The following is a 55,612-nucleotide window of genomic DNA, read 5'->3' as shown; positions in this document are numbered from 1 at the left end:
TTCTTGGTTTCGAGGTTGCGGGCCTCGAGCTGGGCTTTCTGGTCTTCGAACTGGGCGATGTTGGCCTTGGAGGCCGTCAGCGCCTTGCCCTGCGGCAGGAGGTAGTTGCGGGCGAAGCCCGGCTTCACCTCGACCACTTCGCCCATCTGGCCAAGCTTGGCCACGCGTTCGAGAAGGATGACTTCCATGGGATCTCTCCTTACTTCACGGCGTAGGGCAGCAGGGCGAGGAACCGGGCGCGCTTGATGGCACGGGACAGTTCACGCTGCTTCTTGGCCGAGACGGCGGTGATACGGCTGGGCACGATCTTGCCACGCTCAGAGATGTAGCGCTGAAGCAGTTTCGTGTCCTTGTAGTCGATCTTGGGTGCATTGTCGCCGGAGAACGGGCAGACCTTGCGACGGCGGAAAAACGGTTTCGCAGCCATGTGTTAGCTCCTTCTCTCTCAGCGATCGCGACGTTCACGACGGTTGTCGCGTTCGTCACGTTTCTGCATTTGAACCGACGGGCCTTCTTCGTGGCCGTCGACCTTGATGGTCAGCACGCGCATCACGTCGTCATGCAGGCGCATGAGGCGTTCCATCTCCTGCACGGCGTCCGACGGTGCGTCCGTGCGCAGGAAGGCATAGTGGCCCTTGCGGTTCTTGTTGATCTTGTAGGCCATCGTCTTGACGCCCCAGTATTCCGAGTCGACGACTTTGCCGCCGTTGTCGGAAAGGACGGTCGAGAAGTGCTCGACAAGGCCTTCGGCTTGCGCGTTGGACAGGTCCTGACGCGCAATCATCACATGCTCGTAAAGCGGCATGATCACTCCAGTTTTTCAGGCGCGCTTCAAAGAACGGATCACCCTTCCGCACCCGTTCACGAGAGGCCACGCGGTTCATCCAATCCGCGGAAGGAAGCGCCCTTTTACATGGGATCGCCTTGATTGCAAGGACGAATGAGGGGTTTCCGGCCAGCGCGACATGCCCCGGAATGACCCGGTAAGCGCCCTGAGCCGTGCCATTCCATGCCCCAATCCGGCCACGTTCGTAAATAAAGGTGATCGGTGGGAAGACATTCGCAACCGCGAGGGACCGACAATGAACGCTTTGGCAGGAAACCTGGAATTTCCGACCGCTGGACAGGCGCAGGCCCGTCAGGGCAGTGACAACTGCCTCACGATGACCCCGTGGGGCTACATCGTCGGCAACGGATGCCCGCTCGACGCCAATATCCTGCGCTATTCGCTGGCCCGGTTCTTCGGGATCATCCTGTTCATGTCGGGGCTCGTGATCGGCCTTCTGCCGGACGGCGAGGCGGGCAGCGGCCTTATCGCAATGAAACTGGGCGCGATGGTCATGTTCATGCTGCTGGGCGCGGTCCTGTTCCGCGCCGGGCGCGAACGTCCGGGTATCGAGATGCATGTCGACCTCAAGCACAACGTGATCCGCCTTGGCGGTCGCGACCTCTCGGGCACGTTCAGCCCGACGGACATCCTGCGCTTCGACGAAGTGCAGTCGGTTTTCCTGCTGCGCAACGCGAACACCAGTCAACCCGCGCGGCTGTTCCTGCGCCTCGGCGATAACGTCGCCATCGAGATTTCGCAGGGCGGGCGCCAGCCGATGGAACGGCTGCGCCAGCGCATCACCTACGACCTGACCTACGGCAAACGCGCGGCCTGACACCGCCGCTGGGCGTTGCGCCGGGGCCGCTGCCACGCTATCCCCTCGTCAATCGAGAACGAGGGAGGGGCCATGACCCGCGCATTCGTATTTCCCGGACAGGGCGCTCAGACCATCGGTATGGGCCGCGATCTGGCCGAGGCCTATCCGGCCGCCAAGGCGGTCTTCGATGAGGTCGATGAGGCGCTTGGCCTCAAACTGTCCAACATCATCTGGAACGGCGAGCAGGACGAACTCACGCTCACCCAGAACGCCCAGCCTGCTCTCATGGCCACCTCGCTCGCCGCGATGCGCGCGCTGGAGGCCGAAGGGGTGGGTGTCGAGGCCGCCGGTTTCGTCGCTGGTCATTCGCTGGGTGAATACTCCGCACTGGCCGCCGCCGGTGCTATTTCCATAGCCGACACCGCCCGTCTCCTGCGCACCCGCGGCGAAGCGATGCAAAAGGCCGTGCCGGTGGGCGAAGGCGCGATGGCCGCGCTTCTTGGCCTCGACTTCGTCGCCGCGAAGGCGGTGGCCGAGGAAGCCGCGCAGGGCGAGGTCTGTCAGGCCGCCAACGACAACGACCCCGCGCAGGTGGTCGTCTCGGGCCACAAGGCCGCCGTGGAACGCGCGGTCGAGATCGCCAAGGAGAAGGGCGCGCGCCGCGCGGTGCTGCTTCCGGTCTCCGCCCCGTTCCATTGTGCGCTGATGCAGCCCGCCGCCGATGTGATGGCCGAGGCGCTCGCCGCCGTCACCATCAACGCGCCCGCCGTGCCGCTCGTCGCAAACGTGAAGGCCGAGGCTGTTTCGGACCCCGACACGATCCGCCAGCTCCTCGTCGAGCAGGTGACCGGCTCGGTGCGCTGGCGCGAAAGCGTGCTCTGGATGGCCGCGAACGGCGTCGACGCGACGTGGGAGATCGGGGCGGGCAAGGCCCTCACCGGCATGATCCGCCGGATCGACAAGAGCCTCGCCACCGCCACGGTCGGCGCACCGGATGAGGTCAAGGCCGCCGCCGAACAGGCCGCAGGCTGACCCGACACATTAACGAAGGACGAGATATGTTTGATCTGACTGGAAAATGCGCGCTCGTGACCGGCGCGTCTGGCGGGATCGGCGGCGAGATCGCCAAGGCGCTTCACGCCGCCGGGGCCACCGTCGCCATCTCCGGCACACGCGAAGAGCCGCTCAAGGCACTTGCGGGCGAGCTGGGTGACAGGGTGCACGTCGTGCCCTGCAACCTCTCGGACCCCGAGGCGGTCGACGCCCTGCCCAAGCAGGCGGTCGAGGCGATGGGCGCGCTCGACATCCTCGTCAATAATGCGGGCATCACCCGCGACCAGATCTTCATGCGCATGTCCGACGACGACTGGCAAAGCGTCATCGACGTGAACCTGACTGCCACCATGCGGCTGTGCCGCGCCGTGATGCGCCCGATGATGAAGGCCCGCTGGGGCCGGATCGTGAACATCTCCTCCATCGTCGGTGCGACCGGCAACCCGGGGCAGGTGAACTACGCCGCCTCCAAGGCCGGCATGGTCGGCATGACCAAATCCATCGCCTATGAGGTCGCCTCGCGCGGGATCACGGCCAATTGCGTGGCCCCCGGCTTCATCGCCACCGCGATGACCGAGAAACTGACCGACGATCAGAAAGACAAGATCAACGGTCAGATCCCCACGGGCCGCATGGGCACGCCCGAGGAAATCGCCGCCGCCGTGCTCTATCTCGCATCACCCGAGGCGGGCTACGTCACCGGTGCGACCTTGCACGTCAACGGCGGCATGGCGATGCTCTGAGCACACGTTTCGGTTGTCCCTCGGCGGTCGCGCACGCGGTGCGCCGGGGCGGCGGACAAATCGTTTGCCCCCGGGATGCTTTATGCTAAAGGGGGCGGAGATTTGGCGCCGGGCAGCTTCGCTCACCGGCGTCGCCTCGCTCTGTCGAGGACAGTTCATGGCGCCCCGCAAGGGGCAAACGACAGGGCCAAGTGCCCGAAAAATATGAGGATATGATATGAGCGACGTCGCAGATCGCGTGAAGAAAATCGTAGTCGAGCACCTCGGCGTGGAAGAAGACAAGGTCACGGAATCGGCCTCGTTCATCGACGACCTCGGCGCTGACTCGCTTGATACCGTCGAGCTGGTCATGGCCTTCGAGGAAGAATTCGGCATCGAGATCCCGGACGACGCCGCGGAATCGATCCAGACCTTCGGCGACGCGGTAAAGTTCATCTCTGAAGCCGTCTGAACGACGACGCCAGAAAGTCGGACGGCGCCCCAACGCGGGCGCCGTTCTGCGTTTGAGGAGGAGGCTGCGGTTGACCGCCGCCCCGGGGCACTTCCGGCGTTTCGCGCTTGCCACGGGGGGGCGTGAGAGGCTATCCAACGCGCGGCAAAACAATCGAAAAAAGGGCTGTCTCGATGGAGAAGCGTCGCGTCGTCGTCACCGGTCTGGGCATGGTTTCGCCCCTGGCCTGCGGTGTTGAGGAAAGCTGGAAGCGGATCCTCGCCGGTAAGTCCGGCGCAGGGACAATCACCCGCTTCGACGCAAGCCGCGTGGTCACCAACTACGCCTGCGAAATCCCCTATGGCGACGGCTCGGACGGCACGTTCAACCCTGACGACTGGATGGAACCGCGCGACCGGCGCAAGGTCGACGACTTCATCCTCTATGGCATGGCGGCTGCCATTCAGGCGGTGCAGGACGCCGGGTGGACCGACCCTTCGGAAGAGGAACAACTGCGCACCGGCGTGATGATCGGCTCCGGCATCGGCGGGCTGAACTCCATCGCCGAAACGACGCTGATGGTCGCCGAGAAAGGCCCGCGCCGCATTTCGCCGTTCTTCATTCCGGGCTCGCTCATCAACCTGATCTCCGGACAAGTCTCGATCAAATACGGCTTCAAGGGCCCGAACCACGCGGTCGTCACGGCCTGTTCCACCGGCGCGCACGCCATCGGCGATGCCTCGCGCCTCATCATGCTGGGCGATGCCGACGTGATGGTGGCCGGCGGTGCCGAGGCCGCGATTTCCGAGATCGGGATCGGTGGCTTCAACGCCTGCAAGGCGCTCTCCACCAAACGCGCGGATGCGCCCGAAACAGCCTCGCGCCCCTATGACGCGGATCGGGACGGGTTCGTGATGGGCGAGGGGTCCGGCATTGTCGTGCTCGAGGAATATGAGCACGCCAAGGCGCGCGGCGCCAGGATCTACGGCGAAATCCTGGGCTACGGCATGTCCGGCGACGCTTATCACATCACCGCGCCCTCCGAAGATGGCGACGGGGGCTTCCGTGCGATGGAGGCCGCGCTCAAATCCGCCGGGCTCACGCCACAGGACATCGACTACATCAACGCACATGGCACCTCGACCATGGCGGACACGATCGAACTCGCGGCTGTCGAGCGCCTGCTGGGCGATCACGCGGCCAAGGCGACGATGTCCTCGACCAAATCGTCCATCGGTCACCTTCTGGGCGCGGCCGGGTCTGTGGAGGCGATCTTCTCGCTGCTCGCCCTGCGTGACCAGATCGCGCCGCCGACGATCAACCTCGACAATCCCGCCGTCGAGCCGAAGCTCTCGCTCGCCGCCAACGGCGCCGAGGAGCGTGAAATCGACGTCGCGCTGTCCAATTCCTTCGGCTTCGGCGGCACCAACGCCTGTCTCATCATGGGCAAGGTCCGCGATTGATGTGGCGAAACATCGCCTCCAACACCCTGTCCCTGATGATCGTCGCGCTCGTCGTGGTCGGCGGCGTGATCGGCTGGGGGCAGCGGCAGTATGTGGCCCAGGGGCCGCTTGAGACCGCCATCTGCCTGAAGGTGGAGCCGGGCTCGAACTTCAACCGCGTGTCCGATGCGCTTGAGGCGCAGGGCGCGATCACGAGCCCCTCGATCTTCCGCATGGGGGCCGAGTATTCCGGCAAGTCGACGCAGCTCAAGGCAGGCTCTTTCCTCGTGGACGAAAATGCCTCGATGGAAGAAATCGTGGACGTCGTGACGCGCGGCGGCGCGTCGACCTGCGGGACGGAAGTCATCTACCGGATCGGGATCAACTCGGCCGAATACCAGGTGCGCGAACTCGACCCGGCGACCCAGTCCTTCGTGACGGTGGCCGAATTCGCCCCGGACGCGGAGGTGCCCGCCGACTATACCCGCGTGCGCGATCAGGCCGACACCCGATACCGCATCGCCATCGCCGAGGGCACGACGTCCTGGCAGATCGTGAACGCGCTGCGTCAGGTCGAGTTTCTGGACGGCGAACTGGCCGAGGTGCCCGCCGAAGGCTCGCTTGCCCCGGACAGCTACGAGATGCGCCCGGACGATGCGCGCGCCGAGCTGATCGCGCGGATGGAAGACGCGCAGGACGCGCGCCTTGCCACGGCCTGGGAGAACCGCGCCGAAGGACTGCCTTACGACAGCCCTGAAGAGGCGCTCATCATGGCCTCCATCGTCGAAAAGGAAACCGGCGTCGCCGAGGAGCGTCGGCAGGTGGCGAGCGTCTTCGTCAACCGGCTTGAGCAGGGGATGCGGCTCCAGACCGACCCCACCGTGATCTACGGGATCACGAACGGGCAGGGTGTGCTGGGCCGCGGCATCCGCCAGTCCGAACTGCGCGCCGAGACGCCTTATAACACCTATGTCATCGCCGGACTTCCGCCGACACCAATCGCGAACCCGGGGCTTGCCGCGATCGAAGCGGCGGTCCACCCGGACAGCACCGATTACCTGTTCTTCGTGGCCGACGGCACCGGGGGCCATGCCTTCGCGACCACGCTCGAAGACCACAACCGCAACGTCGCCCGCTGGCGCGAGATCGAGGCGGAGCGGGCCGCGAACCAGTAGGCGAACGTTGGTCGCCGGGTGCTGAGCGGGCTGCCCCTAAACAGTGCGCCCCAAGCGGGGCGCGCTGGTTTCCGGGGACAATGGTGTCGGTCACACAAGAAACCCGCTCAGGGGATCGTGAATCCGGGCGGGGCAAGCGTGAACCCGCCGAACTCGAACCCCGGACTGACTGTGCAGCCGACGAGGGTATAGTCGCCGGTGGTCCGGGCTGCTTGCCAGTGGTCTGGCGGGACGGTGATCTGCGGCGCCTCACCCAGCGCAAGGGCGGGGCCGAGTGTCTGGTGGACGGCGGGCCCGGCCTCGCCAGATGCGATGGACAGCGTGAGGGGCGCACCGGCGTAGTAGTGCCAGGTCTCGGCAGCATCCACCTTGTGCCAATGGCTGTTTTCCCCCGCTTTCAGCAGGAAATAGATCGCCGTGCCGGGGCTGCGCGTCCCCTCCGGAGCCGGGGCGCGGAAGGTTTCCCGGAACCAGCCACCCTCGGGATGCGGGGTGAGGCACAGGGTCGCGATGATTTCGTCCGCCGTCATTCAGGGTCTCCGTCCCGCGCCACCAACAAACCCGCAAGCGCCGGGCGGCACTCGGTCGCGCGGGGCAGGCGGCGATGCTTGCGCAGGAACTCTACGGCCGGGCCGGGCCATAACACCAGCCTACGCTGTGCGATCCGGGCGCTGCTGCGCGGCGTTACGGGCCAACCCTCCGGCAAGTGCAGCGCGCGCAATTCGTGTTGCAGGACGATGCTTCGCGTCGCGATCGTGCGGCTCCGGGCCGGACTGCCGGGGGTGGTCACACGCAGGGCTGCACTGGCGCTGAGGGGGGCGCTCACAAGGAAAGCGGCGAGGAGTTGGCCGTCACCGGAAAACCGTGCCGTCCGCCTGTCCCAAGCGACAGGGATGTCGAGAACGGAATTGCGGAACCGCTCGGTCGCGAAGTCGGTTACGAGCTCGACCCGCGTGTTGCCGGTGTAGAGCGGTGCCACTTCGTGCGGAACCGATGCGGACGCGGTCGCCTCGGCGACCCACTTGGCGATGGTGGCATGGATCGGGCCGCGCGCGTAATGCACATCGTCGTCGTAATCTTCGGGCGTCAGCGCATCGGTTCCGCGCTCGGCGCGCAGGCGGGCGTTCACGTCGACGGGGTGCAGCCCGTAGTGGGACAGGAGCCTGCGCAGATCATCGTAATAGGCCCCGCGGTCGGTGCCCCGCTCGACCGGCAAGCTGGTGAGAAGGACGGGGACGAACCCCGCGCCGCGCGCGCGGGCGAGGCGGATCAGGTGCTCCACGCCTGCGAGCAGGTAGTCGACCGCCAACCCATCGCGATCGAGGATCTCGCGGTCATTGAGCGCGTATTCCCACACCACCACGTCGCCCGGCCCGACATTGGGACCGGAGAAAAAGCGGAACAGCGCCGTATAGCTCGACGTGGCCCCGATGGCGTGGTTCTGCACATCGCCCATCGCGGCAGTGTAGGGGCGGGTCCAGCCCGCCCCCATGCGCGTGTTCGATCCGCCGAAGAGGTGGACGGTCATGGACGACGCGCAGCCCTGATCACTTCAGGATCGACCGGCCCGCATATTCCGCGGTCTCGCCGAGCGCTTCCTCGATCCGGATGAGCTGATTGTACTTCGCCAGCCGGTCGGACCGCGCCAGCGACCCGGTCTTGATCTGACCGCAGTTCGTGGCGACGGCGAGGTCGGCGATGGTCGCATCCTCGGTCTCGCCCGAGCGGTGCGACATGACATTCGTGTAGCGCGCGCGGTGGGCCATATCGACGGCCTTGAGCGTTTCGGACAGCGAACCGATCTGGTTCACCTTGACCAGCATGGAGTTCGCCACGCCCCGCTTGATGCCGTCGGCCAGCCGCACCGGGTTGGTCACGAACAGGTCGTCGCCCACAAGCTGCACCTTGTCGCCGATCTTGTCGGTGAGAATTTTCCAACCGTCCCAGTCGTCTTCGGACATCCCGTCTTCGATCGAGATGATCGGGTAGGCGTCGCAGAGCGCGGCGAGGTAGTCGGCGTTTTCTTCGGAGGTGAGCGATTTGCCTTCGCCCGCCATCTCGTACTTGCCGTTCTTGTAGTATTCGGTCGAGGCGCAATCGAGGGCGAGGTAGATGTCCTCGCCCGGTTTGTAGCCCGCCTTTTCAATCGATTTCAGGATGAAATCGAGCGCCTCGTTGGTCGAGCCAAGCTCGGGCGCAAAGCCACCCTCATCGCCCAGACCCGTGGACATGCCCGCCGCCGAAAGCTCCTTTTTCAGCGTGTGGAACACCTCCGACCCCATGCGCACCGCCTCACGGATGTTGTCCGCAGCCACCGGCATGATCATGAATTCCTGAATGTCGATCGGGTTGTCGGCATGTTCGCCGCCGTTGATGATGTTCATCATCGGGACCGGCAGCACCCGCGCGGACGATCCCCCGACATAGCGATAAAGCGGCAGCATCGAGAAATCGGCGGCGGCCTTGGCGGCGGCCAGCGACACGCCGAGGATCGCGTTCGCGCCCAGGCGTCCCTTGTTGTCGGTGCCGTCCAGCTCGATCATGGCGCGGTCCAGCATCTCCTGCTCGGTCGCGTCCATCCCCGCCAGTTCCTCGGCGATCTCGCCATTGACCGCGTTCACGGCCTCCAGCACGCCCTTGCCCAGGTAGCGGTTCTTGTCGCCATCGCGCCGCTCGACGGCCTCATGCGCGCCGGTGGAGGCACCGGAGGGAACAGCGGCGCGCCCCATCGTGCCGTCTTCGAGGATCACGTCGACCTCGACCGTCGGGTTGCCCCGGCTGTCGAGAATCTCGCGGGCGAAAATGTCGATGATGGTGCTCATGGCGCTGTTTCCCGGTTGAATGACTTGGTTGATGCGGGTTCTAGCGGTCACGGCGCGCGAGGAAAAGGGCGGTTGCGCCAACGGTTATGGCAATGAACCATTGAGATACTGCGTCCGCGTGATAGACACACGGGGCTTTTTGGAGAGGGAGGGATCATGTCGGGACCCAGGGTCATGATTGCGGGCGGCGGGATCGGCGGTTTGGCCACCGCGCTGACGTTGCACCAGATCGGCGTCGACTGCGTCGTGTTCGAAGGCGTGCGGGAGCTCAAGCCGCTCGGCGTCGGGATCAACATACAGCCCAACGCGGTGCGTGAGCTTTACGACCTCGGGATCGGTCAGGACGCGCTGGATCGCGTGGGTGTGCCTGCGAAGGAATGGGCGCTCGTGGGCCTCAACGGCAACGACATCTATTCCGAAGAACGCGGCACCTTCGCCGGCTACGACTGGCCGCAATACGCGGTTCATCGCGGGCAGTTCCACATGCTGCTGGCCGACACCTTTATGGAGCGGGCCGGGGCAGGGGCGCTGGAACTCGGCGCGCGCGTCACCGGCTACCGAAACAACGCGGACGGGACCGTGACGGCCTTTGTCGAGACCGAGGCGGGCACCCGCGAGGAAACCGGGTCGCTCCTCATCGGGGCCGACGGTATCCATTCGCAGCTCCGCGCCCAGATGCACCCCGACCAGCCGCCCATCAACTGGGGCGGCGCGATCATGTGGCGCGGCACGACGGTCGCCAAGCCGATCCGCTCCGGCTCGTCCTTCGTGGGGCTGGGGACGCACAGGCACCGCATGGTGATCTACCCGATCAGCCACCCGGACCCGGACACCGGCCTTGCGCTCATCAACTGGATCGCCGAGATGACGGTGGACCCGGCCTCGGGCTGGGAAAAGTCGGGCTGGTTCCGCCCGGTCGAGATCGAGGAATTCGCGGACAACTTCGAGGGGTTCAAATACGACTGGCTCGACGTGCCGGAGATGCTGCGCAAGGCCGACGTGGCCTATGAGAACCCGATGATCGACCGTGATCCCATCGACTGCTGGGTCGACGGCGCCGTCGCCCTGATGGGGGACGCGGCCCACGCCATGTATCCCACCGGATCGAACGGCGCGAGCCAGGCTGTGATCGACGCACGGGTGCTGGGCGCGAAACTGGTGGAGCATGGCGTGACCCCGGCGGCGCTCACCGCCTATGACGCGCAGATGGCCGGACCGATCGGCGAGGTCGTGCTGCGCAATCGCGGCGCCGGCCCCTTCGGCCTGCTCAACATGGTGGATGAGCGCTGCGGGGGTGAATTCGACAATATCGACGACGTGATCCCCGAGGCCGAGCGGCGCGACTTCATGGCCAAGTATCAGGCCGCCGCCGGGTTCGCGCGCGAAGCGCTGAACGCCGCGCCGCCGATGATCCCGCCGGGGGCGAAGGCCGCCGACCTCACGCCGGCCGAGTGATCACGACGGGCGCACGGGCGAAGCCACGGGTTTCGCCCTGCGCGCGGCCCGGCTCACCCGTGCCTCGCGGATGATGGTGTAAAGCCCCGCTGCCACGATCAGCGCGGCCCCGACCAGCGTCCAGAGGTCCGGCACCTCGTCGAAAAACACCAGCGCGAAGATGATGGCATAGACGAGCCGCGTATAGCGGAACGGCGTGACGGCGGGCACGTCACCCGTCTGCATCGCCCGTGTCAGCGCGTAATAGCCCATCATGCCGAGCGCGGTTGCGCCGAGCATCAGCCCGGCATCGCTGGCCCCCGGCAGGATCGGCGCTTCGAACAGGAGCAGAACGGCCCCCGCGATCATCCCCATGAAGAACCCCCAGCTCGAGGTTTGCAGCGGGTGAATGTCCTTCGGCGTGATCCGCGTCGCAACATCGCGCACGGCAAGCCCGATGGCCGCGCCAAGGCCCAGAAGCGCCTCGGGGCGGAACGCTTCGGCGCCGGGGCGCAGGATGATGACGACACCGACGAGGCCCACGGCGATGGCCACCCAGCGCCGCCATCCCACCGTCATGCCGAGAAACAGGATGGCGCCGATGTTCACGAACAGCGGGTTCGCTTGAAGCAGCGCCGACAACAGTCCCAACGGAACAAGCGTCAGGCCGAGGACGAAACAGGTGGTGCCGACCAGCTCGCCCAGATTCCGGATCAGGATGATGGGATGGAAAAAGCGACGGGTGAACACGCTCTGCCCGCGCACCGCCGACATGATCGCGAAGATGGCCGCGCCCACGCCGCCCAGCACGACGAGTACGACGCCGAGCGGAACCCGCTCAGTCACGATTTTCACCAGCACGTCTTCGGAGGCGAACATGCCCATCGCGAGGACCATGAGCGCTGCGCCGCGGATATTCTCCATCGAACCGGACTCCGGGGCGGGATGCCCCGGACCGTCCTTATCCCGGCGCGCGTGGCGGCGAAAGGTGGGCGCGCGATATGTCTTTGCGTGCCCGCCGGGGCAGGGTAGGAGAGCGCGAAGATCGAGAGCGCCATGACCCGTTTCACCTTCCGCCCCATCGTCCCCTCCGACCACCCGGCGCTTGCCGCCCTCTGGCGTGAAAGCGCGTCGGTCATGGGGCTGGACAACAGCTACCTGCCGTCGGTCGCCGACCTCACCACGCGCCTGGACACGCATTTCGGACCGGGGTGGGAGATGACGCTGGCCGAGGATGGCGACAGGATGGCGGGGTTCCTCGCGATCCATCCCCAGGACAGGGTGCTGGGCCAACTGTTTCTCCACCCGGATGTCATTGGCGAAGGCCTCGGGCACCTGTTCTTTGACCGGGCCAAGGCGCGGATGCCGCAGGGATTCACCCTCTACACCCCCGCCGAGAACCATCGCGCGCGCGCGTTTTACGAGGCGGGCGGAATGCATGTGACGCACCACACGACGCATCCCGAGTTCGGACATGAGGTGGTCTATTACCACTGGCCCGGCACCTAGCTGCGGGCGCGCACCATTTCGACCAGCTTCGCCACCGTGTTGAGGTTGCGCGCCGTGGTGGCGACACCCAGCGCCCTTTCCACCCGTTCGGCGAGTTTCGAGCGTCCGATCCCCTCCGGCGCATCGAGGTGGAAGAACAGGCCGTCGAGGGCGAAACGCTCGCTCTCCTTGGCCAAACGCTTGAGCGTATCGAGGTCCGGCGCCACCGGCGCGGTCTCGCAAAACCAGATGTTGCCGAACTTGGGGCGCTCGAACGCGTCCGCAAAGGGAAAAGCCGCATAGGCCGCGATCACCTCGTCGCCGGGGATCACCATGACACGCGGCGCGTGGCCCTGCGCCGCCGCGATCCGCGCGGTCAGGTCGGTCGCGAAGGCCGCAGCGTCGATGTCACCGGCAAAGACCGCGTTTCCCGATTGGATATAAGTCTCCGGGGCCTCGGCCCCCAGCGCCGCCAGATGCCCGCGCAGGTCGTCCATCGCCAGCTTGCCGGTGCCGCCCACGTTGATCCCGCGCAACAGGCACACCCAGACGGTCATACCACCAGCTTGCCTTCCATGACCCGCACCGCGCTCCCGCTCACCGTGACACGGCCGGGGGCGGCCTCGACTTCGATCAGCGAGGGCCGGCCCATGTCCTCGCCCTGATGGATCGTGAGCGACAGCGGCGCACCGTCTGCCTCGCACAACAACGCGCCAAGCGCGGCGGCGGCGGACCCGGTGGCTGGATCCTCGGGCACCCCGTCCAGCGGCGCGAACATCCGCATGTGAATGCTGCCGCCATCGCGCACATAGGCAACCTGCGGAAAGCTGACCCGGCCCGGATAGCGCGCGGCCCCCTCACGAAGCGCCGTGGTATCCGGCACGAGGTCGGACAGGGCGGCACGGTCGACGAGTTCCGTGAAGGTGTAGGCGACCCCCACGCTCGCCATGACCGGCTGGCCCATTATGGTCGGCCCTGGCGTGCCGAGCGCACGGGCGACGAGGGCCGCGTCAGGATGCGCCAGCCGCTCCAGCGCGACTTCGTTGGTGAAGGAGGCACGCCCGTCTCCGGCCCGCACATGCATGGGGCCGACGCCAAGCTCGAGTATGAAATCCGGCCCAAGTCCCGCTTCGCCGAGCATGACCACGGTTCCGATGACCGGGTGGCCCGCAAAGGGCAACTCGGTCGATGGGTTGAAGATACGCGCCTTGGCGACCCCTTCGCCCTCCGGCGGGTAGAGAAACACCGTCTCGGAAAAGTTGAACTCCCGCGCGATGGTCTGAAGCCGCGCCTCCGGCAACTCCGCTGCGTTGGGCACGATGGCGAGCTGGTTGCCGCCGAAGGGCCGGTCGGTGAAGACGTCGTAGACGAGGTAGTCGGTCATGCGGTTACATCAGCTCCGGTTCGCGGCCCAGCTTCGTCGCCAGCCGTTTGATGGTCAGCCCCTGCACGATGATCGAGAAGATCACGACGATATAGGTGGCGGTCAGGATGAGCGGTTTCCACTCGCTGTCGGGCAGGGACAATGCAAGCGCGACCGAAATGCCGCCCTTCAGACCGCCCCATGTCATGATCGGGATCACGCCGGGCGAGAAGTCGCGGAACGGGCGCAGGATCAGGACGGGGATCGCCACGGCTGCAAGGCGCGCGACAAGGGCCAGAACGATGGCCAGAAGGCCTGCAAGCACGGTGTCGAGGGTGAAGGCCACAAGGAAGACCTCGAACCCGATCATCAGGAACAGCACGGCATTGAGGATTTCGTCGATCAGTTGCCAGAAGCTCTCGACATAGCGCCGCGTCTGTTCGCTCATCCCGTGCTTCGCGCCGACGTCACCGATCAGAAGCCCGGCGCTCACCGCCATGATCGGGGCCGAGATATGCAGCGCGACGGCAAGCTCGTAACCGCCAAAGGCGAGGCCCAGAGTGATGAGCACTTCGAGCGCGTAGTCGTCGATCAACCGCATGACACGAAAGACGAGCCAGCCCAGCACGATACCGAGCAGCGCACCCCCCACAGCCTCGCGGAAAAAGAGCTGCGCCGCACCTGCCAGCCCGCCGCCGCCGTGCCCGTCATCCCCCCCGTGGCCCGCCACGACCGGAAAGGCGATGCCCACGAGGACGAGGTAGACGACATAGCCGACCCCGTCGTTGAACAGCGACTCGCCCGCGATCTTGGTCTCAAGCGTCTTGCGCAGGCTCGCCTCGCGCAGCACGCCCAGAACGGCAACCGGATCGGTGGGCGAGATGAGCGAGCCGAAGACCAACGCGATCAGGAAGGGCATCCCGGTGATGTAGGAAAACGCCGTGCCGACGATCAGCGTGGACAGACCGACGCCGATGGTGGCCATGAGGAACACGACCCGCCATTGCTCACGCAGGTCAGCGAGTTTCACATGCAACGCGCCCGCGAACAGCAGGAGGCCCAGCATCCCCTCCAACAGAGCCTCGGAGAAGTCGATCTCGTTCACCACGCCCGAAACCGTCTCGGCCATGTTCATCGCGGGAAAGATCAGCTCCAGCACGATGATCATCAACGAGGCGGCCAGCGACACCACGAGGATGCCGATGGACGACGGAAGCTTCAGGAACAGGTAGTTGATGGCCCCGAACGCGCCAGCGAGCACGATGAGGAGCGAGGTGATCTGGAGGAATGACATGGCTGCCCCTCGGCCCGTTGTTTTCGCCGACGGTAGAGGGCAACGCGCCATGAGGGAACCGCAAACAGCCCCGCGCCTGGCCTCGCGTCGCGACGTGACATCTTGACTTCCCGCGCCCCGGCGCATGTTGTCGCGCGCATGGATGAGAAACCAAATCTCACGCTCATGGGCGCCGGAATGCTGGTCACGATCTCGGTGCTTCTGGGCGTGAACCACGTTATCATCAAGGTCGTGAACGATGGCCTTCAGCCCGTGTTCGCAGCCGGCCTGCGCTCGGTCGGGGCGGCGTTCTGTGTCTGGCTCTGGATCAGGTTTCGCGGCCAGCGGCTCGACTTCCGGGCGGGCACGCGGTGGGCCGGTCTGCTGCTCGGTCTGTGTTTCTCGGTCGAATTCCTCGGGCTCTTTCTGGCGCTCGACCTGACCACCGTCACACGCACCTCGATCATCTTCTATTCCATGCCGATCTGGCTGAACCTCGCCGCGCATTTCCTGCTGCCGGGCGAGAAGCTGACGCCCATGCGCCTCATCGGCCTCGCGCTGGCGTTCGGCGGGGTTGCCTGGGCTATCGCGGATCAGGGCGGTGGCGGCACGGCATCGCTACGCGGGGATCTGTTCGCGCTCTTGGGCGCGCTCGGCTGGACGGCGCTCGCGCTTTTCGCGCGGATCACCCCGGTGCGGCAGGTGTCGTCGGAGATGCAGATGTTCTGGCAGCTCCTGGTCTCGGGACCGGTCCTGCTGTTCGCAGCGCTGTTCTTCGGGCCGTTCATCCGCGACCTGAACCCGTGGCACTGGGCCGGGCTTGGGTATCAGACGGTCGTGGTCGCGGCAGGCGCGTTCCTCGCGTGGTTCTGGCTGCTCAACCACTACAAGGCGTCCAACATCGCCTCTTTCGCGTTCCTGTCGCCGGTGATCGGTGTGGCGCTCGGCTGGCTTGTGCTGAAAGAGCCGGTGACCTGGGCGCTTCTTGCCCAGCTCGTGCTGGTCGCCGTGGGTATCGTGCTGATCAACCGCGCCCCAAAGGCGCGGGTTCAGCCGCCTGCGGAAGCGCCGCTGCCCCCGCGTCCGACACGCTGACTTCGGCCCAGACGGGTAGATGGTCGGACGCCATGCGCGCGATCTCACTCGCCAGAACGCCGCTCCGGGTCAGTTCGAGGTCATGGGACAGCGCGAAGCGATCCAGATGCGCCACGGGCCGCATCGTCGGGTAGGATGCCCCGGGCGCATGGAGGTGGAAGCCACGCGACAGTTCCTCCATGCCTCTGCGCAGGGACCATTCGTTGAAGTCGCCAGTGACCACCATGGGAAGGTCGTGGGGCTTCAGCACGCGGTGCAACTCCCGCAGCTGCTGGTGGCGATAGCGGCGCATCAGGGCCAGATGCGCCCCGGTCACGCGAAACCGCCCCTCGATCTCGACCGAGACGGCGCCGCGCGGCTCCAGCGAAGGCAGCTCGAACCGCGCCACGTCGGTTACCGCCAGCCCGCGCCGCACCAGCACGGCATTGCCGTGCCAGCCGAGCGAGACGTCATTGACCGCCAGAGGCGCGGGGATGAGGTCGGTGTGCTCCGCGATCATCCGCGCGGGCAGGGCGGCGGGGCGAGGGCCCAAGCGCCGGTCCGCCTCCTGCAAGACGACGATATCCGCGCCGAGGCTGATGATGACTTCGATCACCCGGCCCGGATCACGCCGCCGGTCGCGGCCCACGGCCTTGCGTATGTTGTAGCTTGCGAGTTTCATGTTCTACCTGACCATATGGTCCCTCAACGCACCAATTGAACGGGCGTTTCCCTGCGACTAAATGAACCCCATGCTCCGTAATCAATCGATCATCACCTATGCCGTCTGGATCGTGCTCGTCGTTGCGAGCCTCGGGGCCTTCGCACTCGGTGACCTGATGATCGGCACGGTCGGGATGGCCACGCTCGCGCTTACGGTCGCGCCGGCCGTGATGGCCGAACGGTTCCACCTGCGAATCCCCATCTATTTCTATGCGGGCGTTGTGCTGTTTCTCTTCGGTACGGTGTTTCTGGGCGAGGCGTTCGACTTTTACGAGCGGTTCTGGTGGTGGGACATCGCGCTTCACGGCACGTCGGCTGTCGGGTTCGGCGTCGTCGGCGTGGTGCTCACGCTCCTGATGTTCGAGGGCAACCGCTACGACGCGCCCGCTTACGCCGTCGCCGGGATCGCCTTTGCGTTTGCCGTAACGATCGGCACGATGTGGGAGATTTTCGAATTCGGGATGGACCAGATCTTTGGCCTGAACATGCAAAAATCCGGTCTGATGGACACGATGACCGACCTCATTGTCGACTGCGTCGGGGCCGCACTCGGTGCTGCGTCTGGGTATGCGTTCCTGCGCGGTCGCTCGCGCTATGGCCTGTCGGGCATGATCGCCGAGTTCATCAACCGCAACCGCCGCTATTACCGCCGGGCTTCGGAGAAGAAGTCCGACAGCCGGGATTAGGTCCCGCAGAAGGTCCGCATCACGCGTTCTTCGGGGCGCGGCGGCGTTGCGAAATCCTCAGTCTCGGGGCTTTCGGTGAAGGGCTTGGCCAACACCTCGTTCAGCTTGTGGAACGGTCCGAAATCGCCCGAGACACCGGCCTGAATCGCTTCCTCGATGCGGTGGTTGCGCGGGATGATTGCCGGGTTCGCGGTCAGCATCGTGTCGCGCCCGTCCGAGCCCTGACGCTCCAGCCGCGCGCGCCATTCCGGCGCCCAGCTTTCCCATGCGCCATCCTCGGTGAAATGGGCCGAGGCATCGCCGGTGGCCAACGCGCGGAAGGTGTTGGTGAAATCCGCGCCCGAGGCCGCCATGCGCGACAACAGTCCCTGAACCAATGCGCCGTCGCCCGCTTCCTCGGTCGTCAGTCCGATCTTGGCGCGGAACTTCGCGATCCATGCATCGCCGAAGATGTCGGGGAAGGCATGGAGCCGGTCTTCCGCCGCCTCGATCGCTGCATCCTGATCGTCGTCGATGAGCGGGAGCAGCGCGGAGGCGAGTTGAGCAAGGTTCCAGACCGCCATGTTCGGCTGGTTCTGATAGGCATAGCGCCCCATCTGGTCGATGGAGGAAAACACCGTGTTCGGGTGATAGGCGTCCATGAAGGCACAGGGGCCATAGTCGATGGTCTCGCCGGATATCGCCATGTTGTCGGTGTTCATCACGCCGTGGATGAAGCCCACCGACATCCAGTCGGCGATGAGCCGCGCCTGCCGGTCCACGACCGCCGACAAGAGGTCGAGCGGCCCCTGAGCATCGGGCGCATGGCGGGCAATGGCATGGGCCGTGAGGTCGCGCAGGGCATCGGTCTGGCCGCGTGAGGCGAAGACCTGAAAGGTGCCCACGCGCAGGTGGCTCGCGGCCACGCGGGTCAGCACGGCACCGGGCAGCACCGTCTCGCGGTAGACATCCTCGCCAGTCGTCACGGCGGCGAGCGCGCGGGTGGTCGGGATACCGAGAGCGTGCATCGCCTCGGACACGACGTATTCGCGCAGGACGGGGCCAAGCCATGCACGCCCGTCACCGCCACGCGAAAACGGGGTGCGCCCCGAGCCCTTGAGCTGGATGTCGCGACGGTTGCCGTTCGTGTCGAGCACCTCGCCAAGCAGGATCGCGCGCCCGTCACCAAGCTGGGGCACGAAATTCCCGAACTGGTGGCCCGCGTAAAGCTGCGCGAGCGGTTCGGCGCCCTCGGGCACCTCGTTGCCCGCCAGCATCCCGGCGGTCAGTGCCTCTGGGTCGATCCCGAGTTCGCGGGCCAGGGGCCGGTTCAGCGCGACGACCTCCGGCTGCGCGACGGGAACGGGGGCCTGCCGGGCATAGAACGTGTCGGGCAGGCGGGCGTAGGAATTGTCGAACCTGATTGTCATGCTCAGTAGGTGGGTATCCTAGGGGAGACGGGCAAGACGCTCGGTCAGAAGGGCGAAGAAACCCTCGGCGTCGAGGTCGCCCATGAAGGTCGCATTCGCCGTGCGCCCCGACACGCCCCACCAGTCGGCAACGGTCATGCCGAGGGTGAGGTCCGAGAGCGTTTCGACCTCGACATTGATGTGCCGGCCCGTGAAGAGATGCGGGGCGATGACATAGGCGGTCACGGTCGGATCGTGAAGCGGCGCGCCCGTGGAGCCGTATTTCGCCTTGTCGAAGCGTTCGAAGAAATCCGTCATCTCGGCAGTGGCGATGCCGGTGGCGTTCCCGAGGGCGCGGAAGGCATCGTTTCGGGGCTGCGTCACGAGCGCCTTGTGAGTCACGTCGAGCGGCATGATCGTGGTCAATACGCCGGATTTGAACACGATTTCAGCAGCTTCCGGGTCGACATAGATGTTGAACTCCGCCGCGGGCGTGATGTTGCCGACCTCGAAATAGGCCCCGCCCATGCTGACGATTTCCGCCACGCGCCCGATGATGTCGGGGGCCTCGCGAAACGCGGTCGCGATGTTGGTCAAAGGGCCGAGTGTGCAAAGCGTGACCGTGCCTTCGGGTTCCTTGCGCAGCGTGTCGATGATGAATTCGACCGCGTGCGCGTCCTGAAGCGGCACCGTCGGATCGGGCAATGTCGGCCCGTCGAGGCCCGTGCGCCCATGGACATGCTCGGCGGTAACGAGCTTTCTTTTCAAGGGCTTGTCGCACCCGGCGAAGACGGGAATGTCTGGCCGCCCGGCCAGCTCGCAGACAGTCCGGGCGTTCTTTTGCGTGAGCGCGAGGGGCACGTTCCCGGCGACGGCGGTGATCCCCAGAACCTCCACCTCGGGACTTGCGAGGGCGAGGAGGATGGCAACAGCGTCATCCTGACCGGGGTCGGTGTCGATGATGATTTTTCGTGGATTCATAGTAATTTACGCGGCGAGGCTGACCCAGATCGGCACATGATCCGACGGCTTTTCCCGCGCCCGAACGTCCTTGTCGATCTGGCAGTCTTCCAGCAGGTCCGCGCATTGCGGGGACAGCAGGAAATGGTCGATGCGGATCCCGTCGTTCCGCTGCCACGCGCCGCGCTGAAAATCCCAGTAGGTGTATTGCTCAGGCGCCTGGCTGCGCGCGCGGAAGGCTTCGGTCAGGCCGAGGTTCTGCAGCCGCCAGAACGCGCCGCGGCTTTCGGGTTGAAACAGCGCATCGTCGCGCCAGTCCTCGGGCCGGGCGGCATCTTCGGCCTGCGGGATCACGTTGTAGTCGCCCGCCATCAGGAACGGTTGTTCGAGCGCGAGCAGTTCTTTCGCGCGGGCTTCGAGGCGCTCCATCCACCGGAGCTTATAGGCGAATTTCTCGTCGCCCACGGGATTACCATTGGGCAGGTAAAGGCCACAGATACGCACCGCGCTGTGGTCGCCCACGACGGTCGCCTCGATATAGCGCGCCTCTTCGTCATCCGCGCCGTCGCGGCCCGTTCCGGTGGCGTTGGCAAGGCCCCGCGTCACGTCCTCGAGTGGCAGCTTGGACAGGATCGCGACCCCGTTGAACGACTTTTGTCCATGCGTTTCAACGTTGTATCCCATGTCCTCGAAGTGCTCGCGGGGGAAATTCTCGTCGATCGACTTGATCTCCTGAAAGATCACGACGTCGGGTGCGGCCTCCTCCAGCCAGTCGGTGACGGCGGGCAGACGGGCCTTGATCCCGTTGATGTTGTAGCTGGCGATCTTCATGCGCGCTCCCCCTGGTTGCCGAAAACCTAGCGGGGCGGACGGTGGGGTGAAAGCGGGAAATCGACGTTTCGGGCGGTGTCGCACCGCGTACACATCCTGTGCATACGCTGTACATACGTTTGTGCACACGCGCGGGGTTAACGCGCCGTGCGCCCCGCGATGGCCCGGCCCGCCGCCACGCCCGACGCCCAGGCCCACTGGAAGTTGTAACCGCCGAGCCAGCCGGTCACGTCCACCGCTTCGCCGATGACGTAAAGACCGGGCAGGTGTTTCGATTCCATCGTTTTCGACGACACCCCGTCGGTCGAGACGCCGCCCGCGGTGACCTCGGCGGTGCGGTAGCCTTCGGAGCCGGAGGGCGTGAGGGTCCAGTGGGCGAGCGCCTCGCAGATGTCCGCGAGCCGCGCGTCGGACTGGTCGGCGAGGTTGCCAGTGAGGCCGAGGTCGGGGGCGAGGAACTCCACCAGCCGGGCAGGCAGGTGGCGCGCGAGTTCGGTGGTGAGCGCGTGGCGCCCCTGCGCCTGCCGCTGGGCCTTGAGCGTGTCGAGCAGTCCGGGCGGGCAGATGTCGAGCGTGATGGCCTCGCCCTCGTGCCAGTAGGACGACAGTTGCAGAACCGCCGGCCCGGAGAGACCCCGATGGGTGAAAAGAAGCGCCTCGGCAAAGGCGATCCGGTCGTTGAAGGCGGTCACCGGAGTCGAGACGCCCGAGATCGGGGCGAAGCGATCCCCGAAGGTCAGCGGGACGAGCGCAGGGCGCGGTGTCACAAGGCTGTGCCCGAACTGCTGTGCAAGGTCATAGGCGAGCCCGGTGGCCCCCATCCTGGGGATCGACTTGCCACCTGTGGCAAGGACGAGGGTGTCTGCCGTCACCGCGCCGCTATCGGTCGCCACGGTGAAGAGTCCATCGGCATGGGTGACGCCGGCGATCTGCGCCCCGAGCCGCACCTGCGCGCCCGCCGCCCGGATCTCGGCCAGTAGCATGTCGATGATCTGGGTGGATTTGCCGTCGCAGAAGAGCTGCCCCAATGTCTTTTCATGCCACGCGATGCCGTAGCGCGAGACCAGCTCGATGAAATCCCACTGGGTGTAGCGCGCCAGCGCCGACTTGTGGAAATGGGGGTTCTCGGACAGAAAATTCGCCGGCGTCACATCGAGATTGGTGAAATTGCAACGCCCGCCACCGGAAATCCGGATCTTCTCGCCCGGCTTCTTCGCATGATCCAGAACCAGCGTGTCCGGCCCCGCATAAGCCGCGCACATCAGGCCAGCCGCCCCGGCCCCGAGGATGATCGTGCGATGGTGGGTCACGTCCTCATCTTCCCCTCAACGCGTCCTGTCTTTCCGGTCGGAAAATATCCCGGGGGAGCGCGAGGGGGCTGGCCCCCTCGCACGGGTCGTCGCGGGCGTCAGCCCGCGGCGAAACCCTTACCCCAAAGTCACGAGCGCATGGCGTTTCCTGCCCGCCGACAGCTTGATCGGCTGGTCGAGATCAGCCTGCGTGATCATCAGGCCAGCGTCCGTCACATCCGCATCGTTCAGCTTGGCGCCCTTGTCGGCGATGAGGCGCTTGGCCTCCTTGCCGGTCTTGGCAAGGCCGGAACGCGTGATGAGCTGGGTGATCGAGATACCCTCACCGATCTCGTCCGCGCTCAGCGTCAGCGTCGGCAGGTCGTCGCCCGCGCCGCCCTTTTCGAACACTTCGCGCGCGGTGGCTTCCGCCGCGGCCGCCGCCTCGGCCCCGTGGCACAGCGTCGTCACCTCGTTGGCCAGCACGATCTTGGCGTCGTTGATCCGGTTGCCGGGCAGGGCGGCAAGACGCTCGCATTCCTCGACCGGCAACTCGGTATAGAGCTTCAGGAACCGGCCCACATCGGCGTCGGTCGTGTTGCGCCAGAACTGCCAGAACTCATAGGGCGACAGCATGTCGGCGTTCAGCCACATGGCCCCGCCCTGCGACTTGCCCATCTTCTTGCCGTCCGACGTGGTCAGGAGTGGCGAGGTCAGGCCGTAGATCTCGTGATCCAGCACCCGGCGGGTCAGGTCGATCCCGTTCACGATGTTGCCCCACTGGTCCGACCCGCCCATCTGGAGCGTGCAGTTGTAGCGGCGATTGAGCTCGAGAAAGTCGTAAGCCTGCAAGATCATGTAGTTGAATTCGAGGAACGACAGGCTCTGTTCCCGGTCCAACCGCGACTTCACGCTCTCGAACGACAGCATCCGGTTCACCGAGAAATGCCGCCCGATGTCGCGCAGAAACTCGAGGTAGTTCAGACCGTCCAGCCATTCCGCGTTGTTCAGCATCAAAGCATCGGTCGGCGCGTCCCCGTAGGACAGGTATTTCGCAAACACCTGCTTCATCCCGTCGATATTCGCGTCGATCTGTTCCGGTCCCAGCAGGGGCCGTTCGTCCGCGCGGAACGACGGGTCGCCCACCTTGGTCGTGCCGCCGCCCATGAGCGTGATCGGCTTGTGCCCGGTCTTTTGCAGCCAGCGCAGCATCATGATGTTCAGAAGGTGCCCGACATGCAGCGATTTCGCCGTCGCGTCATAGCCGATATAGGCCGTCACCACGCCTTTGGTCAGCGCCTCGTCCAACGCCTGGTAATCGGTGCAGTCGGCCAGGTAGCCACGCTCGATCATCACGCGCATGAAGTCTGATTTCGGGTGGTAGGTCATCGGTTTTCTGTCCATTGTCATTGGGTGCTGCCTCTATATCGGGGGCATGGGCGGAGGAAAAGCCATGATGGAGGCGCGCGCGATCTGGGCGCTTGGGGCGATGTCGGGCACGTCGCTGGACGGCGTCGATGCGGCGATGGTCCTGACCGATGGCGAGACGATCGAGGCCTTCGGTAAAACGGGCTACGCCGCCTTTTCCGACAACGAGGCCGGTGTGCTTCGGGCGGCCCTCGGGCGCTGGCCGGGCGAGCCTGGGGTGGCGGAGGCCGCGCGCATCGTCGAGGCCGCGCATGTGGGGCTGCTGTCGGGGTTCGAGGGCGCAGAGCTCGTCGGGTTTCACGGCCAGACGCTCGCCCATGATCCGCGCGGGCGCGGGGCGACGCATCAGGCGGGCGACGGCGACCGGCTGGCCGAGGCGCTGGGGTGCCCGGTGGCGTGGGATTTCCGCACGGCGGATGTGACGCTGGGCGGCGAGGGCGCGCCGCTCGCCCCGTTTTTTCACTTCGCCTGCGCCAAATGGATCGGCGCCGAGGCGCCGGTGGCGTTCCTGAACCTCGGCGGGGTCGGGAACCTGACCTGGGTGGACCCGGCCTGTGCCCGGGCCGAGGACGAGGGCGCGCTTCTGGCCTTCGACACGGGGCCGGCCAACGCGCCGCTCAACGACCTGGTATGGCAGCGCAGGCGCGCGCCTCTCGACCGCGACGGGGCGCTGGCCGCAACCGGCACCGTTGACGAGGGGATCGTCACGACCTTTCTCGAACACCCCTATTTCCTGCGGATGCCACCCAAGTCGCTCGATCGCGATGCCTTCGCCACGCTGGGCGCGGCGGTGACCGACCTGTCCGACGCCGATGCGGCGGCGACTCTCACCGCCTGCGTGGCGGCCTCGGTCGCGGCGGGGCTGGAGCACTGCCCGGCACCACCGGAGCGTCTACTGGTCTGCGGTGGCGGGCGCCTGAACCCGACCATGATGGAAATGCTCGCCACCCGCACCGGCCTGCCCGTGGTCCCGGTCGAGGAGGTCGGCCTCGACGGCGACATGCTGGAGGCGCAGGCGTTTGCCTATCTCGCCGTCCGCGTCGCGCGGGGGCTGGCCACGACCTGTCCGACGACGACGGGCGTTGCTGCCAACGTCGGCGGGGGCCGTGTTTCCGAACCGGGCCCCTGACGCGGAAGCCCGTCTTTCCGGTCCAAAATATCCCGGGGGTGCGGGGGCAGCGCCCCCGCGCGGGTCGGATGGGGCGCAGCCCCATTCGAAACCTCTCAGGCCGCGTCGAGCGCGCGCGACAGGGCGCAGAAATGCTCGACGTCGATCTCTTCGGCCCGCGCCGTCGGCTTGATGTCCACGCTTTCGAGCAGGTCCGAGATCTCGGGATGCAGCCCCTTCAATGACGCGCGCAGCATCTTGCGGCGTTGCTGGAACGCGGTCGCTGTGATGCGCTGGAGCGTCGCGGCATTCGCCTCGAACCGGGGTTCGGGCAGGGCCTCGAAATGGACCACGGCGGAGTGGATCTTGGGCGGGGGCGTGAAGGCCTCGGGCGGGAGTTCCATGACCACGCGCGGCTCGCTGCGCCATTGCGACAGGATCGCGAGGCGGCCATAGGCCTTGGAGCCGGGGCTGGCGGTGATCCTCTGCGCCACTTCCTTCTGGAACATCAGCGTGAGCGAGGACCAGACCGGGGGCCACGCCTTCGGTGTGAGCCAGCGGGTCAGGAGCTCGGTCCCCACGTTGTAGGGCAGGTTCGCCACGATCCGGATGGGTGGCGTGAGATGGGCCAGCGGGTCGATGGCGAGCGCGTCGGCATTCAACACCTCGAGCCGGCCGGGATAGATGGCCGCGATTTCGGCCAGCGCGGACATTGCCCGCGCGTCCTTCTCGACGGCCAGCACCCGGCGCGCGCCTTCGACGAGCAGCCCGCGGGTCAGCCCGCCGGGGCCGGGGCCGACTTCCAGCACGTCGCAGGCGGTCAGATCGCCCGCCTGACGCGCGATCTTGGCGGTGAGGTTCAGGTCCAGCAGGAAGTTCTGGCCCATCGACTTCTTGGCCACCAGCCCGTGCGTCGCGATCACCTCGCGCAGGGGCGGCAGGCCGTCGATGGTGCTCATGCGGCCATCTCGCGCGCCATGCGCAGGGCGGCGATGAGCGAGGTGGGATCGGCCCGGCCCGTGCCCGCGATGTCGAAGGCGGTGCCGTGGTCGGGCGAGGTGCGCACGAAGGGCAGGCCCAGCGTCACGTTCACGCCGCCCGCGAAGTCGATGGTCTTGATCGGGACGAGGGCCTGATCGTGATACATGCAGATCGCCACGTCATAGCCCGCGCGCGCGCTGGCGTGGAACATGGTGTCGGCGGGTAGGGGACCGGAGAGCGCCAGCCCTTCGGCGCGCAGGGCGTCGAGGGTCGGGGTGATGACCTCGATCTCCTCGCGCCCCATCGCGCCGCCTTCGCCCGCGTGGGGGTTGAGGCCCGACACGGCGATGCGGGGATTGGCATGGCCCATCGCGCGGTGGGCGGCATGGGTGATGCGGATGACCTGCGTGAGGTGGTCGCGGGTGAGCGCGGCAGGCACGTCTGCCAGCGGAATGTGGATCGTGGCGGGCACAACGCGCAGCTCATGGCACGCCAGCATCATCACCACATGCTCGACGCCCGCGAGATGGGCGAGGTATTCGGTATGGCCGGGATGGGCGAAGCCCGCGCCATCCATCAGCGCCTTCTTGTGGATCGGGGCGGTGGTGAGGGCCGATGCTTCGCCCTGCATCACGCGGGCCACCCCGTCGCGGATCGCGGCGATGACATGGGCGGCATGTTCGGGCTGCGCGGTGCCGGGCAGGCGGGCGGGGCCGAAATCGCGGTGCAGCACGGGCACGCCGCGATGCACGGCCTGCATCGCCTCGGCGGGGTGCGAAATCGTCTCGACCGGCCCGTCGATATGGCGCGCGTCGCCCAGTACGAAGAAGGGAATCTCGGCGCCCAGCCGGTCCCAGGCGGCCGCGATGATCTCGGGGCCGATGCCGGCGGGTTCGCCAACGGAGAGCGCGATGGGCAAGTCAGAGCGGGACATGGGTCACCTCGCGGGCGGACTTCGTCAGGAAGTCCGGCCCGGATTCATGGCATGAATCCGGCGCTGTGTCAGTTGAAGTACTCGATATGGGCGTTCGCCCGCAGCTCGGCGAGGTAGTCGTTGGCGAGCGCCCCGATCCGCTGGTTGCGCAGCGCGTCGGCCACCTGTGCGCGGCTCACGCTGTCGGGCACATCGTTACGGCGGTTGCACAGCATGAGAAAGACGAGCGCACCGCTGCCGCTGACGAGGTTCGTGGACACCTCGCCGGGGTCGAGGTTGGCCAGTTCGGCGCGGTAGCTGGTGGGAACCGCGCCGGTGGGCAGTTCCTCACGCACGAGCTGGTCGGCGGGCAGGCCGCGCGCGATCGGGTAGAGGTCGTCGCAGATCTGCACTTCGGCGCGGATGCGTGCGGCTTCGGCCAGCGCCCGTTCGCTGCGCCCGCCGGGAATGAAGAAGGCCGCGTATTCGAGCAGCGTGCCGACGTTCGTGTTGCGCACCGTCTCGCGCTCACGCACGAAATAGACGGCGACGCCCACATCGGGCAGGACCACCGGGCGGCTCGTGCCGCCTTCGCGCACGCCGCGCAGGGCGGCCTGGGCAGGCGCAGGCAGGGCCTGCATGTCGATCCAGTCGCGCTGACCATTGTTGAGGCGCGAGGACACGATGGAAAAGCGTTTGGCGGCGTCCGAGAATTCCTCGGAGGTCGTGATCTTGGACAGGCGTTCGGCCCGCATGCGGGACGCCTTGAGGCTCGCCTCCGACGAGGCGGGCAGCACGATCTCGGTCAGGAGCAGCTTTTCGCCCGGCGTCGGCTCGGCCTCGGCATAGGCGCGGTCGACTTCGCTTTGCGTGATGATGACCGACTGGAGGAACTTCGCGCGCGCCACTTCGCGCCAGGTCACCCCGGCGCTCACGAAATCGCGGAAGGTTTCGGCGGCGATGCCTTGCTGGGCCAGAAGCGTGAGGAACTGTTCCACGTCCAGATTGCCGCGTGCTGCGAATTCGGCCATGCCGGTGCGCACAGCTTCCGCGTCGGCGGTGATGCCGAGGCGCTCGGCCTCTTCGAGCTGAAGCTTCTCGTTGATGAGCTGGTCGACCGCGAGCTGGCCGATGTCGCCCGGCGCGTTCAGCAGCCTCAGGAAGGCCATGCGCTGGCTTCGCTCGTAATAGGTGACGGCGGAGTCGTCGACCTTGGCCACCGGGGCGAAGAGGTTTTGCGCCGTGCCCGGTGCGGCGAGAAGCGTCAGCCCGAGGGCCGCGCCCGCGATGAGCCGTGCTCCGGCTGCGGTTGCCCTTGTCCAGCGGGTCAAAGCCGTGAATGTCGTCATCTGCCCAACCTTGTCGTGTTTTCGTCCCTGGCCGGGAGACTTGCCCCACCCCCCGGTTTCGCAAGCACAATAATCGGAACTGACCGGCGGTGCGAGGGGGAATCTGCCCCGGCTTCGGGCTTTTGGGGGCGTTTGCCCCCGCAAACCGGCGATATGCGGTGGAGACGCGGGGTTCAGCCCACCATATCTGGCGTGGCGATTCCCGCCTGTGGGCGCGGTTGCACCCGGCCCGGCTTGGTGATTGAGTGTGGCACAACGCGCCCGCGGGCGCCGGAATTTCACCCACAGGAGAGAGTATGACCGACGCCATCACCCCCGTTTTCGCCCCCCTCGACATCGACACGCTGGCCGAGGCCGAGGGCCGGGTCGTGGTCCTCGTGGCCGAAGGCAGCAGCCTCGACAAAGGTGCGCGCCGGGTGAACCGGCTGATGAAAGGTGCGCTGGAACGCTATCTGGACGGTGAGGCTTTCGGAAAGCAGAAAGCGGGGCAATCCACCGTTCTGGCCTATCCTTCGGGCATGAAAGCAGAAGCGGTCGAGGTGGTGAAGGTGGACAAGCGCCTGACCCCCGAGTTGGCCCGCAAGGTGGGCGCCGTCGTCGGGGCCGCGCTGAGCGGCCAGTCCGTCACGGTCGTTGCCGGGTCGCACAAGAACCTTGACCAGCTTGCCCTGGGCGCCGTCCTGCGCGCCTATGCCTTCAAGGCACGCAAGACCGGCGAAGCGGCCGAGGTGAAAGAAACGTCCCTCACGATCCAGACCGGGCAGCCGGAACAATGGACCCCGACGGTCGAGGGCGTGATGGCCGTGGCCGAAGGCGTGTTCCTGACCCGCGATCTCGTGAACGAGCCGTCCAACATCCTCACCACCACCGAGTTCGCGGCGCGTGCGCAGGCGCTCTCGGACCTCGGGATCGAGGTCGAGGTGCTGGAGGAGCCGGAGCTGGAGAAGCTCGGGATGCGCGCGCTGCTGGCGGTCGGGCAGGGGTCCGAGGCCCCGTCCAAGGTCGTGGTGATGCAGTGGAAGGGCGGCAAGAGCGGCGACAAGCCCGTGGCACTCGTCGGCAAGGGCGTGGTGTTCGATTCCGGCGGCATTTCGATCAAGCCGGGGGCGGGCATGGAAGACATGACGATGGATATGGGTGGCGCAGGCACCGTGACCGGCGTGATGAAAACGCTCGCGATGCGCAAGGCCAAGGCGAATGTCGTGGGCCTCATCGGTCTGGTCGAGAACATGCCGGACGGCAAGGCGCAGCGTCCCGGCGATATCGTGACGACGATGAAGGGCGACACGGTCGAGATCATCAACACCGACGCCGAGGGGCGCATGGTGCTGTGCGACGTGCTCTGGTACGCGCAGGAGCGGTTCGAGCCGGTGGCGATGGTCGACCTCGCCACCCTCACCGGGGCCTGCGTCATCGCGCTGGGGCATGAGAACGCGGGCGTGTTCTCCAATGACGACGACTTCTGCAAATCCTTCCTCAAGGCCGCCGAAACCGAGGAGGAGGGCGCGTGGCGTCTGCCGCTCGGCGCGGCCTATGACAAGCAACTCGAAAGCGCGAAGGCGGATTTCAAGCATGTCGGCGGGCGGCCTGCGGGCGCGATCACGGCGGCGCAGTACCTTCAGCGGTTCGTGAAGGAGGGCGTGCCGTGGATTCACCTCGACATCGCAGGCGTCGCGGATGTGAAGGCGCCGACGGCGTTCGCGCCCAAGGGCGCGACCGGCTGGGGCGTGCGCGCGCTCGACCGGATGATCGCGGACAATTACGAGGGGTGAGATGGGCGAGGCCTATTTCTATCACATGACACGCACCCCGCTGGAGGAGACGCTTCCCGCGCTTCTCGGGCGGGCGCGCGAGCAGGATTGGCGCGTGGTGGTGCGGGGCCGCAACGAGGCGCGGCTCAGGTGGCTTGATGAACGGCTTTGGCTGGGCGACGGGTTTCTGCCGCACGGGCTGTCGGGCGGGCCACATGACGCGGACCAGCCGATCCTGTTGACGGCGGGCGGCGAGGCGGCGGAGTGCGTCGTGTCGATGGACGGGGCCGAGGTCGCGCCTGAGGAAGTCACCACGGCGGCGCGGGTCATGATCCTGTTCGACGGGAACGACGACGGGGCCGTTGAGCGGGCACGGGAACAGTGGCGGCAGATGTCGGGCGCTGGGGTCGGCGCGAAATACTGGAGCCAGGAGACCGGCCGCTGGGCTTTGAAGGCCGAGAGCGCGGGGCGGGCGGCGGCCACGCCGGAGTGAGGCGTCGAGCCCGCGACGGCTGCGTTGGTCGCTGACACAACGCTCCACCACACAAAACGCCGCCCCGGTCCACAGGGCGGCGTTGCTTTTTCGGGGGTGTCCGATCAGGACATGACGTCGTAGGCGCGCTCACCATGGACGGCGAGGTCGAGTCCGTTGGTTTCGGTTTCCTCGTCCACACGCAGGTGTGTGACGAGCGAGATCGCCTTGATGAGCACATAGGTCACGACCACCGTGAACACGCCGACGATGGCGAGCGACCCGGCCTGCGCGGCCCAGCTGCCCGCACCGAAGAGCGCGATCATCAGCGTGCCGAAGATGCCGCCGACGCCGTGGACGGCGAAGACGTCGAGCGTGTCGTCGATCTTGAGCCGGTTGCGGATGAAGTTCACCGCTTCCTGACACAGGATGCCCGCGACGCCGCCGATCACCAGCGCCTCGATGGGGCCGACGAAGCCGGAGGCCGGGGTGATCGAGGCGAGGCCCGCGATGGTCCCGGTCACGATGCCGACGAGGGAAGCGCGGCCGAACTTGATCTTCTCCCACAGCGCCCAGGTGAGAGAGGCGGTCGCGGCGGAGATATGCGTGACGGTGAGCGCCATTGCGGCCCCGCCGTCAGCGGCGAGCTGCGAGCCGCCGTTGAAGCCGAACCAGCCGACCCAGAGCATCGAGGCGCCGATCATCACGAAGCCGGGCGAATGCGGCGGCTTTTTCTGGTCGCGGCGCGGGCCGAGGAAGACCGAGATCATGATCGCGGCGAGGCCCGCGGTTTCGTGCACCACGATGCCGCCCGCGAAGTCGCGCACGCCCGTCTCGCCGAAGATCCCGCCGTCGGACAGGAATCCGCCGCCCCAGATCCAATGGACCACCGGCGCATAGCACAGAAGCATCCAGAGGCCCGAGAAGGCGAGGACGAAACCGAAGCCGATCCGCTCCACATAAGCGCCGACGATCAGTGCCGGGGTGATGATCGCGAAGGTCATCTGGAAGGCGAAGAACAGGATCTCCGGGATCGTGCCTGCGAGCGCGTCCGGCCCGATGCCGAGGAGGAACATCTTCTCCAGCCCGCCCCAGACCGCGTTCCCGTCGCCGAAGGCGATCGTGTAGCCGAAAGCGAGCCACAGGATGCTCATGAGTGCTGCAATGGCATAGACATGCATGAAGACGGACAGCACGTTGCGCGCGCGTACCAGCCCCCCGTAGAAAAGCGCCAGTCCCGGCAATGTCATGAACAGCACGAGTGCTGTCGCCACGATGATCCAGGCGGTATCTGCCCCGTTCATAGTCCCCTCCACTTGATTAGGTGGGAGGGTGTCTAGGGGGCCGGGGCGTCAGGGCAAGCCTCATTCTTGTGCGCTTTGCGCATTTGTGGCGCAGTTCTGGAAACGCTTTGAAAATGTGCGCAGGACTCACCTTGGCGCACATAAAACGGGCAGAACGCGAACTCAGGCGCTGGAGGCACCGGCAAGGAGCGCGAGGGCATGATCGCGGGCGGCAGCGCGGACGCCGGCGCGACCGAGGGCGCCGAAGTCGACGGTCTCGACCTGAGTGGTGCCGGCGCGGGCGAGGCCGAAACAGACGCGGCCCTCCGGCTTGTGCTCGGACCCGCCGGGGCCGGCGATGCCGGTGATGGACACGGCGAGGTCGGCCTCGGAGCGGGCCAGCGCGCCATCGGCCATCTCGCGAGCGACCGCTTCGGAGACGGCCCCGTGCGCTTCAAGCGTGGCGGGCGAGACGCCCAGCATCGCGATCTTGGCAGCGTTGGAATAGGTGATGAACCCGCGCTCGTAGACGTCCGACGACCCGGCGATGTCGGTCAGGGCTGCGCCGACCATGCCGCCGGTGCAGCTTTCCGCCGTGGCGATTTTCAGCCCGGCGGCGCGGCAGAGGTCGAGGAGGCGGGCCGGGTCCATCGTCACACCATGATGGCGAGGTGGCTGAGGGCTGCGGCGGCCAGAACCGTGAGGGCGGCGAAGACACCCGCGATCACGTCGTCGAGCATGACGCCGACAGGATCGTTGCGCCGGTCGACCCGGCCCACGAGCCAGGGTTTCCAGATGTCGAACAGGCGGAAGGCGAGGAAGCCCACGACCCAGCCGGGCCAGAGCGCGAGCATGTCGGCCCCGACGCCTGCCGCGCCGATGGAGACCGGCAGGATGGCGATGCCTTGCCCCACCACCTCGTCGATGACGATCTCGGAAGGGTCATGGTCGCCGCCCTCGGAGGTGATGATCCGGGTGGCGGCGAGACCGCCGAAATAGGTGACGACGAGCGCGACGGCGAGAAGCAGCGGCCCGCCGAGTTCGAGGGGGACGAACCGCTGCCCGATCTCGTGCAGCGCCCAGATGAAGGGCAGTGCGGCAAGCGAGCCCCAGGTGCCGGAGGCGGGCCGAAGGTAGCCCACGAAGAAGAAGGTGGCGAAGAGGCGGCTCATGGGCGCACCAGCGTGGCGACGGCCTGTGCCGCGATGCCTTCGCCCCGGCCGGTAAAGCCCAGCCGCTCGGAGGTGGTCGCCTTGACGCTGACGCGGTCGGCCTCAAGCCCCATGATCCGGGCGAGTTCCGCGCGCATGGCGCCGGCGTGGGGTCCGATTTTCGGCATTTCGCAGATCAGCGTCACGTCACAGTTCGACACGCGGTATCCCTTGGAGGTGGCGAGGTCGACGGCGTGGCGCAGGAAGATTTCGCTGGCTGCACCCTTCCACTCGTCGTCGGACGGCGGGAAATGCTGGCCGATGTCGCCCTCGGCAAGTGCGCCATAGATCGCGTCGGTCAGGGCGTGCATTCCCACATCCGCATCCGAATGGCCCTTGAGCGCGCGCTCATGCGGCACGGTGACGCCGCAGAGTGTGACCGCGTCTCCGGTGGTGAAGGCATGCACGTCGAACCCCGTGCCGGTGCGTATGTCCACGCGACCTCCCATCAGTTCTTCGGCGCGGGCGAAGTCGTCCGGGCCTGTGATTTTGAGATTGCGTTCGTCGCCCGCGACGATGGTGACGTCAAGTCCGGCAGACCGTGCCACGGCCACGTCATCGGCGGCGTCGCCGGGATGGGCGCGGTGTGCGTCGAGATAGGCAGCGTAGCGAAAGCCCTGCGGCGTCTGGGCGCGGTAGAGCCCGTCGCGATCGCGGGTGCCGGTGACGCGGTCGTCCGCACCGGTCCAGAGCGCGTCGGTGACGGCGAGTGCGGGGGCGGCCCCGCCCGCGTGGTCCAGCGCGTCGATCACGCGGTCGATGAGGTCCGGGGTGGCGAGGGGGCGGGCGATGTCGTGGATCAGGACGCCGTCGGGCGGATCGCCCGCGAGCGCCTCGAGCCCCGCCGCAACGCTGGCATGGCGGGTGGCGCCGCCCGTGGCGACGATTACGTCGGTGAACGTGTCGGCCTGTCCCATGTCGTCAGGGTGCAGGACCACGACGATCCGGCCCACGCGGGGGTGGCCCGCGAAGGCGGCCAGCGTCCAGTCCGCCACGCGGCGACCGGCCAGCGCGCGCCACTGTTTCGGCACGTCCCCTCCGGCCCGTGTCCCGCGTCCCGCGGCGACGATGATTGCGGCGATTTCCATGAGGGTCGTTTACGCGTTGCCCGTTTGGAGGACAATGGCGTGCGAAGCCCCCGTGCATCTTGCCCAAAAATAAGGCAGAAGCAGAAAAGACCGGGAGCGGAACGCCACTTATTTGCGCTCTTTTCCCCGGTCTCCTATATCGAAGGCAAATGCACAAGGATTAAGCAGTGGCACTCTGCCTGTCCGACAACCTGACCCTCGACCCGCCCGTTTTCCTGGCCCCCATGGCCGGGATCACGGATTTGCCGTTCCGCGACCTCGTCTCGTCCTTCGGGGCGGGGCTTGTCGTGTCGGAGATGGTGGCGAGCCAGGAGATGGTTCAGGCCAAGCCCGGCACGCGCGAGCGCGCCGAGCTGGGCATGGAGCTTGCGAACACCGCCGTGCAGCTTGCCGGTCGCGATCCCTACTGGATCGGGGAGGCCGCACGGATGGTGGAGGCCAACGGGGCGCGGATGATCGATATCAACATGGGATGCCCGGCAAAGAAGGTCGTGGGCGGGCTGTCCGGCTCGGCGCTCCTGCGTGACCTGCCTCTGGCGCTGCGGCTGATCGAAGCGGTCGTGGAGGCGGTCGAGATACCGGTGACGCTCAAGACCCGGTTGGGCTGGGACGACGGGCTGATGAATGCGCCGGACCTCGCGCGGCAGGCCGAGGCTGCCGGGGTCCGCATGATCACCATCCACGGGCGCACGCGCTGCCAGTTTTACAAGGGGTGCGCCGACTGGGCCGCGATCCGGGCCGTGACCGAGTCGGTCGACATTCCGGTGATCGCGAATGGTGACATCACATCCACCGAGACGGCACGCGTCGCGCTGGATGCGTCGGGCGCGGACGGCGTCATGGTCGGGCGCGGCACCGGCGGGCGACCCTGGCTGATCGCCGAAATCGCGGCGGAGCTGTTCGGGACGCAGGCGCCGGAGGTGCCCGAGGGTTCGGCGCTGACCGACATGGTGCAGGGGCACTACGAGGCCTCGCTGAGGTTCTATGGCGACGCGCTGGGGAAACGCGTCATCCGCAAACACCTGGGTTGGTACATGGACGAGGCGGGCACGGCACCGGATCTGCGCCGCGCCGTTCTGTCGGAGCCGGAGCCCGCGACCGTGCTCAGGCTGATCCCCGAGGCGCTCGAACCGGTCAGGGAGGCTGCATGATGGACACCGAAACCCTGTGGAACGCGCTGCCCGTGCCGGGCCTCATCATCGATGCGGAGGATTGCATCGTCGAGGCGAACTCGGCCGCCGAGGCGTTTCTCAACACCTCCGCACGCAGCCTGAACGGCAAGCCGGTGCTCGACCACCTTGCGATCGCGACCAACATGGACAGCGCCTTCGAACGGGTGCGGCGCGACAACGGCGCGATGTTCATCAATTCGGTGGACGTGGGCACGGGGACGACGGCGCCGGTGGAATGCAATATCCAGATCGCGCCACTGGTGCGGTCGGACGACCGGCTCCTGATGCTGCTGGAGCCGCGCAAGCTGGCCGAGAAGATGGGCAAGGCGCAGGGGGTGAAATCCGCCGCGCGTTCGGCCATCGGCATGGCAGAAATGCTGGCGCACGAGATCAAGAACCCACTCGCCGGGATCACCGGGGCGGCGCAGCTTCTGTCGATGAACCTGTCGGCGGACGATCTTGAGCTGACGGACCTGATCGTGGCCGAGAGCCGGCGGATCGTGGCGCTTCTCGAACAGGTGGAGCAGTTCGGCAACCTTCGCCCGCCTGACCGGCGCGAGGTGAACGTGCATGACCTGCTGGACCGCGCGCAGAAGTCGGCGGAAGTGGGCTTTGCGGCCAAGATGAAGATCCAGGAGGATTACGACCCCTCGCTGCCGCCGACCTTCGTGGACCCGGATCAACTGATGCAGGTGTTCCTCAACCTGCTCAAGAACGCAGCCCAGGTGGCCGACGATTCTGGCGGCGAGATCCGCATCCGCACTTTCTATGACCATTCGCTGCGCCTGCGGCGCATGGACGGCACCGGGAACCGGCTGCCGCTTCAGGTCGAGATCATCGACAACGGTCCCGGTATTCCGCCGGAGATCATCGACCAAATCTTCGAGCCCTTCGTTTCGGGCCGCGAGAACGGCACCGGGCTCGGCCTCGCACTCGTGTCGAAAATCATCTCGGACCACGACGGATGGGTGTCCGTCGATTCGGTGCCGGGCAAGACGGTGTTCCGGATTTCGCTTCCGGTCGCCCCGAAAGAGAAGGAGTAACTCCCATGGACGGCACCGTACTTGTCGCGGACGACGACCGCACCATCCGCACGGTTTTGACGCAGGCGCTGACGCGGGCGGGGTGCCGGGTGCATGCCACATCCTCGCTGGTCACGCTGAAACGCTGGGTCGAGGAAGGGCGCGGGGATCTTGTGATCTCGGACGTGATGATGCCCGACGGCAACGGGCTCGAGGCGCTGCCGGAGATCGCGGAGCTGCGCCCGGACCTTCCGGTGATCGTCATTTCGGCGCAGAACACCATCATGACGGCGATTCAGGCGGCCGAGGCGGAGGCGTTCGATTATCTGCCCAAGCCGTTCGACCTGCCGGACCTGATGAAACGGGCCGCACGGGCGCTGGAGCAGAAGCGCCGCGCGCCTGTTGCCCGGACCGGGACCGAAGAGGGGCACGGCGACCTGCCGCTCGTGGGTCGCACGCCGGCGATGCAGTCGCTCTATCGCCTTGTGGCGCGGGTGATGAACACCGAGCTTCCGGTGCTCATCACGGGCGAGAGCGGGACGGGCAAGAGCCTGATCGCGCGGGCGATCCACGACTTTTCCGACCGGCGCAACCTGCCGTTCGTGGTGGTCACGGCCGATGATCTGACGCCCATCGACGGGCCGGCGCGGGTGCTGTCGAAAGCCGGGCAGGGCACGATCCTGTTCGACGAGATCGGCGATCTGGAGGCCGAGGCGCAGGCGCGGATTACCCGGATGCTCGACAGCCTCACCGACCCCAGCCCGCGGATCATCGCGACATCGCAGAACGACCTGTCCAAGCGGATCAAGGACGGCGCGTTCCGGCAGGACCTTTATTACCGCCTCGGCGGTGTGACGATCCCGGTGCCTGCGCTGCGCGAGCGGCTGGAGGATATTCCGTCGCTCGCCGAGCATTTCCTTGCACGCGCCGAGCGGGACGGGATGACGCCGCGCGCGCTTGCCAAGGAAGCGACCGAGGTGCTGCGCGCCTATCCGTGGCCCGGCAACGTGCGCCAGCTGGAAAACACCATTCAGCGCCTGATGGTCACGGGCTCGGAGGCCGAGATCACGCGGGCCGAGGTCGAAGCCACGCTTGGCGCCCCTGCGGGCGGGCCGGTGCCGGCTGCGGACGAAGGCGAGAAGCTGTCATCGAGCGTCGCGCGCCACCTCAAGCGCTATTTCGACCTGCACGGGGGCACGCTGCCACCGCCGGGCCTCTACCAGCGGGTGCTCAAGGAAATCGAAGTGCCGCTGATCGAGATTGCGCTTGATGCAACGGGCGGCAATCAGGCCAAATGCGCCGATCTGCTGGGCATCAACCGGAATACATTGCGCAAGAAGATCACCGAGTTGGAAATCGAGGTGACACGGCGCCGCAAATTGATGTAAAACTGCCACAGACGCGACCCTGGGGGTGTCGTTTCAGGCACAATTCAGGCGCGAATGACGGGCGCGAACAGGGCTGAGGCACGCCCGGCCCGATCTCGGAGCAGTTGAGAATGGCGGCGCGCGGCGCAAAACGTGAATGGACATGGGACAGGCTGGCGCGCCTGCGCAGGTTGCGCCGGGTGCAGTCGGCCGCGACCGTGGGCGTGGTCATTCTGGGCCCGTTCCTTGCCGTCGCGACCTACCTGATTCTCGGACCGCTCAATCAGGGCGCGGCAAGTTCCGCCCTGCGGCTCATCCTGCTGGCCGATTTCGTCTATGTTCTGGCCGTCGCGGCGCTGGTCATGTCCGGCGTGGCCCGGATGATCGCCGCGCGGCGGGCCATGTCGGCGGGATCGCGCCTGCACATGCGCCTGACCGGTGTGTTCGCCATCATCGCGCTCATCCCGACGGTTCTGGTGGCCATTTTCGCGGTGCTCACGGTCAACGTCGGTCTCGAGGGCTGGTTTTCGGACAGGGTGAGTCGGGTGGTGGGCAACTCGCTCGAGGCCGCGCAGGCCTATGAGGAGGAGCATCGCAGCGGGCTGGTGGAAGACGCCGAGTCGCTGGCGGCCTATCTCAACCTCTCGAAAGAGGCGAACCGCTTTCTGACCGACGCACAGCTCAGGCAGGCGCTTCAGCAGGCGCAGAGCCAGATTCAGCGCGGGCTGCGCGAGGCTTTCGTGATCGACGGGGATGGCGAAATCCGGGTGCGTGGGGACCGGTCATACCTGTTCGACTACGAGGAACCCAGCGCCGACGATCTGGCGCGCGCGATGGAGGGTGAAACGGTCGTGATCGAGGACTGGGACATCAATGAATTCCGCGCCCTCGTGCGCATGGGCAGCTTTCCCGACCACCTGCTTTACGTCAGCCGCAGCGTGGATGGCGAGGTTCTGAGCCTGCTGGACGAGACGCAGGAAACGGTGATGTTCTATCAGCAGCTCGAAAACCAGAGGGGCCGCGTCCTGTTCGAGTTCGGGCTGATCTATCTGGGCTTCGCAGCGATCCTGATCCTAGCAGCGACGTGGCTTGGCATGTGGTTCGCCGAGCGTCTGTCGCGCCCGGTCGGGCGGCTTGCGGGGGCTGCGCAACGGGTGGGCGAAGGCGACCTTGACGTGCAGGTGATCGAAGAGGACGGCGACGATGAAATCGCCACGCTGGGCCGCCAGTTCAACGCCATGACCCGCCAGCTCAAGGCGCAGCGTGATACGCTGGTGGCGAGCGCGGACCAGATCGAAACGCGGCGGCGGCTGTTCGACAGTGTGCTGTCATCGGTCACGGCGGGCGTCGTGGGGCTGGATGCGGAAGGCAAGGTGACGTTCCTGAACCGCGCGGCGGCGCGTCTGCTCGACCTTGCCGGGCCGGACCCCAGCCATGTGCCGCTGTCGCTGTTGGTGCCGGAGTTCGGCCCGCTGTTCGACCGGCTGCGCAACGAAGCGCGCAGCCAGGTGCAGGAGGAGCTGGGGCTGACCCGGATGGGCAAGGCCGAGCGACTGCTGGTGCGGATCGCGCGGCGCTATTCCGACGAGGGGGAGCTCGAGGGCTTCGTGATCGCCTTCGACGATGTCACCGATCTGGTCAGTGCGCAGCGCATGGCGGCGTGGGGCGACGTCGCGCGCCGTATCGCGCATGAGATCAAGAACCCACTGACGCCCATCGCGCTGTCGGCCGAGCGCATCAACCGCAAATATGGGCGGATGATGGAAGGTGAGAATGCCGAGAAGCTGGAGGAGCTGACCGGGACCATCGTGCGCCAGACCGATATCCTGCGCCGGATCGTGGACGAGTTTTCCAAGTTCGCGCGGATGCCCGAACCTGAAAAGAAGCCCACGGACCTTGCCAAACTCCTGCGCGACGCGGTGGTGTTACAGGAGGCCGGGCAGGAGGCCGTGACGTTCGCGGCCGATATTCCCGCCGGGGCGTTGCCTGCGGAACTGGACGAGTCCATGATCGGCCAGGCCTTCACCAATCTTATCAAGAACGCGGGCGAAGCAATTGAAACCCTGCAGGAAAAAGGTGCGCCGGACGGTCATTCGCCCGAGATCCGTGTCGCGCTGACCATTGAGGGTGAGCAGGCGCGCATCACCATCGCCGACAACGGCGTGGGGCTGCCTGCCGACCGCGCGCGGCTTTTCGAGCCTTACGTCACCACCCGCGACAAGGGCACCGGCCTTGGCCTGCCCATCGTGAAGAAGATCATCGAAGAACACGGCGGCACGCTCGCCCTGACCGACGCGCCGGATTTCGGCTCGGGACAGGTCGGGGCGATGGCCGTCATCACACTGCCACTTCCGGCCGCTGCGGGTGTGTCCCGCGCCGCCGAATGACCGAGTTGAGGGCCCCATGACCGACATTCTGATCGTCGACGATGAACGCGATATCCGAGAGCTCATTTCGGATATTCTGGAGGACGAGGGCTACACCACACGAAAGGCGGGCACCTCGGACGAGGCGATGGCGGCGGTCGAGAAACAGCCGCCCGCGCTCATGATCCTCGACATCTGGCTCAAGGACAGCACGATGGACGGGATCGACATCCTCAAGGCGGTCAAGCGCGACCACCCGGAGGTGCCGGTGGTCATCATTTCGGGTCACGGCAACATCGAGATCGCGGTAGCGGCGATCAAGCAGGGGGCCTACGACTTCATCGAAAAGCCCTTCAACATCGACCAGTTGATGGTCGTGATCGGACGGGCGATGGAAACCTCGCGCCTGCGCCGTGAGAACGTGGAGTTGAAGCGCAAGGGAACCGGGCCGGTCGACATGATCGGGACAAGTGCGGCCTTCAAGTCACTGAAATCCAACCTGGAAAAGGTCATGCGCTCGAACGGGCGCGTGTTGCTCACCGGGCCTGCGGGGTCGGGCAAGGAACTGGCCGCGCGCACCATCCATGCGGGGTCGGACCGCGCGGGGGCGCCCTTCATCATCGTGAACTCCGCCGCCGTGGCGCCGGACCAGATGGAAGAAGTGCTGTTCGGGCGCGAAAACAGCGAGCGCGGCGTCGAGGAAGGTCTGCTGGAGCAGGCCAACGGCGGGGTGATCTATTTCGACGAGGTGGCGGACATGCCGCCGGGCACGCAGTCCAAGATCCTGCGCGTTCTGGTCGAGCAGAGTTTCACCCGCGTCGGCGGGAGCGAGAAGATCGAGGTGGATGTGCGCGTGATTTCGTCCACCACCCGCGATCTGATGGCCGAGATCGAGGCGAAGCGCTTTCGCGAAGAGCTGTTTCACAGGCTGAACGTGGTCCCGATCAGCGTGCCGCCGCTGGCCGACCGGCGTGAGGATATTCCGGTGCTGGCCGAGCATTTCATTGCCGTGTTCAACGCCACGCAGGGCCTGCCGCTGCGCGATGTTTCGGACGAGGCGGTGGCGGTGCTTCAGTCGATGCCGTGGCCCGGCAACGTGCGCCAGCTCAAGAACGTGGTGGAGCGCGTGCTGATCCTTGGCGACGGGACCGGGCCGATCGGCGCGGGCGACCTGCCGGGGGCCGAGGGGCCGGAACTGGGCTCGGGCGTCGGTGGGGCTGTCGTGCTGCCCACGGCGCTTGCCACGCTCCCGCTGCGCGAGGCGCGCGAGGCGTTCGAGCGGGAATACCTGATGACGCAGATCAACCGGTTCGGCGGCAATATCTCCCGCACCGCGAGTTTCGTCGGGATGGAGCGGTCCGCGCTTCACCGCAAGCTCAAGAGCCTCGGGATCGTGACCGGCACCAAGTCGGGCGCGCGCGTGGCCTATGTCGCCGAGGACGGCGAGGATCAGGCCGAGGCCTCCTGATTGACCCTTCCGGGTTTCCCTGCCAAGGGTTGAGCGACGACAAAGCGGGATGTCCGAATGAAAGTCATCATCTGCGGCGCGGGCCAGGTCGGCTGGCAGATTGCGCGCCACCTGTCGGGGGAACGCAACGACGTCACGGTCGTGGACAACAACCCCGACCTCGTTGCCCGCGCGACCGAGACGCTGGACGTGCAAGGGATCACCGGCTTCGCCTCCTACCCGGATGTGCTGGATCAGGCGGGCGCGCGTGACGCCGACATGGTGATCGCGGCGACCTATTCGGACGAGGTGAACATGGTCACCTGCCAGGTGGCGCACTCCGTCTTCGCCGTGCCGCGCAAGATCGCGCGGCTCAGGGCGCAAAGCTACCTCACCGCGATTTACCGCGACCTTTACCGGCAGGATCACCTGCCCATCGACGTGGTCATCAGCCCCGAGCGCGAGGTGGCCGAGGCCGCGCTGCGCCGGTTGCAGGCCCCGTCGGCCTTCGACACCGAGCGGTTCCTGGATGACCGAGCGACGCTTCTGGGCATCGCGCTCGACGAGGATTGCCCGGTGCTCAACACGCCGCTGCGCCAGCTCACCGACCTGTTCTCGACGCTGAACGCGGTGGTGGTGGGCGTGCGCCGGGAGGGCACGCTCTTTGCGCCCGAGGCAAACGACCAGTTGTTCGAGGGCGACCAGATCTACGTCTTCTCCGAGACCAAGGACGTGAACCGCACGCTGGAGATTTTCGGCAAGCAGGTGCGCCGGCAGGAGCGTGTTGTGATCCTTGGCGGTGGCAATGTCGGCCGCGCCGTGGCCGAGGCGCTGGAGACCCGGACCGACCGGGTGCGCGCCAAGATCATCGAGCTGGATCGGGGCGTGGCCGAGCGCGCCGCCGACGCGCTGGAACGGACCGTGGTGCTGCATGGCAACGGGCTTGACCGGGAACTGCTCAAGGAAGCCGGGATCGGTCGGGCGGACGCGATCCTTGCCGTGACCTCGGACGACAAGGTGAACATGCTGGCCGCCGTGCGCGCGCGCAACATGGGCTGCCCGATGTCCATCTGCCTCGTGAACGACCCCTCGCTCGTCCCGTTGATGGAGCCGCTGGGGATCGACGCCTATATCAACCCGCGCCAGACCACGGTTTCCTCGATCCTGCGCCACATCCGACATGGCCGGGTGCGCGGCGTCTATTCCGTGGGCGATGCCGAGGCCGAGGTGATCGAGGCGCAGGTCCTGTCGACCAGCCCGATGGCCGGAAACCGGATCAGCGAGATCGACTTCCCCGAAGGCGTGCTGGTCGGCGGTATCCTGAAGGGCGGCAAATACCTCAAGCCCACCGGATCGACCCGTGTGGACGAGGATGATGTCGTCGTCATTTTCGCGATGGCCGGGGATGTGCCGGAGGTCGAGCGCCTGTTGCAGGTCTCGATCGACTACTTCTAGGGCCCGCGCGGGATGCTTCCGTTCATCGCCCGCCTCCCGCTGCTCGTCACCGTCACGGGTCTGTCCGCGCTACTGATGCTGGTCCCGGCGGCCCATGCGGTCGCCATAGGTGCGCCCTGGGTTGCGGGCACCTTTGCGCTCTATGCGCTGCTGACGATGTTGCTGGCCCTGATGTTCGCGATTGCGCTGGCGGGGCGGGAGCGGTCGGACCGGCCGCGCCGCCACCTTGTCGGCCTGCTGGTCATCTTCGTGGTCCTGCCGCTGGTGCTGGCGGTGCCGTTTCAGCAGGCCGTACGCAACACGACGTTCCTGAACGCCTATGTCGAGATGGTTTCGTCCCTGACCACGACGGGGGCGACGCTGTTTCCCGAACCGGGGCGGTTGCCGCAGTCGGTCCACCTGTGGCGCGCCACCGTGGGTTGGCTTGGCGGGTTGTTCATGTGGGTGAGCGCCATTGCCGTGCTTGCGCCGATGGCGCTTGGCGGGTTCGAGGTGCGCGCCCGGCGCATCGCCACGACCGGGGCGCAGATCACGCAGATCGAGAAGGTGGCGGATCTGTCGTCGCGGGTGCGGACCTATGCGATCAAGCTGTTCCCGGTCTACACGGGCCTGACCGCGACCCTCTGGCTGGGCCTTATCCTGGCTGGTGAGACGCCGTTCATCGCGATCTGTCACGCCATGTCGACGCTCTCGACCTCGGGCATCTCGCCGGTCGGCGGCGTTGCGGGCGGGAGCGCGGGCTATGGCGGAGAGGTGATGGTGGCGATCTTCCTTATCTTCGCCGTCTCGCGGCTCGCGTTCTCGCGCGAGGGGCAGGGGTCCGAAGTGACCGGCTTTCTCCATGATTCCGAAGTGCGGCTCGCGCTGTTCTTCGTCGCGACGGTGCCGCTGTTTCTATTCCTGCGCCATTTCTTCGGGGCCTATGAGGTGGCGAGCGACATGACGCTTCTGTCCGGTCTCGCCTCGCTCTGGGGATCGGTGTTCACGGTGTTTTCCTTCCTGACCACCACCGGGTTCGTCAGCGCGGCGTGGGAGTCGAGTCAGGCGTGGTCGGGGCTGTCGACACCGGGCCTTATCCTCATGGGCCTTGCGCTCGTGGGGGGCGGGGTGGCGACAACGGCGGGCGGGGCCAAGCTCCTGCGCGTCTGGGCGCTGTATCAGCACGGGCGGCGCGAACTGGACAAGCTGGTCCATCCCAACTCGGTCGCCGGGTCGGGGAGCGAGGCGCGCCACATCCGGCGCGGCGGGGCCTATATGGCATGGGTGTTCTTCATGCTCATGACCCTGTCCGTGGCCGTAGTAATGATGGCGTTTTCCTTCACCGGGGAAAACTTCGAGCAATCGGTCGTTCTGACCGTCGCTGCCCTGACCACGACAGGCCCGCTGGCCGATGTCGCGGCGTCGGAGCCGATCCGGTTCGGCACCATGTCGGTCTCGGCCAAGCTGGTTCTGTCTGCCGCGATGGTGCTCGGGCGGCTCGAACTTCTGGCCATCGTCGCGCTCCTGTCGCCCAACGTGTGGCGGCCGAGAGGGCGGCAGATCCTCCCGTGAGCCTGCCCAAGTTTTCCGCAAACCCATGATGTTTGGGGGGTTTAAATTCCCGATGCCTCCATTACACTCGATTGGAATTGGGATACTCACCTGCCGGATAACGGCAGCACGATAAAACAAGGGCAATAAGCGATGGCTGCTGACAAACAGAATTTGCAGGACGCGTTTCTGAACCATGTGCGCAAGGCCAAGGTGCCTGTCACGATCTTCCTTATCAACGGCGTGAAGTTGCAGGGGGTGATCTCGTGGTTCGACAATTTCTGCGTGCTGCTCAAGCGGGACGGGCAAAGCCAGCTCGTCTACAAGCACGCGATTTCCACCATCATGCCGTCGCAGCCGATCAATCTCTACGACGGCGACGATAGCTGATCTTGGATACGGGGACCGGTCCCGGCGTCACGCGCGCCTGGGTCATCCATCCTGAACTGACGTCCGATCAGGAGCGTCGTGACGCGGAGCCCGCGCTTGAGGAAGCCGTGTCTCTGGCCTTGGCGCTGCCGGGGTTGGAGGTCGTGGGCTCGCAGATCGTGCGCCTCGCCAAGCCCCATCCCGGCCACCTGTTCGGCACCGGCAAGACCGAGGAGCTGGCGGAGGGGATCAAGGCCAAGGACATCGAGCTCGTCCTGATCGACGGGCCGGTCAGCCCGGTGCAGCAGCGCAATCTGGAACGCCAGTGGAAGGTCAAGATCCTCGACCGGACCGGGCTTATCCTCGAGATCTTCTCGGACCGGGCCGCGACGCGCGAGGGCGTGTTGCAGGTCGAGATGGCCGCGCTGTCGTATCAGCGCACGCGGCTGGTGCGGGCCTGGACCCACCTTGAACGTCAGCGCGGCGGACTGGGCTTCGTGGGTGGCCCCGGCGAAACGCAGATCGAGGCGGACCGGCGGGCCATCGACGAGCAGCTCAACCGGCTGCGCAAACAGCTCTCCAAGGTCGTGCGGACCCGCGAGCTTCACCGCGCCTCGCGCGCGAAGGTGCCGTTTCCGGTCGTGGCGCTCGTGGGCTACACCAACGCCGGAAAGTCGACGCTGTTCAACCGGATGACCGGGGCCGAAGTCATGGCCAAGGACATGCTTTTTGCCACGCTGGACCCCACGATGCGGTCCATCGACCTGCCCGGCGGGCGGCAGGTGATCCTGTCGGATACGGTGGGCTTCATCTCGGACCTGCCCACGCAACTTGTCGCGGCCTTCCGCGCCACGCTTGAAGAGGTGCTGGGCGCGGACCTGATCTTGCATGTGCGCGACATTTCCCACGACGAGAGCGAGGAGCAGGCAGAGGACGTTCTTTCGATTCTCGCGGATCTCGGGGTCGAGGAGGACGTGCCGCTCATCGAGGTCTGGAACAAGATCGACCAGCTTCCGGCGGAGACGCGCACGGCCTATGAGACGCAGGCCGAACGCACCGAGGAGGTCGTCGCGATTTCGGCCCTGACCGGCGACGGGCTGGAGCGGCTTTACGCCGTGATCGACACCGCACTGACGCAGGACACGTTCGATCAGACGCTCGATATTCCCTTTGCCGAAGGTCGCCAGCGCGCGTGGCTGCATGACACCGGCGTCGTGGAAGACGAGACCGAGACCGAGGATGGCTGGCAGGTGCGGGTGCGCTGGACCGAAAAGCAGGCCGCCCAGTTCACCAAAGCTCATACATAGACCGACCGCCGCAAGAGGGCATCTGCGGCGGTCGGCCTACTACCGTGAGTGACGGCAGGCTGCCCGCGCGTTTGGGATCGCTAACTGAACAGCCGAGGCGGTATATGACTGCGGCAAGGGCATTTGGCTAGGGGTGGCGATCCCGCCCGTCGGCCTTTTTTTGCTGACCAAAACGTTTGTCGTCTGACCGGTTGGTCAAAAAAATCTTGAAAACAGCACCTTAGGTGCGAGGCGGCATATTTCCGCCCGTTTCGTGACGCCGCGTCGCGGATCAGGGCGTGCGGGGCAAAAGCCGGGTTGTGCCCACGGATGCGGCGCGGGCGAGCTCGGGATCGAGTGACATGGGCACATATTCGCCCCGCCGCCAGAGGTCGCCCAGATCGTCGTAATGGCGCGACAGGAAATGGCCCGACTGGCCGGTGGACGAGATGAACAGGGACGAGTCGGGGTCCGCGAAGTCATAGACGCCCCGGTAGCCCGCGCCGTGGACGTTGAGGAACGGGTCCGGCTCCCGGCCCGAGGTGCGCCCGCGCATCAGCGTGTTGTCCCCGCCCGATGTCGACTGACGGATGTTCACGAACCATTTAAGCACCGGCAAGTCGCCCAGCACCTGATGGTCATGCGTCGCCTCGTGCGCGTCGCCCCAGCGCAGGCTTTCGTAAGAGCCGCCAAAGTGTTCATCGATCCACAAAAGCGCGTCGTCGAGCGATTCCCGCGCGATCTGAGTGCAGGTCTCGGTCGGGGCTGATTGCACGACGTCGCACCAGTCCCCCGCGCCTTGGATGTCACGGTAGACGCGCTCGATGAAGATCGGTTCGAGGTGGTTGAACGCGCCCGCGAGCGGTCCAAGCTCGTCACGGATCAGTCGGTTTTGCAGCGCACGCATCCACGCCATGTAGATCAGCGGCTCCGGCAGGTGTTCGTTCATCTCGCCGTTCCAGTTGGCGAGCAGGTCGAGCGCCTGCTGGCGCTTGCGTTCGGTCGTGCCTTCCGGCGCGGCTTCGCCCGTGAACCACAGGTCGGCGCCGACGAGGGGCAGCAGGTTGCGCGCGGTGATCGAAACGGTGTCGAGTTGCGCCTCGATGAAGCTCTCGCGGGTATGCACCTCGCGGTTCTGCATCAGGAACTGCCAACGCTGAATGCGCTGGCTGTCACCCCATTCATAGCTGACGTGAAGCGGGAAAGGCCGGTCGAGCAGCTTGTTGTTCGTGTTGCCGACGATGCCGCCGGAGGGGGCGACGAACTGCGGGTTCGCGGCGTAGGCCTCGCGCCCGATCCAGCGGTTCTCGGCCCGCCAGCCGGGGGCCGGGAGACGGCCGAAGGTCATGTGCTCGGCGTCGCGCCGGGGCATTTCGCCGATTGTCTTGAGCGCGATGGTGTCACGGTCGATCATCGTGACGTTCTGGCTTGGCGCCACGAAGTCGCGCCCGGCTGCGATCCCCTGTGTGACCGATTTGGCCTGCATGAGGTTCATCGCCGCCGTCATCGAAGTGTCGTCACCGTTCAGAAGCGTCCAGCCGAGGGCGGCGACGTGACCGGCCGGGGTCACGGAGCCGAGGTTGAAGTGGGTGCCGGGCAGGACGGGGCCGTTTTCCGACCACCTGAGCGTGATCGTGACCGGGGCGGCATCGCGCACCCGGATGATCGAGGCGCGTTCGGTCAGCGCGGCCCAGCCGTCGGGTGTCTGCACCTCGCCCGTATTCTCCGGGTTCACCTTTTCGATGAACACGTCCTGATCGTCGAGGTAGGAGGAGGTGAGGCCCCAGGCGAAATCGGCAGAGCGCCCGATGAGGATCGCGGGCATCCCCGGAATGGTCGCGCCGATAACCGCGCCGGAGGCCAGCTCCATCCGCGCGAGGTACCAGATCGTCGGCGCGGTGAAGCCAAGATGCGGGTCATTGGCCAGCAGCGTGCCACCTGCCGCAGACCGGTCCGGGGCGGCCGCCCAGGCGTTGGACGCGCCGGCCAGTCCGCGCGGCGGGGCCGGGTACATGAAAGCGTCTTCGGGCGTCGTGTCATAGGCCGCATATTGCGTGGCGCCGGGTTGATCGGGGAACAGGGACGCGTAGTCGGGCAGGGCGGCCACGCCGTTTCCGGGCATGTCGGGCAGGATATCGGAGACCTGCTTTTCATCCAGTGCGAGCGACACGCGGGCGCGCAGCACCTCTTCCTCAAGATGGCCCGCGAGTTGCACGCCCATCAGCTTCATGATGGCGATGGAATCGGCGGGCACCCAGGGGGAGATGGCGTTGTCGAAGAGGAAGAACTCCGGCGCGCCACGCCCCAGCGCCTCGTCATTGACCCGGTCGAGCCAGGCGTTGACGCCGCGCGCATAGGCCTCGAGCGCCGCGGTCGTTTCGGCATCCTGATCCTCGACGGACTCGCGGGCGAGGCGGTAGAGATCGAGCCTGCGCATGAGCTCATCCGTCTTGAGCGTGCGCGCCCCGAACATCTCGGACAGCCGCCCCTGCACGGTGCGTCGCATGGTCACCATCTGCCAGAGCCGGTCCTGCGCATGGGCATAGCCGAGGCCGAAATAGACATCCGCGTCGGAACTGCCGAACACATGGGGGATGTTGGCGTTGTTGCGCACGATATCGACCTCGGCGCTCACCCCGTTCACGCTGCGGGTGACATCGTAATCCGGCAGGGAGCGGGAGGCGAGGTAATAGGTGAACGCAAGCGCGAGACCCGCGAGGACGAGGGCCGCGCTGACAAGGCGCACCATCCATTTGAAGAGAAATGCCATGGGACCCTTTGTTGACCTGTCCGCTGCCCCCGTTCATTAAAGGCTCCGACACACAGGTGCAATCAAGGGAGAGTGACATGGCCAAGTGCGCGTTTCTGGGGCTGGGCGTGATGGGATACCCGATGGCGGGCCACCTTGCCGCCAAGGGGCATGAAGTCACGGTCTACAACCGCACGGCGGCCAAGGCCGAGGCTTGGGTCAAGGAACATGGCGGGGCCTCTGCGGCGACCCCGCGCGAGGCGGCCGAGGGGGCCGAGTTCGTCATGGCCTGCGTGGGCAATGACGACGACCTGCGCGCGATCTGCACGGCCGATGACGGGGCGTTCGCGGGCATGGGCACGGGCGCGATCTTCGTTGATCACACGACGGTGTCGGCGATGGTCACCAACGACATGGCCGAGGCCGCCGCGGAACAGGGCGTGGGATACGTCGATGCGCCCGTCTCCGGCGGGCAGGCCGGGGCCGAGAACGGCGCGCTCGCCATCATGTGCGGGGGCGCCGAGGACACGTTCGCCAAGGCCGAGCCGATCATGCAGGCCTATGGCAAATCCGTGAAGCGGATGGGCGAGGTCAGCGCCGGGCAGCTCACCAAGATGGTCAACCAGATCTGCATCGCCGGGCTCGTTCAGGGCCTGTCCGAAGGTCTGGCCTTTGCCGAGAAGGCCGGGCTCGACGGGCGCGCCGTGGTCGAGGCGATTTCCGGCGGGGCCGCCGGAAGCTGGCAGATGGTTAACCGGCACGAAACGATGCTGGACGACGAATTCGAGCATGGCTTCGCGGTCGACTGGATGCGCAAGGACCTGGCCATCTGCCTGGCTGAAGGCAACCAGATGGGCGCCGCGCTGCCTGTCACGGCGCTGGTGGACCAGTTTTACAAGGATGTGCAGAACATGGGCGGGAACCGTTGGGATACCTCCTCGCTCATCCGGCGGCTGCGGTAAGCTGCCGGTCACATTTTCGCGGGGTCGTGGTGAAACCCTGCGGCCTCCGCTAGCGTGTCTTGAAGGAATGGCGCGATAGCAGACGCTTTAATCAGGGAGATTTTCATGTCCACGTTTTCCAAGTTCGCTGCGGCGCTGCCGCTCATCCTGCTGGCCGGGGCGGCCCAGGCCCATACCGACTCGGACGTGGGCGGGTTCATTTCCGGTTTCACCCACCCGATCCTCGGCTGGGACCATGTGATCGCGATGGTCGCGGTCGGTCTTTGGGGCGCGTTCCTCGGCAAGCCCGCAATCTGGATCCTGCCGGTGGTGTTCCCGCTGGTCATGGCCTTCGGCGGCGCCCTTGGTGTGCTCGGTGTGCCGATCCCGGCGGTCGAGGCGGGGATCGCCTTGTCCGGGGTCGTGCTGGGCCTCTTGATCGTCTTCGCGGTGCGTGCGCCGCTCTGGGTCGCTGCGGTGATCGTGGGGGTCTTCGCGATCTTTCACGGCCATGCGCATGGGACCGAGCTGCCGGAAGCCGCGAATCCCTTTGCCTACGGCATCGGCTTCGTGATCGGCACCGGCGCACTGCACCTTGCGGGTATCGCGCTTGGTTTGCTGGTCGGGTCGGCCGCCGGTCGGGTCGTGGTGCGCGCCGCGGGTGGTGTGATCGCGGCTGTCGGGGCGGCGTTCCTCTTCGGCGTCGCGTGAAGCGCCTCGCCCTTCTCGCCGCGCTGGTTCCCGGCGCGGCACATGCCCATGCCTTCTCGACCGGCCGGGATGCCTATGGCGCGTTCCTGGAGGGGGCGGGCGTGATCCTCGCCACCCCCGGTCTGATCCTGCCGCTGGCCGCGCTTGCCGTGACGCTGGCGTTGTGGAAGGCCGACGGCATGATGGCGGCCTGGCCCGCGTTCCTGATCGGGCAGGTTGCGGGCATGGCGCTCGCGCCGCTTGTGGGGCCGTGGATCGCGCTCGTCCCGCTGGCCTTCGGGCTGGTGCTCGGCGGGCTCGCCGCCGTGGCGCCGCTTGGGCGACTGGGGCCTGCGCTACCGGTTCTGGCGGGCCTCATGGGGGGCGTGGTAATGGCCGCCTCGCTGGAGGGGCATACGGTCACCGAGATCGGGGTCGCGATCCGGCTGGGGTTGTTCGTTGCGGCGAACATCGCGACAGCGGCCATCGCGGGCCTCGCCCGATCCATGCTGGAACGCTGGGACGGGGAGGTGACGCGCATCGGCTGGCGCGTCGCGGCGTCATGGATCGCGGCGATCCTCGTGCTCTACCTTGCCTTCGCCATGACCGGCGCGACGGCCTGAGGCGTCAGTCGGCGAAGACCGTGTCGCTGTACTAGCCACACGGTCCGAGCGCCTCACACCGCGTCAGGGCAGGATGCGGGTGTATTTCGATCCTTCGACGGTCGCGCCGACGATCAGGCCCGCTGTGCCGAAGACCATCGCAACGACGGGGGAAGAGCCCGCCAGCGTGTCTGCCGAGAACCGGTCGCCTTCGTTCACGACGGCGTATTTCACGTCCGCGCCCGCGACCCAGCCGGGGGAATAGCGGAACTCGCCCAGGGCATCCTCGGTCATGAAGAACAGCACATGCGCGTATTGCTGCGCGCCGATCTGGATGCCGATGCTGGCCTTGGTCTGGGAATAGTAGTCCACCGTCGCCCCGCCGACCCGGAGCGCGCCGCGCCCATAGGCGCCGCCGACCAGAACGCCGGCCTCGGTCACCAGCGGCATGACCAACATGCCGACCGACTTGTCGCGCAGATCCGTCGCCTCGGGATAACTGGAGAAAAGGTAGTTCAGCGTCGCATCGACCCGCGCGTCGATGGTGCCGGAGCCTTGGGATGCAAGGCCGTTGTCGCAGCCCGCAAGTGCGAGGCTCGCACCTGCGCCGCCCGCGACCAGAAGGAATCCGCGTCTGGTGTATGTGTTCATTGCCCGTCGCCTCATGTCTGGCTGCCGGGTCTGCGCCCGGATTGGGCCAGAGTCTACGCGAAGCGGGGCAGGCTGTCACGCCGCCGTGAGAGGGTGGCGGAAATTCGCGCGTGGCTCAGGCCAGACGCACGACCATGAGCACGGCAACGTAGTGCGTGGCGGCGGCAGCGAGGACGTGGCCGTGCCAGATCGCGCGGGCGTAGGGCAGGGCCTTGTGGTAGAAAATCGTGCCGACGGTGTAGACCAGTCCGCCGATGACCAGCAGGACCAGCGCGGCGGCGGGAAGGGCCGCGACGATGGGGCCGATGGCGGCGAGGCAGAGCCAGCCCTGCGCGATGTAAAGCCAGAAGCCCAGCCGCTCGATCCGGTCGAACCAGATCACCTTGAGCGACACCCCGATGAGCGCGATGGCCCAGCTTGCCGTGGCGAGTGCGATGCCATAGCCGCCGCCGACCCCGATCAGCGCGACCGGCGTGTAGGTTCCGGCGATCATCAGGTAGATGGCCGCGTGGTCGAACCGGCGCAGCACCGCGCGGGTGGGGGCATGGAGCGTCATGTTGTAGGCCGCCGAGAAGGCGAAGGTGGCGATGAGGCCGATGGCATAGGGCACGAGGGCCGCGAGATGCGCCCCCTCGACCGAGAGCGCCGCCCATGTCAGCAGCACGCTGGCCCCGGCGACAGCCGCCACCACGCCGATGACGTGGAGCACGCCGTCGGCGATGTGTTCGGCAAGGGTTTCTTTCAGCACAAAGCGGGTCATGACCTCAGTGTAACGCGTGAAACAGCGAAGGTTCCGTTAACGTAACGGTCACTTTGCCGCTTTTTCGGCAAGGCGCCGCCTACCAACTGCCCGAGGCGCCGCCGCCGGAGCTCGACCCGCCCCCGAAGGAGCCGCCCGAGGAGGACGAGGAGGAGGAACTTGTAATCATCGGGATCGTGTAGGGGATGATCGAGTGGTGGCCGCAATGCGGGCAATCGGTGATCTTTTCGCCCGTGCCGGTGCGGGAGCGGGTCGCGGCCTGAAGCCGGTTGCGCTTGGTTTGGATGCCGCGCTCGCCACAGTTGGGGCAGCGCGACAGCCGGTCGCGGATCTGCCGTGAAAACGCGGCAAGCAGGCCGCCGCCCACCGCCAGCACGCCGATGACCCAGCCGAGCACGCCGCCGCCGCCGTCGGAGCGGGGGGCAGGTTCTTCGCCGTTCCAGTGGGCATAGGCGATACGGTCGATCACGGCGTCCGTACCGTCTTCGATGCCTTCGGCGTACTTGTCGTTGCGGAATTTGGGCAGGAACACGCGGTCGATGATGTCCTGCGCCTCGCGGTTGAAGCCGCTGCCGTAGCCCGACCCCAGTTCGACGCGCATCTGCCGGTCGTCGCGCAGGACGAGGATCAGGATGCCGTCGTTCCTCGAGGCGTCACCGATACCCCAGTGATTGAACAGGCCGGTGGCGAAGTCTTCCATCGTGTTGGTGGGCGTGAAGCCGCCGCGCGAGCCCAGAGTGAGGACCGTCGCCTCGACCCCGGTTTCCTCGCGCAGCACTTCGAGCTGGCGTTTGACGCGGGTCTCCACGTCGTCGGGCAGGACGTTGGCGTAGTCGTTGACGTAGGTGTTTTCATAAACCGGCCAGCTTTGCGCGCTGGCCAGCGTGGGCCACAGGAGGGCGAGGACGGCGACGAGTCGGATCATGGCAGGCTCCCGGCGATCTCGGAGAGAACGTCGGGGACCATCATGACATCTTCGCGGGTCACGTCAAACTGCCCGACCTGCATCCGGATGACATAAGCGCCCTCATGCGTGGTCTGGGTCAGGTAGATGCGGCCGTCGCGGTTCACGGCGTCAAGCAGCCGCGCGGTGGTCGCATCGTCGCGGTAGCGGAAGGTGAAGAGCGACAAGATCGGTTCGGTGACGATCTCGAACCCGTCGAGGGCCGCGATGGCGTCACGGGCTTCGACGGCCCAAGTGACGTGGTTTCGCAAACGTGAGCGCAGGCCTGCAAGCCCTTCGGATCGCACGAGAAACCAGATCTTGAGTGCGCGGAACCGGCGACCGAGGGGGAGCGTCCATTCGTTGTAATTGACGATTTCCTCCGCGCCAGGGGTTTGCAGGTAGTCGGGGCGCAGGCCCATCGCCTGAATCTGTGGTCCGGGGTCGCGCAGGAACTGGATCGAGCAGTCGAACTGCGCGCCGAGCCATTTGTGCGGGTTGAAGACAATTGAATCAGCTTTCTCAACACCGGCCCACAAGTCCCTGAATTCCGGGCAGATCATGGCGGACCCCGCCCAGGCCGCATCGACATGCGTGGGCAGGTCATGGGCGCGGGCGACGTCGATACAGGCGCCGATGTCGTCGCAGGCCCCGATGGACGTGCCGCCGGTGGCGAGCACGACGCCCGCGGGTGTGTGGCCCGCTTCGAGGTCCGCGCGGATCGCGGCATCGAGCGCGGCGGGGTCCATCGAAAAGAGCGGGTCGCCCGCCTTGCCGGGCACTTTCACGAGGTTGTTCTGACCGATGCCGCACAGGCGCACAGCCTTGTCGACGGATGAGTGTGTCTGTGCCGAGGCGTAGATGCGCAGGCGCGGAGCACCTGAAAGCCCGTCGCCAATCCCCTGAAACCCAAGTGCTTTCTCGCGCATCGTGGTGACGGCGGAGAAGGTCGCGGTGGTGGCGCTGTCGTGGATCGTGCCGGTCAGGTCGCCCGGCAGGCCCATTGCATCGCGCATCCAGTCGATGACGAGCGCCTCCATCTCGTTCGCCGCCGGGGCCGTCTGCCAGAGCATCGCTTGGGCGGAGATGGCGTTGGCCAGTTGCTCGGCCAGCATCGAGGCGGGCGCGGCGTTGGCGGGGAAGTAGGCGAAGAACCGGGGGTGCTGCCAGTGGGTCATGGCGTCGGGCACGAGGCGGGCGAAATCGTCGAAGATCGTCTCGATCGGTTCGGGCTCTTCTGGCGCCGGCCCTTCGATCCGGGCGCGGAAGGCGCCGGGGGCGGTGTCGGGGCGCACGGGGCGCTCGCGCAGCCCCGCGTGATAGTCGCGCGCCCAGTCGGCGGCGCGTTTCGACCAGTGATTGAGGTCTTCGTGATCCACCCCGGGCCTCCCTTGTTTAACGTGTTAAGGAGTAGCGGCCCTGTCAGGCTTTCTCAAGGGCCTCGATGATCGGAGAGAAATCCGTGGCCTTCAGGCTGGCCCCGCCCACGAGCGCGCCGTCCACGTTGGACACGCCGAAAATCTCGGCCGCGTTGCCCGGCTTGACCGACCCGCCGTACAGGATGCGCGCGGACCGACCCACGCCGGAGCCGAAGCGTTGTTCGAGACGCGAGCGGATGAAATCGTGGACCTCGCCGATCTGGTCGAGCGTCGGGATCTTGCCGGTGCCGATGGCCCAGATGGGCTCATAGGCGATGACAAGCGTGTCGCCGGTCACGGCATCGGGGATGGAGCCTGCGAGCTGGCCGGCGATGATGTCGAGCGTATTGGCCGCGTCGCGTTCTTCAAGCGTTTCACCCACGCAGATGACGACCTTGAGACCCGCAGCCAGTGCCGCGCGGGCTTTTTCGCGCACGTCCTGATCGGTCTCCTCGTGGTCCTCGCGGCGTTCGGAATGGCCCAGGATGACATAGCTCGCCCCGGCGTCGGCCAGCATTCCCGCCGAAATGTCGCCGGTATGCGCGCCGTTTTCGGCCTTGTGGCAGTCCTGTCCGCCAGTCGCGATGGCGCTGCTGGCGGCCTCAGAGAGGCGATGGAGGAGCGTGGCGGGTGGACAGAGCAGGATCTCGACCCCCGCGCCCTGGTGTGTGTCGCAGATCGTGCGGACCTCGGCGAGTTCCGCGCCGGTTCCGTTCATCTTCCAGTTGCCTGCTGCCAGTTTGCGCCGCATCTGCCTCTCCCCATCCGGATTTGGTGTGAGGGTAACGCGCGGGGCCGGAAGGACAAGGGGTCAGAGTGCGGCGAGTGCGCGCCGGGCCCAGTCGGTCGCGATCTCGGGGTCGTCCACCGCCGCGTCGGGGAGGGTCCAGTAGCCCATGGTGCGCCCGTCCTCCATCGAGAACTTGGACGCGCCTTCGTCCGCGAGCGCAGCGGCGAAGTCGCCCTTGGCCTTGAGATAGATCTGACCGGAGGCCGAGATGATCGCGAAGATCTGGCCGTCGCAATAGAAAGAGGCGCCACCCATCATCTTGCGATGCGTGACGCCTTCCAGACCTTCGAAAACCTCGTAGACATGCGCGATGTCGTCATCCGAGACGCTCACTCGGCGGCTCCGATGTTCTCGTCGAACTTGATCGACTCGCCGCAGCCACATTCGTCGACCACGTTGGGGTTGCGGAACTTGAACCCGCTTTCCAGCAGGGACGTCTCATAGTCGATCTCGGTCCCGAACAGGAACATCTGGGCCATCGGCGCGATCATCACCACCGCGCCGTCCTGTTCGACGACCTCGTCGTTCTTGTCGACCTCGTCGACGTAATCCATCGTGTATTCCATGCCCGCGCAGCCGCCCTTCTTGACGCCGATGCGCAGGCCCTTATGGCCGTCCTTCTCCATCAGGCGGGCGATCTGGGCCGCGGC

Annotated in this window: 56 protein-coding genes (2 of these 56 cut by a window edge); 25 read left to right on the top strand and 31 right to left on the bottom strand. The window is 66.4% G+C overall.

Translation table 11 applies throughout. The features are described 5' to 3' along the window. The 3 genes in view from rplI to rpsF are tightly spaced (at most 18 nt apart) and all read right to left on the bottom strand, a layout consistent with a single transcriptional unit that may run on beyond the window. A protein-coding gene (gene rplI / locus B2585_RS04875) for a 50S ribosomal protein L9 (protein WP_292020602.1) crosses the window boundary here: on the bottom strand, nt 1–188 show its 5' portion. 448 nt of this gene lie to the left of the window's left edge; the window shows 188 of its 636 coding nt (coding positions 1–188); the start codon lies at nt 186–188; its stop codon lies beyond the left edge, outside the window. An 11-nt stretch (nt 189–199) separates the two neighbouring features. Further along, a complete protein-coding gene (gene rpsR, locus B2585_RS04870; protein WP_058291462.1) occupies nt 200–427 on the bottom strand; it encodes a 30S ribosomal protein S18 in 228 nt (75 codons plus the stop codon). An 18-nt stretch (nt 428–445) separates the two neighbouring features. Next, nucleotides 446–805 (bottom strand): 30S ribosomal protein S6, encoded by a 360-nt coding sequence (gene rpsF / locus B2585_RS04865; protein ID WP_292020591.1) that lies wholly within the window; start codon nt 803–805, stop codon nt 446–448. A 277-nt stretch (nt 806–1,082) separates the two neighbouring features. On the opposite strand from rpsF, the gene B2585_RS04860 reads away from it, so the two are divergent. From B2585_RS04860 to mltG, 6 genes are all read left to right on the top strand, one after another. Further along, the gene (locus B2585_RS04860; RefSeq protein ID WP_292020589.1) at nt 1,083–1,664 is read left to right on the top strand and encodes a hypothetical protein; all 582 of its coding nucleotides are present in this window, start codon (nt 1,083–1,085) and stop codon (nt 1,662–1,664) included. A 72-nt stretch (nt 1,665–1,736) separates the two neighbouring features. Beyond that, nucleotides 1,737–2,678 (top strand): ACP S-malonyltransferase, encoded by a 942-nt coding sequence (gene fabD / locus B2585_RS04855; RefSeq protein WP_292020588.1) that lies wholly within the window; start codon nt 1,737–1,739, stop codon nt 2,676–2,678. 26 nt (nt 2,679–2,704) lie between these two features. Next, entirely contained in the window at nt 2,705–3,442 is a 738-nt protein-coding gene (gene fabG, locus B2585_RS04850; protein ID WP_292020586.1) for a 3-oxoacyl-ACP reductase FabG, read from the top strand. Nucleotides 3,443–3,659: 217 nt separating this feature from the next. Continuing rightward, nucleotides 3,660–3,893, top strand: a complete 234-nt coding sequence (locus B2585_RS04845; RefSeq protein ID WP_292020584.1) for an acyl carrier protein — start codon at nt 3,660–3,662, stop codon at nt 3,891–3,893. A gap of 173 nt (nt 3,894–4,066) precedes the next feature. Beyond that, nucleotides 4,067–5,335 (top strand): beta-ketoacyl-ACP synthase II, encoded by a 1,269-nt coding sequence (gene fabF / locus B2585_RS04840; RefSeq protein ID WP_292020583.1) that lies wholly within the window; start codon nt 4,067–4,069, stop codon nt 5,333–5,335. Further along, nucleotides 5,335–6,489, top strand: coding sequence for an endolytic transglycosylase MltG (gene mltG, locus B2585_RS04835; RefSeq protein ID WP_292020580.1), 1,155 nt, complete (start codon nt 5,335–5,337; stop codon nt 6,487–6,489). Before fabF ends, mltG begins: the two co-directional genes overlap by 1 nt. A gap of 107 nt (nt 6,490–6,596) precedes the next feature. Here mltG and B2585_RS04830 read toward each other — a convergent pair whose 3' ends face one another. Genes B2585_RS04830 through eno form a run of 3 tightly spaced genes read right to left on the bottom strand, consistent with a single transcriptional unit; the run spans nt 6,597 to nt 9,311 of the window. Further along, the gene (locus B2585_RS04830; protein ID WP_292020579.1) at nt 6,597–7,019 is read right to left on the bottom strand and encodes a cupin domain-containing protein; all 423 of its coding nucleotides are present in this window, start codon (nt 7,017–7,019) and stop codon (nt 6,597–6,599) included. Continuing rightward, nucleotides 7,016–8,017, bottom strand: coding sequence for an SGNH/GDSL hydrolase family protein (locus tag B2585_RS04825; RefSeq protein ID WP_292020577.1), 1,002 nt, complete (start codon nt 8,015–8,017; stop codon nt 7,016–7,018). The genes B2585_RS04830 and B2585_RS04825 overlap by 4 nt, the downstream gene beginning before the upstream one ends. 19 nt (nt 8,018–8,036) lie before the next feature. Continuing rightward, nucleotides 8,037–9,311: a phosphopyruvate hydratase gene (gene eno, locus B2585_RS04820; protein WP_292020575.1), complete on the bottom strand. Its 1,275-nt coding sequence runs from the start codon at nt 9,309–9,311 to the stop codon at nt 8,037–8,039. Nucleotides 9,312–9,467: 156 nt separating this feature from the next. Here eno and B2585_RS04815 point away from each other — a divergent pair, with 156 nt between their 5' ends. Beyond that, nucleotides 9,468–10,766 carry a flavin-dependent oxidoreductase gene (locus B2585_RS04815; RefSeq protein ID WP_292020573.1) on the top strand — a complete coding sequence of 433 codons (1,299 nt, stop codon included), beginning with the start codon at nt 9,468–9,470 and terminating at the stop codon, nt 10,764–10,766. Here B2585_RS04815 and B2585_RS04810 read toward each other — a convergent pair whose 3' ends face one another. Next, nucleotides 10,767–11,669: a DMT family transporter gene (locus B2585_RS04810; protein ID WP_292020571.1), complete on the bottom strand. Its 903-nt coding sequence runs from the start codon at nt 11,667–11,669 to the stop codon at nt 10,767–10,769. A 132-nt stretch (nt 11,670–11,801) separates the two neighbouring features. Between B2585_RS04810 and B2585_RS04805 the strand changes: the two genes are divergently transcribed. Then, complete coding sequence (locus B2585_RS04805) at nt 11,802–12,254, top strand: GNAT family N-acetyltransferase (RefSeq protein WP_292020569.1); 453 nt, start codon at nt 11,802–11,804, stop codon at nt 12,252–12,254. On the opposite strand, the gene B2585_RS04800 is transcribed toward B2585_RS04805, so the two are convergent. From B2585_RS04800 to B2585_RS04790, 3 genes are read right to left on the bottom strand one after another with little or no spacing between them, the layout of a single operon-like run. Beyond that, on the bottom strand, nt 12,251–12,790 hold the full coding sequence (locus tag B2585_RS04800) for a DUF1697 domain-containing protein (protein ID WP_292020567.1): 540 nt from the start codon (nt 12,788–12,790) through the stop codon (nt 12,251–12,253). The genes B2585_RS04805 and B2585_RS04800 overlap by 4 nt on opposite strands. After that, nucleotides 12,787–13,617, bottom strand: coding sequence for a PhzF family phenazine biosynthesis protein (locus B2585_RS04795; protein WP_292020565.1), 831 nt, complete (start codon nt 13,615–13,617; stop codon nt 12,787–12,789). The genes B2585_RS04800 and B2585_RS04795 overlap by 4 nt, the downstream gene beginning before the upstream one ends. Before the next feature lie 4 nt (nt 13,618–13,621). Then, nucleotides 13,622–14,890, bottom strand: coding sequence for a cation:proton antiporter (locus tag B2585_RS04790; RefSeq protein ID WP_292020562.1), 1,269 nt, complete (start codon nt 14,888–14,890; stop codon nt 13,622–13,624). A gap of 138 nt (nt 14,891–15,028) precedes the next feature. On the opposite strand from B2585_RS04790, the gene B2585_RS04785 reads away from it, so the two are divergent. Then, nucleotides 15,029–15,964 carry a DMT family transporter gene (locus B2585_RS04785; RefSeq protein ID WP_292020560.1) on the top strand — a complete coding sequence of 312 codons (936 nt, stop codon included), beginning with the start codon at nt 15,029–15,031 and terminating at the stop codon, nt 15,962–15,964. Here the strand turns inward: B2585_RS04785 and B2585_RS04780 are convergent. Then, the gene (locus B2585_RS04780) at nt 15,894–16,625 is read right to left on the bottom strand and encodes an endonuclease/exonuclease/phosphatase family protein (RefSeq protein WP_292020558.1); all 732 of its coding nucleotides are present in this window, start codon (nt 16,623–16,625) and stop codon (nt 15,894–15,896) included. The two genes, B2585_RS04785 and B2585_RS04780, sit on opposite strands and share 71 nt — an antisense overlap. Nucleotides 16,626–16,695: 70 nt before the next feature. Here B2585_RS04780 and B2585_RS04775 point away from each other — a divergent pair, with 70 nt between their 5' ends. Then, nucleotides 16,696–17,352, top strand: coding sequence for a hypothetical protein (locus tag B2585_RS04775; RefSeq protein WP_292020556.1), 657 nt, complete (start codon nt 16,696–16,698; stop codon nt 17,350–17,352). Here B2585_RS04775 and B2585_RS04770 read toward each other — a convergent pair. The 5 genes from B2585_RS04770 to tyrS all read right to left on the bottom strand — a co-directional run bounded on the left by B2585_RS04770 (nt 17,349) and on the right by tyrS (nt 23,209). Continuing rightward, a complete protein-coding gene (locus B2585_RS04770; RefSeq protein WP_339718241.1) occupies nt 17,349–18,767 on the bottom strand; it encodes a protein adenylyltransferase SelO in 1,419 nt (472 codons plus the stop codon). The two genes, B2585_RS04775 and B2585_RS04770, sit on opposite strands and share 4 nt — an antisense overlap. 12 nt (nt 18,768–18,779) lie before the next feature. Then, on the bottom strand, nt 18,780–19,721 hold the full coding sequence (locus tag B2585_RS04765) for a nucleoside hydrolase (RefSeq protein WP_292020552.1): 942 nt from the start codon (nt 19,719–19,721) through the stop codon (nt 18,780–18,782). Nucleotides 19,722–19,727: 6 nt separating this feature from the next. Next, nucleotides 19,728–20,531: an exodeoxyribonuclease III gene (gene xth / locus B2585_RS04760; RefSeq protein WP_292020550.1), complete on the bottom strand. Its 804-nt coding sequence runs from the start codon at nt 20,529–20,531 to the stop codon at nt 19,728–19,730. Nucleotides 20,532–20,668: 137 nt separating this feature from the next. After that, a complete protein-coding gene (locus tag B2585_RS04755) occupies nt 20,669–21,793 on the bottom strand; it encodes an NAD(P)/FAD-dependent oxidoreductase (protein ID WP_414674038.1) in 1,125 nt (374 codons plus the stop codon). 165 nt (nt 21,794–21,958) lie between these two features. Then, nucleotides 21,959–23,209 carry a tyrosine--tRNA ligase gene (tyrS, locus tag B2585_RS04750; RefSeq protein WP_292020617.1) on the bottom strand — a complete coding sequence of 417 codons (1,251 nt, stop codon included), beginning with the start codon at nt 23,207–23,209 and terminating at the stop codon, nt 21,959–21,961. A gap of 64 nt (nt 23,210–23,273) precedes the next feature. Between tyrS and B2585_RS04745 the strand changes: the two genes are divergently transcribed. Beyond that, the gene (locus B2585_RS04745; RefSeq protein WP_292020547.1) at nt 23,274–24,377 is read left to right on the top strand and encodes an anhydro-N-acetylmuramic acid kinase; all 1,104 of its coding nucleotides are present in this window, start codon (nt 23,274–23,276) and stop codon (nt 24,375–24,377) included. A 95-nt stretch (nt 24,378–24,472) separates the two neighbouring features. Here the strand turns inward: B2585_RS04745 and rsmA are convergent, their stop codons facing one another. The 3 genes from rsmA to B2585_RS04730 all read right to left on the bottom strand — a co-directional run bounded on the left by rsmA (nt 24,473) and on the right by B2585_RS04730 (nt 27,599). After that, entirely contained in the window at nt 24,473–25,315 is an 843-nt protein-coding gene (gene rsmA, locus B2585_RS04740; RefSeq protein WP_292020545.1) for a 16S rRNA (adenine(1518)-N(6)/adenine(1519)-N(6))-dimethyltransferase RsmA, read from the bottom strand. Continuing rightward, the gene (gene pdxA, locus B2585_RS04735) at nt 25,312–26,271 is read right to left on the bottom strand and encodes a 4-hydroxythreonine-4-phosphate dehydrogenase PdxA (RefSeq protein ID WP_292020543.1); all 960 of its coding nucleotides are present in this window, start codon (nt 26,269–26,271) and stop codon (nt 25,312–25,314) included. Before pdxA ends, rsmA begins: the two co-directional genes overlap by 4 nt. 68 nt (nt 26,272–26,339) lie before the next feature. After that, nucleotides 26,340–27,599, bottom strand: a complete 1,260-nt coding sequence (locus B2585_RS04730; protein ID WP_292020541.1) for a SurA N-terminal domain-containing protein — start codon at nt 27,597–27,599, stop codon at nt 26,340–26,342. Nucleotides 27,600–27,895: 296 nt separating this feature from the next. Between B2585_RS04730 and B2585_RS04725 the strand changes: the two genes are divergently transcribed. Further along, nucleotides 27,896–29,371 carry a leucyl aminopeptidase gene (locus B2585_RS04725; protein ID WP_292020539.1) on the top strand — a complete coding sequence of 492 codons (1,476 nt, stop codon included), beginning with the start codon at nt 27,896–27,898 and terminating at the stop codon, nt 29,369–29,371. Between the two features lies 1 nt (nt 29,372). Beyond that, nucleotides 29,373–29,843, top strand: coding sequence for a DNA polymerase III subunit chi (locus B2585_RS04720; RefSeq protein ID WP_292020537.1), 471 nt, complete (start codon nt 29,373–29,375; stop codon nt 29,841–29,843). Nucleotides 29,844–29,947: 104 nt separating this feature from the next. On the opposite strand, the gene B2585_RS04715 is transcribed toward B2585_RS04720, so the two are convergent. From B2585_RS04715 to B2585_RS04700, 4 genes are all read right to left on the bottom strand, one after another. Then, complete coding sequence (locus tag B2585_RS04715) at nt 29,948–31,126, bottom strand: ammonium transporter (protein WP_292020535.1); 1,179 nt, start codon at nt 31,124–31,126, stop codon at nt 29,948–29,950. Between the two features lie 162 nt (nt 31,127–31,288). After that, nucleotides 31,289–31,756 (bottom strand): CinA family protein, encoded by a 468-nt coding sequence (locus tag B2585_RS04710; RefSeq protein WP_292020533.1) that lies wholly within the window; start codon nt 31,754–31,756, stop codon nt 31,289–31,291. A gap of 2 nt (nt 31,757–31,758) precedes the next feature. Further along, nucleotides 31,759–32,277 (bottom strand): phosphatidylglycerophosphatase A family protein, encoded by a 519-nt coding sequence (locus B2585_RS04705; protein WP_292020532.1) that lies wholly within the window; start codon nt 32,275–32,277, stop codon nt 31,759–31,761. After that, nucleotides 32,274–33,404 carry a bifunctional 2-C-methyl-D-erythritol 4-phosphate cytidylyltransferase/2-C-methyl-D-erythritol 2,4-cyclodiphosphate synthase gene (locus tag B2585_RS04700; protein ID WP_292020530.1) on the bottom strand — a complete coding sequence of 377 codons (1,131 nt, stop codon included), beginning with the start codon at nt 33,402–33,404 and terminating at the stop codon, nt 32,274–32,276. The genes B2585_RS04705 and B2585_RS04700 overlap by 4 nt, the downstream gene beginning before the upstream one ends. A gap of 167 nt (nt 33,405–33,571) precedes the next feature. On the opposite strand from B2585_RS04700, the gene dusB reads away from it, so the two are divergent. From dusB to hflX, 9 genes are all read left to right on the top strand, one after another. After that, nucleotides 33,572–34,555: a tRNA dihydrouridine synthase DusB gene (dusB, locus tag B2585_RS04695; protein WP_292020528.1), complete on the top strand. Its 984-nt coding sequence runs from the start codon at nt 33,572–33,574 to the stop codon at nt 34,553–34,555. After that, nucleotides 34,552–35,619, top strand: coding sequence for a two-component system sensor histidine kinase NtrB (locus tag B2585_RS04690; RefSeq protein ID WP_292020526.1), 1,068 nt, complete (start codon nt 34,552–34,554; stop codon nt 35,617–35,619). Before dusB ends, B2585_RS04690 begins: the two co-directional genes overlap by 4 nt. Before the next feature lie 5 nt (nt 35,620–35,624). After that, a complete protein-coding gene (locus tag B2585_RS04685) occupies nt 35,625–36,986 on the top strand; it encodes a response regulator (protein WP_292020524.1) in 1,362 nt (453 codons plus the stop codon). Between the two features lie 110 nt (nt 36,987–37,096). Further along, nucleotides 37,097–39,352, top strand: a complete 2,256-nt coding sequence (locus tag B2585_RS04680; protein ID WP_292020522.1) for a sensor histidine kinase NtrY-like — start codon at nt 37,097–37,099, stop codon at nt 39,350–39,352. Nucleotides 39,353–39,368: 16 nt separating this feature from the next. Further along, a complete protein-coding gene (locus tag B2585_RS04675) occupies nt 39,369–40,799 on the top strand; it encodes a sigma-54-dependent transcriptional regulator (protein ID WP_292020520.1) in 1,431 nt (476 codons plus the stop codon). A gap of 57 nt (nt 40,800–40,856) precedes the next feature. Continuing rightward, entirely contained in the window at nt 40,857–42,233 is a 1,377-nt protein-coding gene (gene trkA / locus B2585_RS04670) for a Trk system potassium transporter TrkA (protein WP_292020518.1), read from the top strand. Nucleotides 42,234–42,245: 12 nt separating this feature from the next. Then, complete coding sequence (locus tag B2585_RS04665) at nt 42,246–43,784, top strand: TrkH family potassium uptake protein (RefSeq protein ID WP_292020516.1); 1,539 nt, start codon at nt 42,246–42,248, stop codon at nt 43,782–43,784. A gap of 132 nt (nt 43,785–43,916) precedes the next feature. Further along, nucleotides 43,917–44,153, top strand: coding sequence for an RNA chaperone Hfq (hfq, locus tag B2585_RS04660; RefSeq protein WP_292020514.1), 237 nt, complete (start codon nt 43,917–43,919; stop codon nt 44,151–44,153). Continuing rightward, complete coding sequence (gene hflX, locus B2585_RS04655) at nt 44,150–45,439, top strand: GTPase HflX (protein WP_414674037.1); 1,290 nt, start codon at nt 44,150–44,152, stop codon at nt 45,437–45,439. The genes hfq and hflX overlap by 4 nt, the downstream gene beginning before the upstream one ends. A 271-nt stretch (nt 45,440–45,710) precedes the next feature. Here the strand turns inward: hflX and B2585_RS04650 are convergent, their stop codons facing one another. Next, nucleotides 45,711–48,188: a penicillin acylase family protein gene (locus B2585_RS04650; RefSeq protein ID WP_292020510.1), complete on the bottom strand. Its 2,478-nt coding sequence runs from the start codon at nt 48,186–48,188 to the stop codon at nt 45,711–45,713. Between B2585_RS04650 and B2585_RS04645 the strand changes: the two genes are divergently transcribed. The 3 genes from B2585_RS04645 (at nt 48,182) to B2585_RS04635 (ending at nt 50,421) form a co-directional block, all read left to right on the top strand. After that, nucleotides 48,182–49,129 (top strand): NAD(P)-dependent oxidoreductase, encoded by a 948-nt coding sequence (locus tag B2585_RS04645; protein ID WP_292020508.1) that lies wholly within the window; start codon nt 48,182–48,184, stop codon nt 49,127–49,129. The genes B2585_RS04650 and B2585_RS04645 overlap by 7 nt on opposite strands. A 105-nt stretch (nt 49,130–49,234) precedes the next feature. Beyond that, on the top strand, nt 49,235–49,819 hold the full coding sequence (locus B2585_RS04640) for a HupE/UreJ family protein (RefSeq protein ID WP_292020506.1): 585 nt from the start codon (nt 49,235–49,237) through the stop codon (nt 49,817–49,819). After that, nucleotides 49,816–50,421, top strand: a complete 606-nt coding sequence (locus tag B2585_RS04635; RefSeq protein WP_292020504.1) for a hypothetical protein — start codon at nt 49,816–49,818, stop codon at nt 50,419–50,421. The genes B2585_RS04640 and B2585_RS04635 overlap by 4 nt, the downstream gene beginning before the upstream one ends. A gap of 63 nt (nt 50,422–50,484) precedes the next feature. Here B2585_RS04635 and B2585_RS04630 read toward each other — a convergent pair whose 3' ends face one another. From B2585_RS04630 to B2585_RS04600, 7 genes are all read right to left on the bottom strand, one after another. Beyond that, nucleotides 50,485–51,051 carry a YSC84-related protein gene (locus B2585_RS04630; RefSeq protein WP_292020502.1) on the bottom strand — a complete coding sequence of 189 codons (567 nt, stop codon included), beginning with the start codon at nt 51,049–51,051 and terminating at the stop codon, nt 50,485–50,487. Between the two features lie 115 nt (nt 51,052–51,166). Beyond that, entirely contained in the window at nt 51,167–51,811 is a 645-nt protein-coding gene (gene trhA / locus B2585_RS04625) for a PAQR family membrane homeostasis protein TrhA (RefSeq protein WP_292020499.1), read from the bottom strand. Between the two features lie 79 nt (nt 51,812–51,890). Further along, nucleotides 51,891–52,736: a TPM domain-containing protein gene (locus B2585_RS04620; protein WP_292020497.1), complete on the bottom strand. Its 846-nt coding sequence runs from the start codon at nt 52,734–52,736 to the stop codon at nt 51,891–51,893. Continuing rightward, nucleotides 52,733–54,133, bottom strand: a complete 1,401-nt coding sequence (locus B2585_RS04615) for a pyridoxal phosphate-dependent decarboxylase family protein (protein WP_292020495.1) — start codon at nt 54,131–54,133, stop codon at nt 52,733–52,735. Before B2585_RS04615 ends, B2585_RS04620 begins: the two co-directional genes overlap by 4 nt. Nucleotides 54,134–54,176: 43 nt before the next feature. Then, entirely contained in the window at nt 54,177–54,923 is a 747-nt protein-coding gene (tpiA, locus tag B2585_RS04610; RefSeq protein ID WP_292020493.1) for a triose-phosphate isomerase, read from the bottom strand. Nucleotides 54,924–54,983: 60 nt separating this feature from the next. Next, complete coding sequence (locus B2585_RS04605; RefSeq protein WP_292020491.1) at nt 54,984–55,295, bottom strand: TfoX/Sxy family protein; 312 nt, start codon at nt 55,293–55,295, stop codon at nt 54,984–54,986. Further along, on the bottom strand, nt 55,292–55,612 hold the 3' portion of the coding sequence (locus tag B2585_RS04600) for a HesB/IscA family protein (protein WP_292020489.1). Its footprint extends 45 nt past the window's final position; only the last 321 of its 366 coding nucleotides appear in the window; its start codon lies off the right edge, out of view; it ends in the stop codon at nt 55,292–55,294. The genes B2585_RS04605 and B2585_RS04600 overlap by 4 nt, the downstream gene beginning before the upstream one ends.

The organism is Maritimibacter sp. UBA3975 (genome assembly GCF_002384975.1).
Classification (GTDB): domain Bacteria; phylum Pseudomonadota; class Alphaproteobacteria; order Rhodobacterales; family Rhodobacteraceae; genus Maritimibacter.
This window is presented reverse-complemented; position numbering and strand designations above follow the sequence as displayed.

Bases quoted from the DNA above. Each gene is read 5' to 3' on its own strand.
- rpsR (WP_058291462.1), bottom strand. From the start codon at position 427: ATGGCTGCGAAACCGTTTTTCCGCCGTCGCAAGGTCTGCCCGTTCTCC.
- rpsF (WP_292020591.1), bottom strand. From the start codon at position 805: ATGCCGCTTTACGAGCATGTGATGATTGCGCGTCAGGACCTGTCCAAC.
- B2585_RS04860 (WP_292020589.1), top strand. From the start codon at position 1,083: ATGAACGCTTTGGCAGGAAACCTGGAATTTCCGACCGCTGGACAGGCG.
- fabD (WP_292020588.1), top strand. From the start codon at position 1,737: ATGACCCGCGCATTCGTATTTCCCGGACAGGGCGCTCAGACCATCGGT.
- fabG (WP_292020586.1), top strand. From the start codon at position 2,705: ATGTTTGATCTGACTGGAAAATGCGCGCTCGTGACCGGCGCGTCTGGC.
- B2585_RS04845 (WP_292020584.1), top strand. From the start codon at position 3,660: ATGAGCGACGTCGCAGATCGCGTGAAGAAAATCGTAGTCGAGCACCTC.
- fabF (WP_292020583.1), top strand. From the start codon at position 4,067: ATGGAGAAGCGTCGCGTCGTCGTCACCGGTCTGGGCATGGTTTCGCCC.
- mltG (WP_292020580.1), top strand. From the start codon at position 5,335: ATGTGGCGAAACATCGCCTCCAACACCCTGTCCCTGATGATCGTCGCG.
- B2585_RS04830 (WP_292020579.1), bottom strand. From the start codon at position 7,019: ATGACGGCGGACGAAATCATCGCGACCCTGTGCCTCACCCCGCATCCC.
- B2585_RS04825 (WP_292020577.1), bottom strand. From the start codon at position 8,017: ATGACCGTCCACCTCTTCGGCGGATCGAACACGCGCATGGGGGCGGGC.
- eno (WP_292020575.1), bottom strand. From the start codon at position 9,311: ATGAGCACCATCATCGACATTTTCGCCCGCGAGATTCTCGACAGCCGG.
- B2585_RS04815 (WP_292020573.1), top strand. From the start codon at position 9,468: ATGTCGGGACCCAGGGTCATGATTGCGGGCGGCGGGATCGGCGGTTTG.
- B2585_RS04810 (WP_292020571.1), bottom strand. From the start codon at position 11,669: ATGGAGAATATCCGCGGCGCAGCGCTCATGGTCCTCGCGATGGGCATG.
- B2585_RS04805 (WP_292020569.1), top strand. From the start codon at position 11,802: ATGACCCGTTTCACCTTCCGCCCCATCGTCCCCTCCGACCACCCGGCG.
- B2585_RS04800 (WP_292020567.1), bottom strand. From the start codon at position 12,790: ATGACCGTCTGGGTGTGCCTGTTGCGCGGGATCAACGTGGGCGGCACC.
- B2585_RS04795 (WP_292020565.1), bottom strand. From the start codon at position 13,617: ATGACCGACTACCTCGTCTACGACGTCTTCACCGACCGGCCCTTCGGC.
- B2585_RS04790 (WP_292020562.1), bottom strand. From the start codon at position 14,890: ATGTCATTCCTCCAGATCACCTCGCTCCTCATCGTGCTCGCTGGCGCG.
- B2585_RS04785 (WP_292020560.1), top strand. From the start codon at position 15,029: ATGGATGAGAAACCAAATCTCACGCTCATGGGCGCCGGAATGCTGGTC.
- B2585_RS04780 (WP_292020558.1), bottom strand. From the start codon at position 16,625: ATGAAACTCGCAAGCTACAACATACGCAAGGCCGTGGGCCGCGACCGG.
- B2585_RS04775 (WP_292020556.1), top strand. From the start codon at position 16,696: ATGCTCCGTAATCAATCGATCATCACCTATGCCGTCTGGATCGTGCTC.
- B2585_RS04765 (WP_292020552.1), bottom strand. From the start codon at position 19,721: ATGAATCCACGAAAAATCATCATCGACACCGACCCCGGTCAGGATGAC.
- xth (WP_292020550.1), bottom strand. From the start codon at position 20,531: ATGAAGATCGCCAGCTACAACATCAACGGGATCAAGGCCCGTCTGCCC.
- B2585_RS04755 (WP_414674038.1), bottom strand. From the start codon at position 21,793: ATGTGCGCGGCTTATGCGGGGCCGGACACGCTGGTTCTGGATCATGCG.
- tyrS (WP_292020617.1), bottom strand. From the start codon at position 23,209: ATGACCTACCACCCGAAATCAGACTTCATGCGCGTGATGATCGAGCGT.
- B2585_RS04745 (WP_292020547.1), top strand. From the start codon at position 23,274: ATGATGGAGGCGCGCGCGATCTGGGCGCTTGGGGCGATGTCGGGCACG.
- rsmA (WP_292020545.1), bottom strand. From the start codon at position 25,315: ATGAGCACCATCGACGGCCTGCCGCCCCTGCGCGAGGTGATCGCGACG.
- pdxA (WP_292020543.1), bottom strand. From the start codon at position 26,271: ATGTCCCGCTCTGACTTGCCCATCGCGCTCTCCGTTGGCGAACCCGCC.
- B2585_RS04730 (WP_292020541.1), bottom strand. From the start codon at position 27,599: ATGACGACATTCACGGCTTTGACCCGCTGGACAAGGGCAACCGCAGCC.
- B2585_RS04725 (WP_292020539.1), top strand. From the start codon at position 27,896: ATGACCGACGCCATCACCCCCGTTTTCGCCCCCCTCGACATCGACACG.
- B2585_RS04720 (WP_292020537.1), top strand. From the start codon at position 29,373: ATGGGCGAGGCCTATTTCTATCACATGACACGCACCCCGCTGGAGGAG.
- B2585_RS04715 (WP_292020535.1), bottom strand. From the start codon at position 31,126: ATGAACGGGGCAGATACCGCCTGGATCATCGTGGCGACAGCACTCGTG.
- B2585_RS04710 (WP_292020533.1), bottom strand. From the start codon at position 31,756: ATGGACCCGGCCCGCCTCCTCGACCTCTGCCGCGCCGCCGGGCTGAAA.
- B2585_RS04705 (WP_292020532.1), bottom strand. From the start codon at position 32,277: ATGAGCCGCCTCTTCGCCACCTTCTTCTTCGTGGGCTACCTTCGGCCC.
- B2585_RS04700 (WP_292020530.1), bottom strand. From the start codon at position 33,404: ATGGAAATCGCCGCAATCATCGTCGCCGCGGGACGCGGGACACGGGCC.
- B2585_RS04690 (WP_292020526.1), top strand. From the start codon at position 34,552: ATGATGGACACCGAAACCCTGTGGAACGCGCTGCCCGTGCCGGGCCTC.
- B2585_RS04685 (WP_292020524.1), top strand. From the start codon at position 35,625: ATGGACGGCACCGTACTTGTCGCGGACGACGACCGCACCATCCGCACG.
- B2585_RS04680 (WP_292020522.1), top strand. From the start codon at position 37,097: ATGGCGGCGCGCGGCGCAAAACGTGAATGGACATGGGACAGGCTGGCG.
- B2585_RS04675 (WP_292020520.1), top strand. From the start codon at position 39,369: ATGACCGACATTCTGATCGTCGACGATGAACGCGATATCCGAGAGCTC.
- trkA (WP_292020518.1), top strand. From the start codon at position 40,857: ATGAAAGTCATCATCTGCGGCGCGGGCCAGGTCGGCTGGCAGATTGCG.
- B2585_RS04665 (WP_292020516.1), top strand. From the start codon at position 42,246: ATGCTTCCGTTCATCGCCCGCCTCCCGCTGCTCGTCACCGTCACGGGT.
- hfq (WP_292020514.1), top strand. From the start codon at position 43,917: ATGGCTGCTGACAAACAGAATTTGCAGGACGCGTTTCTGAACCATGTG.
- B2585_RS04645 (WP_292020508.1), top strand. From the start codon at position 48,182: ATGCCATGGGACCCTTTGTTGACCTGTCCGCTGCCCCCGTTCATTAAA.
- B2585_RS04650 (WP_292020510.1), bottom strand. From the start codon at position 48,188: ATGGCATTTCTCTTCAAATGGATGGTGCGCCTTGTCAGCGCGGCCCTC.
- B2585_RS04640 (WP_292020506.1), top strand. From the start codon at position 49,235: ATGTCCACGTTTTCCAAGTTCGCTGCGGCGCTGCCGCTCATCCTGCTG.
- B2585_RS04630 (WP_292020502.1), bottom strand. From the start codon at position 51,051: ATGAACACATACACCAGACGCGGATTCCTTCTGGTCGCGGGCGGCGCA.
- trhA (WP_292020499.1), bottom strand. From the start codon at position 51,811: ATGACCCGCTTTGTGCTGAAAGAAACCCTTGCCGAACACATCGCCGAC.
- B2585_RS04620 (WP_292020497.1), bottom strand. From the start codon at position 52,736: ATGATCCGACTCGTCGCCGTCCTCGCCCTCCTGTGGCCCACGCTGGCC.
- tpiA (WP_292020493.1), bottom strand. From the start codon at position 54,923: ATGCGGCGCAAACTGGCAGCAGGCAACTGGAAGATGAACGGAACCGGC.